Source organism: Paenibacillus pasadenensis DSM 19293, from assembly GCF_000422485.1.
In the GTDB taxonomy this organism is placed as follows: Bacteria; Bacillota; Bacilli; order Paenibacillales; family Paenibacillaceae; genus Paenibacillus_O; species Paenibacillus_O pasadenensis.
In genome coordinates, this window is record NZ_KE383854.1 from 84,514 (window position 1) to 133,893 (window position 49,380).

Annotated in this window: 39 protein-coding genes; 27 read left to right on the forward strand and 12 right to left on the reverse strand. The window is 65.8% G+C overall.

All coding sequences use genetic code 11. The annotated features are described in order from the left end of the window. Positions 1–578: 578 nt before the first annotated feature. From H582_RS0120675 to H582_RS0120685, 3 genes are all read left to right on the forward strand, one after another. Positions 579–983 carry a MarR family winged helix-turn-helix transcriptional regulator gene (locus H582_RS0120675; protein ID WP_028600065.1) on the forward strand — a complete coding sequence of 135 codons (405 nt, stop codon included), beginning with the start codon at positions 579–581 and terminating at the stop codon, positions 981–983. 282 nt (positions 984–1,265) lie between these two features. Next, entirely contained in the window at positions 1,266–3,038 is a 1,773-nt protein-coding gene (locus H582_RS0120680; RefSeq protein WP_028600066.1) for an ABC transporter ATP-binding protein, read from the forward strand. Between the two features lie 55 nt (positions 3,039–3,093). After that, positions 3,094–4,887 (forward strand): ABC transporter ATP-binding protein, encoded by a 1,794-nt coding sequence (locus H582_RS0120685; protein ID WP_240479054.1) that lies wholly within the window; start codon positions 3,094–3,096, stop codon positions 4,885–4,887. A 138-nt stretch (positions 4,888–5,025) separates the two neighbouring features. Here H582_RS0120685 and H582_RS28740 read toward each other — a convergent pair whose 3' ends face one another. Continuing rightward, positions 5,026–5,331 (reverse strand): hypothetical protein, encoded by a 306-nt coding sequence (locus H582_RS28740; RefSeq protein WP_052333492.1) that lies wholly within the window; start codon positions 5,329–5,331, stop codon positions 5,026–5,028. 257 nt (positions 5,332–5,588) lie between these two features. Here H582_RS28740 and H582_RS0120695 point away from each other — a divergent pair, with 257 nt between their 5' ends. The 3 genes from H582_RS0120695 to H582_RS0120705 all read left to right on the forward strand — a co-directional run bounded on the left by H582_RS0120695 (position 5,589) and on the right by H582_RS0120705 (position 7,456). After that, on the forward strand, positions 5,589–6,248 hold the full coding sequence (locus H582_RS0120695) for a FusB/FusC family EF-G-binding protein (RefSeq protein WP_028600068.1): 660 nt from the start codon (positions 5,589–5,591) through the stop codon (positions 6,246–6,248). A 152-nt stretch (positions 6,249–6,400) separates the two neighbouring features. Continuing rightward, complete coding sequence (locus H582_RS0120700; RefSeq protein ID WP_028600069.1) at positions 6,401–6,874, forward strand: GNAT family N-acetyltransferase; 474 nt, start codon at positions 6,401–6,403, stop codon at positions 6,872–6,874. Positions 6,875–6,898: 24 nt separating this feature from the next. Next, positions 6,899–7,456, forward strand: a complete 558-nt coding sequence (locus H582_RS0120705; RefSeq protein ID WP_028600070.1) for a cysteine hydrolase family protein — start codon at positions 6,899–6,901, stop codon at positions 7,454–7,456. Between the two features lie 84 nt (positions 7,457–7,540). Here H582_RS0120705 and H582_RS28745 read toward each other — a convergent pair whose 3' ends face one another. The 4 genes from H582_RS28745 to H582_RS28750 form a co-directional block, all read right to left on the reverse strand. Further along, positions 7,541–8,770: an ATP-binding response regulator gene (locus H582_RS28745; RefSeq protein WP_052333493.1), complete on the reverse strand. Its 1,230-nt coding sequence runs from the start codon at positions 8,768–8,770 to the stop codon at positions 7,541–7,543. 19 nt (positions 8,771–8,789) lie between these two features. Continuing rightward, positions 8,790–12,005: a response regulator gene (locus tag H582_RS0120715; RefSeq protein ID WP_084137481.1), complete on the reverse strand. Its 3,216-nt coding sequence runs from the start codon at positions 12,003–12,005 to the stop codon at positions 8,790–8,792. Between the two features lie 307 nt (positions 12,006–12,312). Further along, positions 12,313–13,023, reverse strand: coding sequence for a lysoplasmalogenase (locus H582_RS0120720; protein ID WP_052333494.1), 711 nt, complete (start codon positions 13,021–13,023; stop codon positions 12,313–12,315). Between the two features lie 215 nt (positions 13,024–13,238). Continuing rightward, positions 13,239–13,892, reverse strand: a complete 654-nt coding sequence (locus H582_RS28750; protein ID WP_052333495.1) for a phosphatase PAP2 family protein — start codon at positions 13,890–13,892, stop codon at positions 13,239–13,241. 202 nt (positions 13,893–14,094) lie between these two features. Between H582_RS28750 and H582_RS0120730 the strand changes: the two genes are divergently transcribed. Continuing rightward, on the forward strand, positions 14,095–14,856 hold the full coding sequence (locus H582_RS0120730) for a hypothetical protein (protein ID WP_028600073.1): 762 nt from the start codon (positions 14,095–14,097) through the stop codon (positions 14,854–14,856). A gap of 263 nt (positions 14,857–15,119) precedes the next feature. Here the strand turns inward: H582_RS0120730 and H582_RS0120735 are convergent, their stop codons facing one another. The 3 genes from H582_RS0120735 to H582_RS0120750 form a co-directional block, all read right to left on the reverse strand. Further along, on the reverse strand, positions 15,120–16,583 hold the full coding sequence (locus H582_RS0120735) for a M20/M25/M40 family metallo-hydrolase (RefSeq protein ID WP_084137483.1): 1,464 nt from the start codon (positions 16,581–16,583) through the stop codon (positions 15,120–15,122). Positions 16,584–16,797: 214 nt separating this feature from the next. Then, positions 16,798–17,307: an SRPBCC domain-containing protein gene (locus H582_RS0120740; RefSeq protein WP_028600075.1), complete on the reverse strand. Its 510-nt coding sequence runs from the start codon at positions 17,305–17,307 to the stop codon at positions 16,798–16,800. 255 nt (positions 17,308–17,562) lie between these two features. After that, complete coding sequence (locus H582_RS0120750) at positions 17,563–19,092, reverse strand: long-chain-fatty-acid--CoA ligase (RefSeq protein ID WP_028600076.1); 1,530 nt, start codon at positions 19,090–19,092, stop codon at positions 17,563–17,565. Between the two features lie 208 nt (positions 19,093–19,300). Here H582_RS0120750 and H582_RS0120755 point away from each other — a divergent pair, with 208 nt between their 5' ends. Beyond that, on the forward strand, positions 19,301–19,795 hold the full coding sequence (locus tag H582_RS0120755; RefSeq protein WP_028600077.1) for an LURP-one-related family protein: 495 nt from the start codon (positions 19,301–19,303) through the stop codon (positions 19,793–19,795). Positions 19,796–19,812: 17 nt separating this feature from the next. Here the strand turns inward: H582_RS0120755 and H582_RS0120760 are convergent, their stop codons facing one another. The 3 genes from H582_RS0120760 to H582_RS28755 all read right to left on the reverse strand — a co-directional run bounded on the left by H582_RS0120760 (position 19,813) and on the right by H582_RS28755 (position 22,701). Further along, complete coding sequence (locus tag H582_RS0120760; protein WP_028600078.1) at positions 19,813–20,184, reverse strand: hypothetical protein; 372 nt, start codon at positions 20,182–20,184, stop codon at positions 19,813–19,815. Between the two features lie 563 nt (positions 20,185–20,747). Continuing rightward, a complete protein-coding gene (locus H582_RS0120765; RefSeq protein WP_028600079.1) occupies positions 20,748–21,458 on the reverse strand; it encodes an MOSC domain-containing protein in 711 nt (236 codons plus the stop codon). Between the two features lie 4 nt (positions 21,459–21,462). Next, on the reverse strand, positions 21,463–22,701 hold the full coding sequence (locus H582_RS28755; protein WP_084137485.1) for an MFS transporter: 1,239 nt from the start codon (positions 22,699–22,701) through the stop codon (positions 21,463–21,465). Positions 22,702–22,883: 182 nt separating this feature from the next. On the opposite strand from H582_RS28755, the gene H582_RS0120775 reads away from it, so the two are divergent. The 19 genes from H582_RS0120775 to H582_RS0120865 all read left to right on the forward strand — a co-directional run bounded on the left by H582_RS0120775 (position 22,884) and on the right by H582_RS0120865 (position 46,937). Further along, positions 22,884–23,831: a ribose-phosphate diphosphokinase gene (locus H582_RS0120775; protein ID WP_028600080.1), complete on the forward strand. Its 948-nt coding sequence runs from the start codon at positions 22,884–22,886 to the stop codon at positions 23,829–23,831. A gap of 235 nt (positions 23,832–24,066) precedes the next feature. Beyond that, positions 24,067–25,875, forward strand: coding sequence for a sensor histidine kinase (locus H582_RS0120780; protein WP_043111679.1), 1,809 nt, complete (start codon positions 24,067–24,069; stop codon positions 25,873–25,875). After that, positions 25,850–27,502 carry a response regulator gene (locus H582_RS0120785; protein WP_028600082.1) on the forward strand — a complete coding sequence of 551 codons (1,653 nt, stop codon included), beginning with the start codon at positions 25,850–25,852 and terminating at the stop codon, positions 27,500–27,502. Before H582_RS0120780 ends, H582_RS0120785 begins: the two co-directional genes overlap by 26 nt. A 151-nt stretch (positions 27,503–27,653) precedes the next feature. Then, positions 27,654–28,946, forward strand: a complete 1,293-nt coding sequence (locus H582_RS0120790; protein ID WP_028600083.1) for an ABC transporter substrate-binding protein — start codon at positions 27,654–27,656, stop codon at positions 28,944–28,946. A 205-nt stretch (positions 28,947–29,151) separates the two neighbouring features. Beyond that, the gene (locus tag H582_RS0120795; protein WP_028600084.1) at positions 29,152–30,057 is read left to right on the forward strand and encodes a carbohydrate ABC transporter permease; all 906 of its coding nucleotides are present in this window, start codon (positions 29,152–29,154) and stop codon (positions 30,055–30,057) included. 3 nt (positions 30,058–30,060) lie between these two features. Next, positions 30,061–30,900 carry a carbohydrate ABC transporter permease gene (locus H582_RS0120800; RefSeq protein WP_028600085.1) on the forward strand — a complete coding sequence of 280 codons (840 nt, stop codon included), beginning with the start codon at positions 30,061–30,063 and terminating at the stop codon, positions 30,898–30,900. Continuing rightward, entirely contained in the window at positions 30,897–32,177 is a 1,281-nt protein-coding gene (locus H582_RS0120805) for a rhamnogalacturonan acetylesterase (protein ID WP_240479053.1), read from the forward strand. The genes H582_RS0120800 and H582_RS0120805 overlap by 4 nt, the downstream gene beginning before the upstream one ends. A 142-nt stretch (positions 32,178–32,319) precedes the next feature. Continuing rightward, entirely contained in the window at positions 32,320–32,697 is a 378-nt protein-coding gene (locus tag H582_RS0120810; protein WP_028600087.1) for a sensory rhodopsin transducer, read from the forward strand. 301 nt (positions 32,698–32,998) lie between these two features. Then, positions 32,999–34,525, forward strand: coding sequence for a sensor histidine kinase (locus H582_RS28760; protein WP_052333496.1), 1,527 nt, complete (start codon positions 32,999–33,001; stop codon positions 34,523–34,525). Then, positions 34,522–35,319, forward strand: coding sequence for a response regulator transcription factor (locus H582_RS0120825; protein ID WP_084137486.1), 798 nt, complete (start codon positions 34,522–34,524; stop codon positions 35,317–35,319). The genes H582_RS28760 and H582_RS0120825 overlap by 4 nt, the downstream gene beginning before the upstream one ends. Positions 35,320–36,320: 1,001 nt before the next feature. Next, on the forward strand, positions 36,321–36,857 hold the full coding sequence (locus H582_RS31335; protein WP_084137487.1) for a thiol-disulfide oxidoreductase DCC family protein: 537 nt from the start codon (positions 36,321–36,323) through the stop codon (positions 36,855–36,857). Beyond that, on the forward strand, positions 36,850–38,088 hold the full coding sequence (locus H582_RS28770; RefSeq protein ID WP_228551250.1) for a DoxX-like family protein: 1,239 nt from the start codon (positions 36,850–36,852) through the stop codon (positions 38,086–38,088). Before H582_RS31335 ends, H582_RS28770 begins: the two co-directional genes overlap by 8 nt. Before the next feature lie 169 nt (positions 38,089–38,257). Then, the gene (locus H582_RS0120840; protein WP_028600088.1) at positions 38,258–38,959 is read left to right on the forward strand and encodes a DUF4166 domain-containing protein; all 702 of its coding nucleotides are present in this window, start codon (positions 38,258–38,260) and stop codon (positions 38,957–38,959) included. Positions 38,960–39,223: 264 nt separating this feature from the next. Beyond that, positions 39,224–40,384: a phosphotransferase enzyme family protein gene (locus tag H582_RS28775; RefSeq protein ID WP_052333497.1), complete on the forward strand. Its 1,161-nt coding sequence runs from the start codon at positions 39,224–39,226 to the stop codon at positions 40,382–40,384. A 1-nt stretch (position 40,385) separates the two neighbouring features. Beyond that, positions 40,386–40,874 carry a GrpB family protein gene (locus H582_RS0120850; RefSeq protein WP_028600089.1) on the forward strand — a complete coding sequence of 163 codons (489 nt, stop codon included), beginning with the start codon at positions 40,386–40,388 and terminating at the stop codon, positions 40,872–40,874. Positions 40,875–41,535: 661 nt separating this feature from the next. After that, positions 41,536–43,260 carry an ABC transporter ATP-binding protein gene (locus H582_RS0120855; protein ID WP_028600090.1) on the forward strand — a complete coding sequence of 575 codons (1,725 nt, stop codon included), beginning with the start codon at positions 41,536–41,538 and terminating at the stop codon, positions 43,258–43,260. Next, positions 43,253–45,223, forward strand: coding sequence for an ABC transporter ATP-binding protein (locus H582_RS28780; protein ID WP_084137488.1), 1,971 nt, complete (start codon positions 43,253–43,255; stop codon positions 45,221–45,223). The genes H582_RS0120855 and H582_RS28780 overlap by 8 nt, the downstream gene beginning before the upstream one ends. 255 nt (positions 45,224–45,478) lie before the next feature. Beyond that, positions 45,479–46,453 (forward strand): beta propeller repeat protein, encoded by a 975-nt coding sequence (locus tag H582_RS32140; RefSeq protein ID WP_127464480.1) that lies wholly within the window; start codon positions 45,479–45,481, stop codon positions 46,451–46,453. A gap of 178 nt (positions 46,454–46,631) precedes the next feature. Further along, positions 46,632–46,937, forward strand: coding sequence for a hypothetical protein (locus H582_RS0120865; protein ID WP_028600091.1), 306 nt, complete (start codon positions 46,632–46,634; stop codon positions 46,935–46,937). 391 nt (positions 46,938–47,328) lie between these two features. Here the strand turns inward: H582_RS0120865 and cstA are convergent, their stop codons facing one another. Beyond that, positions 47,329–49,122, reverse strand: a complete 1,794-nt coding sequence (gene cstA / locus H582_RS0120870) for a carbon starvation protein CstA (RefSeq protein ID WP_028600092.1) — start codon at positions 49,120–49,122, stop codon at positions 47,329–47,331. Positions 49,123–49,380 lie beyond the last annotated feature (258 nt).

Consider the following 49,380-nt stretch of genomic DNA (forward strand, 5'->3'; position numbering starts at 1 on the left):
ATTTCGGGTTACAGCCCGTAGACCGGGCATTGGAACGTCTGTAACCCGATTATTTCGGGTTGCAGCTCGCAGACCGGGCATTGGAACAGCGACGAGCGCGGAATCTTTCACGGCTGCGACGAAAGGGAGCGGAGAACCGTCTGGGCAAGCCCGCTTTCTCCGCGACCGAGCGGATAAATCGCCCCCGGGCTGGGGGAACTGCCGTGGCGATCGCAGGGGCTTTTACGACAGGACCGATCCGTTCCGCAGGGGGAGTGGTTTGGAGTAGGATTGAACCTGGAGAGCGAAGCGGACGGGGGCTCGTGGAGAAGCGGCAGCGGTTCCCTTGGAGGCCGGATTCCTTCCTTTTCGGAACAGGGAATCAAAGGAATCTGGGCTCCAGGGAGATCGGAACGAGTCTCCGTACCGCGAAGCGGGTGCAGGTTCCAGTCGCTAGCCGGCGGTGTGCAGAGACGATCTTCGGGTTTCAGCCGCGGAAGTACGCTGTTCGGCCGCCCCTCCGCCCCGCGACCGATTGACAGCGTACCTCTGCCCGCTTATTATCTTACAGTATAAGCTATTTAAGCAGGTGAACCGTCGTGGATTACAAGCAGCTGGCCGAAGAAATGTTCGAGCATGTAGCTCGCGCGAGCAAGCCCGCCTTCGAGGAGTCGGGACAGTTCTCGCGAGGGGAGATGGGCATCCTGCTCTACTTGCTCCTGCGCAAAAACGGCGCATCCGCCGGAGAGCTGAGCGAATCCCTGTCCGTCAGCACGGGCCGGATCGCCTCGGCGCTCAAGACGCTGGAGAAAAAGGGGATGATCCTGCGCTGCACCGATTCCGAGGACCGGCGCCGCGTGCTCGTCTACTACACCGATGCCGGCAAAAAGTTTCTGATCGACCGCAGGGCCGAGCATATCGCCCAGACCGAGCAGATGCTTAGCCGGCTGAGCGAGCGGGACGCACGCGAGTTCGTGCGGCTCGTCAAGCTGCTGATGCCGTGAGCGCCATTCGGCGCGGCGGCTCTCGGGGAACGCCAGCAGAGCGCCCCGTCGTTGCCTCAGGAAGCGCCGGCAGGCGCCCCAGCCGAAGCCTCGAACGCGCCTCCAAAGCGCCAGCAGGCGCCCCGTCGTTGCCCCGGAAGCGCGCCTCCCAAGCGCCGGCAGAGTGCCTCCAGAACGCCGGCAGGCGCCATGAATGCGGCAGTTCCGCAGCCCCATCCGGGCGCTGCGTTTCTTTTGCACATGTATCTTATACTAGAAGAAATATAGGAGGGAAGGAATTCGATGCTGAAGCTGTTCAAGTATCTGACGAAGGGCGAGTGGGGGTTCGTCCTGTACAGCCTGATCTTCATCATCGTCCAGGTGTGGCTTGACTTGCGGCTGCCGGATTACATGGCCGAGATCACGACGCTCATCCAGACGGAGGGCACGCGCGCGGCCGATCTGATGGAGCCGGGCGCCTACATGCTGCTGTGCGCCGTCGGCAGCGTGCTGACGTCGGTCATCGTCGGCTGGTTCGCCGCCAAGGTGGCGGCGGGGCTGGCGATGCGGCTGCGCGGCATGGTGTTCGATCGGACGCTGTCGTTCTCCCATCAGGAGATCAACGGCTTCTCGACGGCCAGCCTCATCACCCGTTCGACCAACGACGTGACGCAGGTCCAGATGATCGTGGCGATGGGGCTGCAGGTGATGCTCAAGGCGCCGATCCTCGCGGTCTGGGCGATCGCCAAAATTTCCGGCAAAAGCTGGGAGTGGACGGCGGCGACCGGCGCCGCAGTCGTCGCGCTCATCGTCATGCTGAGCGTCATCATCGTGTTCGCGATCCCCAAGTTCCGCATCATCCAGGGGCTGACCGACAACCTGAACCGCATCACCCGCGAGAACCTGACCGGCCTGCGCGTCATCCGCGCCTACAACGCGGCGGCGTACCAGGAGGCCAAGTTCGACCGGGCGAACCGCGAGCTGACCGGCACGAACCTGTTCGCCAGCCGGCTGATGGCGATCATCGGTCCCGGCATGACGATCATCATGTCCGGCCTCAGCGTCTCGATCTACGCGATCGGCGCTTACCTGATCCAGGATGCGCCGGGCACGGACCGCATCGGGATCTTTTCCAATATGGTCGTGTTCACCTCGTATGCGATGCAGGTCGTGATGGCGTTCATGATGGTCAGCATGATCTTCATCATGGCGCCGCGCGCGGCCATCTCGGCCAGGCGGATTCTGGAGGTGCTGAATACGGAGGCCGCGATCAAGGACGGCGTCGAGACGAAGGGCAGCGGCGAGGGCGGCATCGAGTTCCGGAACGTCAGCTTCAAGTATCCGGGCGCCGAGGAGCCGGTGCTGCGGGACATCAGCTTCAAGGCGCGCAAGGGCGAGACGGTGGCGATCATCGGCTCGACCGGCAGCGGCAAGACGAGCGTGCTGAACCTGGTTCCGCGCTTCTATGACGTCGCCGCAGGCGAGGTGCTCGTCGACGGCATCGACGTGCGCCGCTACAGCCAGCACGCGCTGCGCGCCAAGCTCGGCTATGTCTCCCAGCGGGCGGTGCTGTTCAGCGGCACCGTCGCCGCCAACGTCGCCTACGGCAGCGCCGAGCCGGGGCGCGAAGCCGAGGAGGGCGTCCGGCGTGCCGTCGCGATCGCGCAAGGAACCGATTTTGTCGAGTCCATGGAAGGGCAGTACGAAGGCCGCATCGCCCAGGGCGGGGACAACGTCTCCGGCGGCCAGAAGCAGCGGCTGTCGATCGCGCGCGCCGTCTACCGGCGGCCGGACATCTACCTGTTCGACGACTCGTTCTCGGCGCTCGACTACCGCACCGACCGCGAGCTGCGCGCCGCGCTGCGCCGGGAGACCGGCGGCGCGACGACGCTCATCGTCGCCCAGCGCATCGGCACGATCAAGGACGCCGACCGCATCCTCGTGCTCGAGGACGGGCGCATCGTCGGCAGCGGCACGCATGAGGAGCTGCTGCAGGACTGCCCGACGTACCAGGAGATCGCCCTTTCCCAGCTATCCAAGGAGGAACTCGCCCATGGCACGATCGAATCAGCCTGACACGACGGAAGACAGCCGCAAAACGCCTCGACGGGGCCATCCCGGAGGCGGCCCCATGGGGGGCGGACCGATGGGCGGAGGCATGATGCCCGGCGACAAGGCGAAGGACTTCCGCGCCACGCTCCGAAAGCTGGCCGCCTACTGCCGCAAGTACATGCCGGCCATCGCGCTGGCGCTCGTGCTGGCGCTGGCCGGATCCGCGCTGAACGTCATCGGGCCGGACCTGCTGCGCGACATTACCGACAAGATCCAGGAGGGCATCCGCGGGACGATCGACATCGACGCGATCAACCGGATCGTGCTGCTGCTCGCGGCGCTGTACGGCGCCGGCCTGATCTTCAACTACGCGCAGGGCTTCATCATGGCGACGGTCACCCAGCGCATCACGAACAAGATGCGGACCGAGATCTCCGCCAAGATCAACCGCATGCCGCTGCGCTACTTCGACTCGACGAGCTACGGCAACGTGCTGAGCCGCGTCACGAACGACATCGACATGATCGGGCAGACGCTGAACAACAGCCTCGGCATGCTCGTCTCGTCCGTCGCCCTGTTCGTCGGCGCGCTCGTCATGATGGTCTATACGAACTGGATCCTCGCCATCACGGCCGTCGTCTCGACGATCGTCGGCTTCGCGCTCATGAGCGTCATCATGAAGCATTCGCAGCGCTGGTTCGTCGCCCAGCAGGAGGTGCTCGGGCGGCTGAACGGCCATATCGAGGAGACGTACTCCGGCCACGCGGTCGTCAAGGCGTACAACGCCGAGGAAGAGGCCAAGGCCGCCTTCCACTACCTGAACGGCAAGCTGTACGGCAGCGCCTGGAAATCGCAGTTCATGTCCGGCCTCATGATGCCGATCATGGGCTTCGTCGGCAACCTCGGCTACGTCGCGATCTGCGTCGTCGGCGCGATGCTCGTCACCTCGAATACGATCAGCATCGGCACGATCGTCGCGTTCATGATCTACATCCGGCTGTTCACGCAGCCGCTCGGCCAGATCGCCCAGGCGGCGACGAACCTGCAGGCGACGGCCGCCGCGAGCGAGCGCGTGTTCGAGTTCCTCGAGGAGGAGGAGCTGGCGGACGAGAGCGCCAAGACGACGAAGCTGGCGCAGGTCAAGGGCGAGGTCGAGTTCCGCCATGCGCGCTTCGGCTACACGGCCGACAAGGACGTCATCAAGGACTTCTCGATGAAGGCGGAGGCCGGGCAGAAGATCGCCATCGTCGGCCCGACCGGGGCCGGCAAGACGACGCTCGTCAACCTGCTCATGCGGTTCTATGAGCTGAGCGGAGGCGAGATCCTCATCGACGGCGTGCCGATCGACCGGATGACGCGGGAGGACGTGCATGACCTGTTCAGCATGGTGCTGCAGGACACCTGGCTGTTCGAGGGCACGATCCGCGACAACATCGCCTTCGCCCGTCCGGACGTCACCGACGCGCAGATCGAGGAGGCTTGCCGCGCCGTCGGCCTGGACCACTTCATCCGCACGCTGCCGGACGGCTACGACACCGTGCTGGGCGACCGCGCCAGCCTGTCGGCCGGACAGAAGCAGCTGCTCACGATCGCGCGGGCGATGATCGACGACGCGCCGCTGCTCATCCTCGACGAAGCGACGAGCTCCGTCGACACGCGCACCGAGCTGCTCATCCAGCGGGCGATGGACCGGCTCTCCGCCGGCAAGACGTCGTTCGTCATCGCCCACCGGCTGTCCACGATCAAAAACGCCGACCGCATCCTCGTCATGAAGGACGGCGACATCCTCGAGACCGGCACGCATGACGAGCTGCTGGCGCGCGGCGGCTTCTACGCCGAGCTGTACAACAGCCAGTTCGAGCAGGTTTCCTGAGCCGACGGAAAGCAAACCAGCCGCCCAAGACCGATTCCCGTTTCCGGGGCATCGAGCTTGGGCGGCGTTTTTTTTGCAGGGCAGGGGGAGCATCGCTCGACGCTCACGGTCCCTTCAGCCGGACTGCGCCGGAGCCGCTCAGAGGCTGCCTTCCTTCGAAAGGAACTGCTCCAGCTCCCTCTGCTGCCGCAGGTGGTGGCGGAAATGCATGCCCGCCAGCTCCAGCCACTCGCGCGCGTCCAGCCAGCCGAACCAGCCGTGCTCGATGCGCCCGCCGGGAGCGGCGCCGATGTCGCCGTCGCTTCCGCCAGCGGCAGGAATGCGCCCGGCCAGCTCCTCCAGCCCCTGCTGAAGCTCGTCGCGGCTGCGCGAGTTGGACGGCGGAGGGAACTGCTCCTCCGGCAGGCGGACCCGGATATCGGGGAATCCGCCTCTCGCCCGCATCGCCTCGATAGCCGATCTTTCTCCCTGCCGAGGTTGCCGCCGTCCGAACGGGCTCCTATACTGGAGGAAAGGGGGATTGGTACGGATGGCAAATCACGTTGCCGGGAGACGCCGGACTCATGCAAAGCCTGATTGAGGGGCGATCCTTTGCATGGGGCATATCCGGCTGAAGACGATATCGCCCGCCGATCGTTTCCGAAAATGGGGCTTTGCACCTTATGAAGATTCAACCATCTTAACCATAAGGAGCGTTAATCATGACCCCCCCATTTATCCGAAACCATCACTTCAACATCATTCAGAATCAGGCGCGGCTGCTGCAGCAGGCCTGCGCCTCGGCGGCAGACCCGAAGGTGCTCCGCTCGGTGCGCGAGGGCGTGCAGCTGGCGCTGTACGAGGCTTTCCCGGACGCGGACGCCGGGCAGCGCGCCCTGCTGGAGCCGATCGCCGATTGGCATGCGGCGGATGATTTCCGCCTCGGGCTGCAAGCGCTGCAAGCGTACCGGCTTCCGTTTCCGGCGCTCGCGGAGGGCGAGCTGCGCCGGCTGTTCCCCAAGGCCAAGAAGCTCAAGGGCCCGGATCCGGGCGCGCTTGAGCTCGAGCGGACGACGTATCTCGGCTGGACGGAAGCCGGCAGCGGGCGCATGTTCCTCGTCTGCGACATCGACGGAAGCCGCGTCGGCGTCGAGGGCAGCGTGACGGGCTCCGTCCGGGGCAAAAACGTCTGCTTCGCCTGCCGGCATCATAGCGAGGTCGGCCTGTTCACCGCCATCGCCAAGCATCGGCCAGCCAAGGCGTCGCCGGACTACTACAAGGCGATCGGCAACTACATCTGCCTGGACAGCGCCGCCTGCAACCGGCAGATCGAGGATGCCGGTCCGCTGGAGCGGTTCGTCCGCGATGTGACCGCGCGCTGACCGCGCGCAGGCTTCGGACCTGGCCTCGTGCAGGGGCCAGGTGCTTTTTCATCCGTGAGCGGAGGAGCGATGAGGACGGAGCAGGAGAGAAAGGTCGCGACTCTGCAGTCGCGATGCTGCAGCTGAAGCGTAGAGAGGGGCTTTTTCGACACATGGACATCCGCTTGCTGGAGCCGCGCGACAACGAACGCATGGCCGGCATCATCCGCGCCAGCCTGATCGAGTTCGGCGGCAACCGCTCCGGCCTCGCCTGGGAGGACGCCAGCCTGCATGACCTGCACGCGTATTACCGCGAGCCGGGGCGCGGCTACTGGGTCGCCCTGGACGACGAAGGCGAGGTCGCGGGAGGCTGCGGCATCGCCGAATTCGCCGGCTCGGCCGACGTGTGCGAGCTGCAAAAGATGTACCTGCGGCCGTCCGCGCGCGGTACGGGCGCCGCCCGGCTGCTGCTCGCCGAGGCGCTCGGCTTCGCCCGGGGCCGTTATCGGCAGTGCTATCTGGAGACGCTGACGAGCATGAAGGCGGCGGAGCGCTTTTACGAGAAGAACGGCTTCGCGCCGCTGAGGGAGCCGCTTGCGGGATCGGAGCATTACGCCTGCGACGCCTGGTATATCCGGGATCTATAACCCCCACTTCGAGGAGGAAGAACAATGGCTCAAGCGCTGCTGGTGATCGACGTGCAGAAGGACCTGGTAGAAGGAAACGGAGGAGAGGTTCCGATCTTCGAGCCGGAGCGGCTGTTCGCCGCGATCGGCAAAGCGGTCGAGCAGGCGGAGCGGGCGGGAGCCCGCATCGTCTTCGTGCGGGACAAGTCCATCGGCGGCGGAGAGGGAGAGGGCTTCGACGTCCATCCCGCGCTGCGGATTCCGCCGGACGCCGTCCTGTTCGACAAAACGGCGGTCAGCTCGTTCCACGAGACCGGACTGCTCGAGCATCTGCGCGAGCATGACGTGACGCACTGCGTCATCGCCGGCTGCATGACGCAGTACTGCATCGATACGGCGGTGCGCGCCGCCACGCTGCACGGGTTCGACGTCACGCTCGTGCGCGACGGCCATTCGACGAGCGACTCGCCTGTCCTGCCGGCCGAGCAGATCATCGCCCATCATAACGCGACGCTGCACGGCTATGCGAACAACGGTCCGTTCGCGCTGGCACGCCCTGCGGACGACCCGCTGTTCGAGCCGCCGCATGACAAGTACCGCTGACGGACGGCATGCCGGCGCGTGATGGGAAGTCGATGTTTTTTCATGCAAATGGAGCGCAGGATAACATCCTGCGCTCCATTTGTTTCATTCCGCCTTCTCCTCGGCGCTGTCGCCGTCCAGCGAAAGCGCGGCCAGGATCGTGAAGATGAACATCGTGCCGTCTCCGACCTGCGACGAGGCGCTGATCGTGCCGCCCATCAGCTCGACCAGCGTCTTGCTGATGGACAGGCCGAGGCCGGTGCCGCCGCGCTTTGCCGAAGGGGCGTCGAGCTGGATGAACGGCTGGAACAGCAGGTCCATCTTGTCCGGCGGGATGCCGATGCCCGTGTCCTCCACGACGAACTCCAGCTGCAACGATGCGTCCGACGCTCCGCGCTCGTTGACGTACACCTTCACGCCGCCCGCCTCGGTGTGGCGGATCGCGTTGGCGATCAGGTTGGAGAGCACCTGCTTCAGACGGCCGGCGTCCCCGATCAGCGTGCGCGGCAAGGAAGGGGCGACGTACGATTCCAGGCTGAGCCCCCGCTCCTCGGCCATCGGACGGAACAGGTCGAGCGTATCGCCGAGCACGACCTCCAGCTCGAACGGCTGGCGGTGCAGCTCCATCTTGCCGTTTTCCATCCGGGAATAGTCGAGGATCTGGTTCACGATCGTCATGAGGCCCTGGCCGCTTTTATGGATCACCTCGGCATGATGCCGCTCCTCCTCCGGCAGATTGCCCTCGAGCATCAGCTCGGACATCGAGAGGATGCCGCCGAGCGGCGTGCGGATCTCATGGCTGATCATGTCCAGGAAGCCCGATTTGACCCGCAGCGCCGCCTCCGCCTGCTCCTTGAGCGCGGTCATCTCGCGATTGCGCGCCTCCAGCTCCTGCGTCCGCAGCAGCAGCTGGTCGCTCTTGAGCTGCAGCTCCTTGCGCGCGAGATAAAAGCTGGCGAAGGCGTCGATCTTGCTGAGCAGGATGTCGGGATGAAGCGGCTTCGTGATGTAGTCGATCGCGCCGGCGGAGTACGCCTTCATATAATCCTCCAGCTCCGAGGTGAGCGAGGTGAGGAACACGATCGGGATGTCCTGCGACTTCTTGCGCATCTTGATCCGGCGCGCGGTCTCGAAGCCGTTCATGTCCGGCATGAGGACGTCCATCAGGATGAGGGCGATGTCGTTTTCCAGCAGCGCCTTGAGCGCGAGCATGCCGGAGGTCGCGCCGAGCAGCTTGTAAGGGCGGTCCTGCAGAAGCGCCGCGATCGAGGTGTATTCGTCCGGCCGGTCGTCGACCAGCAGGATGTTGACGGGAATATCCGATTGCCTGTGCAATGGGGCACCGCCTTTCTTTCTAGTTGATCAGCCAAGTCTTGAGCATCGTGACGAGCTGCGTCGTATTGATCGGCTTGGGCATGTAGTCGGAGGCGCCGGCGTCGAGGCAGCGGATCCGGTCCTCCTCCATCGCCCGCGCGGTGAGCGCGATGATGGCGAGGGTCCGGAACGCCGGATCGGAGCGGATCGCGCGCATCGTCTCGTAGCCGTCCATCTCCGGCATCATGATGTCCATGAAGACGAGCTCGACATCCGGCGTCTCGCGCAGCAGCCGCACGGCCTCGCGTCCGTTCTGGGCGAAGCTGATGTCCATGTTGTAGCCCTCGAGCACGCTCGAGAGGGCGAAGATGTTGCGCATGTCGTCGTCGACGATGAGGATGCGCTTGCCCTCGAACGCGGCCGCGGGATCATGCAGCTTCTCGATCAGCTGCCGCTTGTCCGGCGGCAGGTCCGCGGTGCGGCGATGCAGGTACAGCGCCGTCTCGTCGTAGAGCCGCTCCATCGAGCGGACGTTTTTGATGACGATGCTCTCCGCGTATTGCTTGAGCTTCTGCTCGTCCTGGCGGCTCAGCTCCTTGCCGGTATAGATGATCGTCGGCAGCGTCTGCAGCTTGCGGTTCGTCTTGACCTGCTCCAGCAGGTCGAAGCCGGAGATGTCCGACAGGCCGAGATCGAGCACCATGCAGTCGAAATGCTGCATCATCAGCTGCTCCAGCGCCTCCCGTCCGCTGCCGACGGCGGTGATGCGGACGTCGGGGTGGCCGATATAGGCGACGAGGCTATGCCGCAGGTCGGCGTTGTCCTCGACGATGAGCAGGCTTTTCTCCTTGCGGCGGATGTAGGAGTCGATCTCGAGGAACGCCGTCGCCAGCTCGTCCTCGCCGCTCGGCTTCTTCCAGAAGGACAGCGCGCCGAGGCTGAGCGTCTGCTGGTCCCGATCCTCCGTCGAGATGACGTGGACCGGGATATGGCGCAGCTCCGGACGGCTCTTGAGCCGGCTGATGATCGACCGGCCGTCGAGCACGGGCAGGTCGGTGTCGAGCACGATCGCGTCGGGCTTGTACGCATGGGCGAGCGCGAGCCCTTGGTCGCCCTGGAAGGCGACGAGCGCCTTGAAGCCGCGGTTTCGGGCGAGCTTCAGCAGGATCGCGGCATAGGCCGCGTCGTCCTCGATGATGAGCAGCACGGCGTCGCCCGGCTCGATGCGGTCCCGATCGTCCTCCATTTCCGAAAATTGCAGCAGCTTCGGGTTGGAGATCGAGATGTCCGGCACGAACGATTCCATGAACTTGGCGGCGGCCGGAGCCTTCGCCTTCTCGGCGATCGAGATCGTGGCCTGCGCCGCCGCGGCGGCTTGGGCACGGGCCTCGCTCTGGCGAGCAGGCAGGACGAGCCGGAACCGGCTGCCCTGTCCCGGCGTCGACTCCGCCTCGATGCGCCCGCTGAGCAGCTCGGCCAGCTCGCGGCTGATCGTCAGGCCGAGTCCCGTGCCGCCGTACTTGCGGCTGGTCGTGCCGTCCGCCTGCTGGAACGCTTCGAAGATCGACTCGAGCTTCGCGGTCGGCACGCCGATGCCGGTATCCTCGACCTCGAAGACGACCTCGTCGGCTGCGGCCGCGCCTTTGCGGATGCTCAAGGCGACGGAGCCCTCGTCCGTGAACTTAAGGGCGTTGGACAGCAGGTTGCGCAAAATCTGCTGCGCCCGGTGGCCGTCGGTATCGATGGAATCCGGGGCGTCCGGCGCGATGCGGATGTCGAACGCGAGCTCCTTGCTCTGCGCCTGCTGCTCGAACATGCGGTACAGCCGGCCGGCGATGTCCTGCAGCTCGGTCGGCTCGATGACCGGCGTCATCTTCCCGGTCTCGAGCTTGGCCAGGTCGAGGATCTCGTCGATCAGCTGCAGCAGGTCCTTGCCGGAGGAATAAATCGTATGGATGTACTCCAGCTGCTTGCCGACAAGGTTGCCCGGCCTGTTCTCCGCGAGGATCTGGGAGAGGATGAGCAGGCTGTTGAGCGGCGTGCGCAGCTCATGCGAGACGTTGGCGAGGAACTCGGACTTATGCTGCGCGGCGAGCAGGATCTCCTCCGCCTGGGCCTGAATCTCCAGCTTCTGGCGTTCGGACAGCTCCGTCTGGGCAAGCAGCGAGCGGTTGGACGCCTCCAGCTGCTCCGTCTGCCCGCGCAGCTCCTCGGCCTGCAGCCGCAGCTGCTCGTTGGACGCCTCCAGATCGAGCGACTGACGATGCAGCTGGTCCGTTTGGGCTTTGAGCTCCTCGGTCTGGGCCTGCAGCTCCTCCGTCTGCAGCTGCAGCTCCTCGGCCTGGACCTGCAGCTCCTCGGTCTGGGACTCGAGCTCCTCCTTCTGGAGCTGCGTCTCGCGCAGCAGCTCGTCGATGCGGGCGACGTCCGCGAGCGTGTTGATAAGGATGCCCATGTCCGCGCCGACGCGGCCGATCAGCTGGCGCTCCTTGCCGCTGAAGCCGCGGAAAGAAGCCAGCTCCAGCACGGCGACGGCTTTGTCCTCGTAGAGGATCGGCACGAGCAGCAGGGCGGCCGGCTCGGCGGCGCCGAGTCCCGAGCGGACGCGGATATAACCCGGCGGCACCTCGGCGAGCTCGATCATCGCGCGGTTTTCCGCGCATTGGCCGACGAGTCCTTGTCCGAGCCGCACCGGCTCGGACGGCAGCTCGGCCTCGTCATGCGCGTAGCCGGCGGCCGCATGGTAGGCCCCGTCGGGACGCAGCGCGTAGAGAGCGCCGCAGCTCGCGTCGACCGACGAGGCGAGCTTGGCGAGGAAGATGCGGGAAGCCGCGCCCACCTCGATCGAGCCTTGCAGCAGGATGGCCATCTCCGAGACGCGGGCGTTGAGCCAGGCCTCCTCCTCGGCTTGCAGGCGCAGCGTCCGCTCCTGCTCGGTCTTGACATGCAGGCTGCGGGCGATCTGACGGAACGAGCCGGCGATGGCCCCGAGCTCGTCCGCTGGCGCATCCGCGGCGGCGGACGCGACCGGCTCGCCGCGCTCGATGCGCTCGGCGATGCCGGCGGTCTCGGCCAAGCCGGCGCGCATCCGCCGGCCGAGGCTCCGGCTATGCCAGGCGGAGGCGGCGATGCCGGCGGCGGCGACGGCCGTAGAGACGGCCGTCAGTACGGGATCGGCTTGAATCCAAGCCAATCCGATGAAATATGTCAAGGTCAGGACGACGACAAGCGAGCTGATCTTGCTTTGAATTCTCAAGCGTCCTCACCTCCCGGATGGAATCTAGGCATCGTTCCATTATACCTTCTTCAAACCTCCAATAGATAGGGAATGCGAGGGAAGGAAGAGGCGATAGAAGGATCGGAGAGAGAAACGGCGGGAGAGGGAGGAGGAGGGGCTCGGGCGGCCGGAATGGCAAAAAAAGGCCCCCTGGGCGTGAAAGGGGCCGAATGACGGGAGGGGACGGACTGGCGTCGGCGGCCCGAGGGCGCATGCGGCCGGCCGGGATCGGCATGGAGGCCAGGCGGCCGAGCCGCCTTCGAGGGAGCTCCGCCAAGCCGCCCGCCTAGCGTCGAAGGGCCGGCGCGGCGTCTGAGCCGCGGGAGCTCAGGCTGCCGGCGATCAGGAACTGGGCGCCGTAGTAGGTCAGCATGATGAGCGCATGGGAGAACGGCACGTCCGCGACGAAGAGGTTCCAGGAGAGGATGGAATCGGAGGCGACGAACAGCAGGCTGCCCGCGATCGCCTGGCGGTCTCCGGTCTGGATGGCCGACCAGGCCATCAGCGAGATGACGGCGACGTACGCGATGACGGGAACGATCAGGCCGGTCTGGCCGCTGCCGCGCAGCGCCTCGACGAGGCGCATGCCCATGAAGATGCCGTAGGCGGCCAGCGGCAGGAGCGCGGCGATCCGCAGCGGCGAGAAGCGCATGCGCAGGAGGAACGACGACAGATAGAACAGATGGCCGATCAGAAAGGCGCTCAGCCCGATCACGAACCAGCGCAGCGTGCCGTCGCCGACCGCGCAGAAGACGAGGCCGATCAGCCCCAGCGTCTGCCATGGCCGGCGGTCGGCTGGCTTTGGCAGACGGGTCCAGGCGTAGGCGAAGATGAGCGCCATCGGGACGAGCTTGAACGTCAGCTTGAGCGCTTCCGGCTCGAACGGAACGGCGAAGATGTAGATCAGCCCCATCAGGGCGATGAGCAGGGGCAGGACGAGCCGGGAAGCGGACTTGGGCTCGGCTGGAGACTTGGGGTCGAGCTTGGGCGTTGGCATGAGCGTTCCTCCATGGCGGCGAATGTTGCGGCTGCATCTGCAACCGTTTACACAGATTATATAGCGGGAACGCGGATTCGAACAGCAGCCGAGGGCGGGCGGCGGGGAGGCGCTGCCGGGCAAGGCTTGGCCAGCCGCGCCAAAAAGCCGCATGCGGTTCAAGCGCATGCGGCTTTTGGCGCGGCTTCAAGCGGCGAGGGGCGGCGGCCGCCGTCCTAGCCCGGGAACGTCGGATGCGATCCGCGGCGGCGCAGCGCGGAGCTGCGGGAGCCGCCCGGCCCGAGCAGAGCGGCGCCGGCCGCCGCGCAGAACAGTCCGGCCGCGTAGCCGGCGGCGATGTCCGTCGCGTAGTGGACGCCGAAATAAAGGCGGCAGTAGCCGACGGCGCCGATGACGAGGACGGCGGCCGCGGCGGCTGCCAGCCTCAGCCAGCCGCTGCGCGCTCCGCGCCAGGCGATGACGGCGAGCAGGCCGTACAGCGCCATGCCGACCATCGCGTTGCCGCTCGGGAAGCTGTAGCCGCTCGCTTCGATCCAGCCGGCGTGCTCCGGGCGGGGGCGCTGAAGCCACTCCTTGAGCCCGCTGTTCAGCAGCAGGGCGGCCAGCACCGTGCCAATGACGACGACGGCCTGGCGCCGCCGTCCGAATGCCCACGACAGCGCCGCGGCCAGCAGCGTCGCTCCGGCGAAGACGGCTGTCGAGCCGAGCTTGTTGAGCGCCTCCATGGCGGCGGCGGGCTGCTCCTCCGCCGTCAGCGACCAGGAGCCGCGGATGGAATCGTCGATCGGTGCCGTGCCGTCCATCGGCGCCCAGAGCGCGAGCGCCGCGAAGGCGAGCGCGGCCGCAGCCGCGATGAGCCATGCTTTCATGTCAATCCGCCTTTCTTCCATGTTTTCATCCCGCATTATAGCACGGGAAAGAAGCGGGAACACAGGAAAACCGGTCCGGAGGGCCTCGGAGCCGCGACCAATCGGGAAGGCGCTATCGCCCGCAAGCAGATCGAGGTGTCGGACAGAGGCGGAATTGCCGATATTCCCCTTAATCGACCATAAAAAGGGAGGATTTCAAGTCATGTCTACTGATCCGCAAAACCGTCCGATTCCAGCCGATCTCCGCGAGGAAGAGGAGCGTCCGCCGTCTTACGGCCGATCCGCGCCGCCGTTCGCGGCCGAGCATGAAGCGGCTGCCTCCTTGGCGGCCCAAGGCGCTTCGGCCAAGGGCATGGGCGGCGCGGCTGCGGCGCGCCTCAAGCAGGTGGACGGCCGCCGTCTGGCCGCGCTGCTGCGCGATCCGCTGCAGGGGCTGCGGGAGGAGCCGGAGCGGGACTCGGCTTACGGCTGGATCGGCCTCGGCGCATCCGTGCTCGGCTTCCTGGTCTGGACGCTGTTCATGCAAAAGGCGCTGCAGGGGCTGTTCTACAGCCTGTTCGGCTTCGGCGGCCTGTTCGCCTACGAGCCGGGCTTTGACTTCGGCCTCGCGCTGAGGATGCTGCTCGGGGGAGCGCTGTCGCTGGCGGCGCTGCTGGGCAGCCTGTACCTGTTCGGGAGCCGCTTCGGCAGCCGCAAGCGCAGCCTCCTCCAGGCTGCCGTGCCGCTCGGCGCGATGCAGCTCTTGTCGGGCGCAGGCTTCGCCGCAGCCGGCATCGCGGCGCTGGCGAGCATCCGGCTGTCGCTGCTGCTGCTCGTCGTCACGCTGCTCGTGACGCTGGCGACGACGGTGACGGGCGCGGCGGAGCTGTTCGAGGTGCGCCAGGAGCGGCGCTTCGCGTTCATCGCCGCTTCGATCGCGTCGTATGCGGTCGTGCTGCTCGTGCTGTTCAGCCTGCTGTTCTAGGGCGTGTTTGCAAACCCGCTCAGGGGCATCTATCACCGCCTTTTTGCCCCCTGCTTTGTCACGCAGACTCGACGTACCCCCGGTACGCCTTCGCCTACGTTCCTCGCAAGGACCAAAAATTCGGCCCTATCGGCTCCCTTCGGAGTATGCAAACACGCCCTAGCGCTCGCGCCGAACCCGTCGTCAGGCGCGCCTCCATGCCTCGGCCGACGACGACAAACAAGCGAAGCCCGGAAGGTCGGGCTTCGCTTCTTTGCTGTCCGCTACACGCTGCGGATGAGGCGGATATAGAACTCGATGCCTTTGCCGAGCTTGCGGATGGGCAGCGACTCGTTCGCGGCGTGGATCGTCTCGCGCTCCTCGCGGCTCAGCTCGTACGGGGTGAAACGGTATACATACGGCCACACCGCGGCGAAATGCCGCGAGTCGCTGCCTCCGAGCATGACGTACGGCGTCACGGCCGCCTCGGGATACGTGCCGCGGATCGCCGCGGCCACGATCCGGTACGGCTCCTCCCGCGTCGTCGAGACGGGCGAAGGATCGCCCGCCCGCACGATGCGGAGCTCGACGGCATCGTCGGCGATCGCCCGCCGCATGCGCGTGGCGACGCCTGCGGCCGTTTCTCCGACGGCGACGCGCACATTGGCGCCAGCCTTCGCCTCGGCGGGCAGGACGTTGGCGGCCGGACTGCCCTGCAGCGTCGTCACGGCGATCGTCGTCGAGCTGAGCGCCCTCGTTTCCGGCGAGAGCCGGTGGAACAAGCGCGCCAGCAGCGGACGCAGCAGCCATAGATTGGCGAACAGGATCCGGTAGCCGAACGAGGAGCGCCGTCCGAGCGTATCGAGCATGTCCAGCGTCGGCGGCGGGAAAAACGGCTTCGGCGGCCGCCGCTCCAGCCGCTGGATCGCCCGCGCCAGCCGGAACGCCGGACCGAGGCGGGGCGGGGCGGAGGCATGTCCGCCCGCGCCGCGCACGACCAGCTCGAAGTCGCTGACGCCCTTCTCGGCGACGCCGACGACGGCGATCGGTCCGCGCACCCCGGGGAAGATGTTCTCCACTACGGCGCCGCCCTCGTCGACGACGAGGCCGGGCCGGATGCCGCGCTCCTGCAGCAGGCGCACATGGGTCGGCGCGCCGTCGCCCGCGATCTCTTCGTCGTCGCAGAACGAGAGGTAGATGTCGCGCTTCGGCTTGAAGCCGCTGGCGACGAGCTGCTCGACCGCCTCGAGAATGCAGACGAGCGTGCCTTTCGTATCAATTGCGCCCCGCCCCCAGACGCGTCCGTCCGCGATCTCGCCGGAGAACGGCGGATGGAGCCACCCTTCTTCTTCCGCAGGCACGACGTCAAAATGGGACATGAGCACGGTCGGCGCCTCCGGCTCGGCCCCTTGCCACCGGTAGAGCAGCGTGCGGCCGTTCACGATCTCCCGCTCCAGCGCCCGATGGGCGGCGGGATAAAGATCCGGCAGCAGATCCAGCAGCGAGCGGAACTCGGCGCGGTCGGCCGATGACGGCTCGCGGCTCGAGACGGTGCGCTTGCGGATCAGCTGGGACAGCCTGCCGGCGGCGGCGTCCGCGTCGACAGGGATCGGCTCGCCGCCGCCGGCATGGGGCGCGAGGTCGGCCGCATCGGGCCGGAACCGCGCTGCCCGCACGAGCAGGACGGCCGCCAGGACGAGCAGGAGCGCGAGCAGGAGAAGCAGGATCGAGACTGCGGGCTGGGGCATGGGGGATCTCCGCCTTTGCATGGGGGATAGGTTCGGGGAGTACAAGTCCACCGTACCAATGCCGCCTCCGCGCGTCAACGGATAACATTCTCTTCCCGAAGAAGAGCGGATTCCCCCGGCATGCCGGCCCGAATCCGATGTGGGGTCCGGACCGGGACGAAGCCGCATCGCCGCCGGCGGGCGGCGGCAGCCGGTTCGCCTCGGCCCGTCCGGTTCAGGCGGATTGAACGGCGGCCAGATGCTCCTCGAGCCGGTCCCATGTTTCGCGGACGCCATGCTCCATGCCCATGTCAATGACCGACTGCAGCTGCGCCGCCGTCTCGTAGCGGCTGCGGTTGATGACGGTCGTAGAGCCGTCCCGCTCCACGAACTCCAGCTCCGTGAAGCACGGAGGCAGCTCCTCGTTGATCGTGCCTTCCTCGTCCGAGAAGTAGTCCGTACAGGAATAGAAGTCTTGCGGATTCGTTTCCTTATAGATCGTCTTGCCCCAGGATTCCATGCCGTAGAAGTCGCCCTGCGCCGGATCCTCGCACTTCATGCAGTAATGCCAGACGCCGCCGGGGCGGAAGTCGATGTCGCATCTTGTCAGCGTCCAGCCGTGCGGTCCCCACCATTTCTTCAGATGCTCGGCTTCGGTAAAAGCGCGGAATACGAGATCCTTCGGAGCGCCGAAGGTCCTCTCTATTATGAACTGATTGCCCTCGACCCGGATCCTCGTGGTCATGATCCCATTCCTCCTCGAAAAGTAGTCGGTGCAAGTTCCATGGATGCGTTAGCCATGAATCCACTATAGCTTCATTTGAATATTCCTGTCAAGGAATATTCAAATGAAGAATAAGAACCGGCAGCAGGCGGCTGTCCGTCTGCCCTTCTACCGGCTCTTCGTATCTTCCGCATCGACCGCTCCCGCCGGCGTCCGAACCGCCGCATAGGCATCGACAGCAGCATCGGCTTGACTGCCGATCCGATCCGTTGCGGCCTACGCCTGCGCCGAAGGAGGCTGCTGGGCCTTCTCCTTGAGCGCCCGCCGCAGCGTCTTGCCGGAGCTGTTCTTGGGCAGCTCGGCGAGGAACTCGATCGCCGTCGGCCGCTTGTACTTGACGAGGCTGCCGCTGCAGAAGGCGGCCAGCTCCTCGGCCGTCAGCGCCTCGTCGCTGCGGACGACGTACGCCTTGACCGCCTCTCCGAGCGTCTCGTCAGGCACGCCGACGACGGCCGCCTCGAAGACGCCGGGATGGCGGTAGAGCACCTCCTCGACCTCGCGCGGATAGACGTTGAAGCCGCCGACGTTGATCATGTCCTTCATGCGGTCGACGATATAGATGTAGCCTTCCTCGTCCATGCGGGCGATGTCGCCGGTATGGAGCCAGCCGCCCCGCAGCGCCTCGGCCGTGGCGTCCGGCAGCTTGTAGTAGCCTTGCATGACGTTCGGCCCCTGCACGATCAGCTCGCCGATCTCGCCGCGAGGCACCTCGTTGCCCTGGTGATCGACGATGCGGTTCGTGACGCGCGGGATGTCGACGCCGACCGAGCCCGGCTTGCGCTTGCCGCCGAGCGGATTGAACGCCGTCACCGGCGCCGCTTCCGACAGGCCGTAGCCCTCGTAGATGACGACGCCGAACCGCTCCTCGACCTTGCGCAGCATCTCCACGGGCAGCGAGGCGCCGCCGGAGGAGCAGAGCCGGAGCGTGGCGAAGTCGGCGGCCGTCGCGTCCGGCACCTGCAGCAGGTAGGCGTACATCGTCGGCACGCCGGAGAACATCGTCGCCCGCTGCTCGCGGATCGCCGCGATCGTCTCCACCGGATGGAAGCGCGGGAGGATGATGATGCAGGCGCCGACCGCGAGCGGAGCGTTCAGGCAGACGGTCAGGGAGTAGATGTGGAACATCGGCAGCACGGCCACGGCGCGCTCGTTTTCGGTCAGCTCGAACATCGTATAGACCGATTCGGCGTTTGTCGCCAGATTGCGATGGGACAGCATCGCGCCCTTCGGCTTGCCGGTCGTGCCCGAGGTGTAGAGGATGACGGCGGTGTCCTTTTCATCGATGTAAGCGGATTCAAGATGTCCGGCGCCGAGCTGAAGCAGACGGGCAAAGGAATCCTCGCCTTCTTCTTCGCCGACGTAGAAAGGCTGGATCGGGCGGGGCAGCCGGGCTTGCAGGGCGGCGAGCAGCGGCCGCAGCGGCGCGGCGGCGATCGCGGCGCGAGCTCCGCTGTCGGCGAGGATGTACGCGAGCTCATCCGCCGTATAGGTCGGATTGACGGGCACGACGATCGCTCCGAGGGCGAGCGCGCCGTAGAGGGAGACGATGAACTCCGGGGCGTTGCCGAGCAGCAGCACAACCTTGTCGCCTTTGGCGATGCCTTCGGCGGCCAGGCCGGCGGCGCAGCGGCGCACCTGCTCGATCAGCTCCGCATAGGTGGCGCTTGCTCCTCGGTAGACGTACGCTTCCCGTTCCGGGAAGCTTGCCGCGCTGTTCTCGAGCGCTTCGACCAGGTTCCAGCTCATGCTTCAGTCAGCTCCTTTTTCGTCTAGGTAGGCGGGGAAGGATCTGCGATGACTCACTGCCATCTTATTCGCGGAAGCGCTTCCGAATCCCTGCGCGTTTTTTGCCGGGATGCCGGCAGCGAGGGTGGGGCGATCGCGATGGAGGTGGTATAATCTAGTGAAGCAAGGGAATTTATCCAGATGACTAGATTTGGAGAGGATGAGTGAGATGGAGCTTTATTTCCGGGACAACTTCTTCAGCTCCGGCGAAACCGAGATCATGGACGCGTCCGGCCGGCCGATCGGCAAGGTCGACCTGAGGAGCGCGTTCGGCTCCTCGCTGGAGATTTTCGGCGCAGCGGGCGAAAGCTTGTACGAAGGAAGGTTCCTGGCCTTTTCGAGCAAGTGGAGGGTGCTGCAGGCCGGCGGCGAGGAGATCGGACAGCTGCGCTGGCGGATGGCCTTTTTCTCCAAGCGCTTCGAATATGACAGCTACGGTCGAGGCGTCTACCAGCTGACGTCGCCCGCGATGTCCAAAGAGTACGAGATCGCCGACGAGGACGGGCGGATCGTGGGCCGCTTCGAGCGGGTGAGCGGCTGGATGTCGGCCGGAGCTTTTCGCCTCGAGTGCGGCGAATGCCAAGTGCCGCCGCTGGAGTGGGCGGCGGTCATTCTCGGCATGAACGCGATGCAGAAGCAGTCGTCGGCAGCGGGAGGCGTCTGAGCGCTGGCGGAGAACCGCTAGAGCAGACGATAGCCGGCGGGCAGCGAGCCCGTGCGGCGGATCTCGCGGATCTGCGCGTCGGTCAGCGATTGGTTCGTCGAGATCAGCGACTCGACATCCTCGCCGCCGATCAGATCGTCCAGATCGGGCAGGTTGCGGACCGAGCCGCGGTAGACGCGGTAGTTGCCGCGGAAGCGCGTCTCCGAGAAGACGACGAGCGTGGCGTTCGGGCTGGTGGAGAAGAAGCGGAGGCTCTCAAAACCGTCGAGGATGCGGTCCGTATCGCGGATGCCGAGGTTGCCCCGGTAGATGCGGCTGACGCCGCCGTAGCGCTCTTCGGAGTAGACGGTGAGGCGGGGATAGGTCTGGCTGGCTTGCACAGGTTTCATCGGAGGGAATCTTCCTTTCGGATTGGCTTCCCTAGCAGATTATGATAGAAGCTGCGAAACGTTCGGGGCGCCTGCCGGGGGAGCATGAAAGACTACTTCCTTATCCAGGGCCAGCCTGTGGCAGCATGCCTCCGGTCGGACCGCCGCGTGCTGCCGATTGGTTCGACTCGCGACTTTTGCAAAAGTTGGTTTCCGACGGTTCCGCTGGACTTGAGTCGTTCCCCATCCGTTGCTAACGACGCCTCAGACGCTTAGAGCCCTTTTTTTCGCACTTCCAAAAATGTAACGACGCGTCAGACGCTTCCAATAGGCCGATCGCATCATTCTGCATGTTTTTCCGGCCTTTTTGCAGGGCTAAGCGCGTGACGCGTCGTTAGAATCGGGAGCCGCCCTTTTTGGGGCTGCCAACGCTCTGATTCGTCGCAAGCGGTCCTCCGCGCTTCGACTGGATTAGCCGCTCGCAAGACCGAGCGCCGCCCGGCCCGCAGGCGCCCGCCTAGGCGTCCCGGCCCGCGCCCGGCCCACAGGCGCCCCGGCTCGCGCTCAGCGCGCGCGCCCCGGGTTCAGCCCTCGCGCAGCGCGGCATCGCCCTCGGCGATCCGGCCCGGCTCGAGAACCGAGGCGTACAGCCCGAAGCTCAGCCCGAAGCGGTCGTTCACGACGCGCAGCAGCGACGGATCGCGCTCCAGGCTGTCCGGATCGTAATTGACCATCGAGCAGCGCTGGCAGAAAGAATCGACCTGCAGCAGCGCGCCGCCGATGCGCAGCCGCGCGCCGAGCAGCGACTCGTCGTCGAACTCGGGATCGTCCGTCCGCAGCAGCAGGTTCGGCCGAAAGCGAAGGGCTTCGGCCTCCTTGCCCCAAGCGGCCTTCAGCCGCCGCAGGGAAGCGTCGGTGACGATCAGCACGCTGGCGGCGTCGACCGCCATCAAGCCGTTGCCTTCGCGGCCGGGAGCTCCTTCCGCGCTCATCGACATGCGCGTGCCCGTCACCTGCTCCAGCTCGTCCCCGAGGGCGGGCTCCCAGCGGTAGGAGGGGCCGAGCGGGGAATCGACGCGCACGCCTTCTTCCCCGTAGGCGGCGCGGTACATCAGCAGGGCGGGGAACTTGCGGGCGGTATGGTAGCTGCTCCAGCCTTCCTTGGCTTCGTCGTACAGGCTGCAGAAGCGGTCGCCTTCCAGGCCGTACCGTTCGACGGAGACGCCTTGCAGCCGCTCGCCTCCCATCGACTTGACGGGATAGCGCCAGATTTCGCTTGTTTGTCCGATTCGCATGCGTTCATCGTTCTCCTTTGTCGAGATCATAGGGCCGGGCCGAGAGGCGAGCCGACGGCAGCAGGCAAAGGGCCAGCCACAGCAGCAGTCCGGCGGCCAGCATGCCGCCGATCAGGCGGACGACGCCCGGCCAGCCGTCCGCGCTCCAGGCGAGGCCGCCGGCCGTCCCGCCCAGGCTCGAGCCGGCATAGTAGAAGAGCAGGTACAGCGAGGACGCCTGCGCGCGTCCTGCGGGCGCGGCCGCTCCGACCCAGGCGCTGGCGACGGCATGTCCGCCGAAAAATCCCGCCGTGAACAGCGCCGTGCCGAGCAGCGTGAGGCCGAGCTGCTCCGGCAGCGTCAGCGCCAGTCCGGCGGCCAGCAGGCCGAGCGCCAGGCCGAGCGCGGCGCGTCGGTCGCGCAGCCTGCCCATGAACGGGGAGCTGACCGAGCCGGTCAGGAACAGGATGAAGATCCAGCCGACCCACGCTTGCGGCAGCTCGAACGGCGGGGCCAGCAGCCGGAAGGCGAGATAGCTGTACAGCGTGACGAAGCCGCCCATCAGCACCGCGCCGATGCCGAACAGCGCGAGCAGGACGGGCCGCCGCAGATGGCGGCGCGAATGCGCCAGCATCTCCTGCGGCGTCGTCCGATTCGCCGCGCTCCGGCGCGGCTCCGGCAGCCGGCGCATGAGCTGCCAGGCGGCGAGCAGGCCGCACAGCGCGACCGCGCCGACGCCCCAGCGCCAGCCGGCGAGGTCGCTGATCGTGCTGACCGCTCCGCGGCCGGCGAGGCCGCCGATGGAATTGCCGCTGATGTACAGTCCCATCGCGGCGCCGAGGCTGGCGGGATCCATCTCCTCCGCGAGATAGGTCATCGCTACGGCCGGCAGTCCGGCCAGCAGGATGCCCAGCAGCGCGCGCAGCGCCAGCAGCGAGGCGAACCCCGGCGCCAGCGCCGCCGCGAGGCAGATCAGGCTCGCCAGCAGCAGCGATGCTTCCATGACGCGCTTGCGGCCGATGCGGTCGGACAGCAGTCCGGCGATCGGCAGCGCGGCGGCGAGCAGCACCGTGCTGACCGACAGCGTGAGGCTGGCTCCGGCCGGCGTCTGCCCGAACTCGCGGGCGAACTCGGGCAGCAGCGGCTGCACGCTGTACAGCATGCCGAACGTGGCCGCGCCGGCCACGAACAGCGAACGGCCGGCGCGCCGGTAGTCGTCCGAGCCTCGGACGATGCGTCCCGGCTCGTCCGGGATTGGGTTCATGAAGCCGACCTTCCTTTCTTTGATGCGGGAAGCAGCGTCTGTTTCGTCCAGTATAGCGATTTTTCAGAGAACAAATAAGTAGCCGTAGGACGTTTTCCCGCGAGCGGACTGCAGTTTTGCCCGAAGATGGGCTATAATGAGGGCAAAGGCTCATCCAATGCGCGGGAGGGAAAGAATACCTAATGACGGATAAAGTGAAAATTTTCAGCGGATCCTCCAATGTTCCGCTGGCCAAAAGCATCAGCGAGCAGCTCGGGCTGCCGCTCGGCGAGGTGACGCTGAGCCAGTTCGACAACGGCGAGCTGTACGTCTCCTACGGCGAGCCGATCCGGACCTGCCATATCTTCATCGTGCAGTCGCTGTCCGATCCGGTCAACGAGAACTTCATGGAGCTGCTGATCATGATCGACGCGGCCAAGCGCGCCTCGGCCAAGACGATCAACATCATCATGCCGTACTACGGCTACGCCCGCCAGGAGCGCAAGCGCCATCCGCGCGAGGCGATCTCGGCCAAGCTGGTCGCCGACCTGCTGCATACGGCTGGAGCTTCGCGGATCATCACGCTGGACCTCCACACGGCGGCGATCCAGGGATTCTTCACCTTCCCGGTCGACCATCTGACCGCGCTGGACGAGCTGACCGAGCACATCCGCGCCAAGAACATCGAGAACCCGGTCATCGTCTCGCCGGACGCCGGACGGGCCTCCACCGCCGAGAAGCTGGCCAACTATCTGCATGCGCCGTTCGCGATGGTCGTGACGAACCACGATCCGCATACCGGCGAGGAGAAGATGCATGTCATCGGCGACGTCAAGGACAAGACGCCGGTCATCATCGAGGACATCATCGACACCGGCCGCACGCTGTTCAACGTCGTCGAGAAGCTCGTGGAGAAAGGCGGCCGCGACGTCGTCATCGCCGCCACGCACGGCCTGTTCTCCGGCGACGCGCTGGAGAAGCTCAACCATCCGCATATCCGCGAGATCGTCGTCACCGACTCGATCCTGCAGCAGGCCAGCCCGTCGGACAAGCTCACCGTCATCCCGACGGCGGGCCTGTTCACCGAGGCGATCCGCTCCAACATCTACGGCGGCTCTATCGCCACCTTGTTCAAAAACCGCGGCATCTGACGGCGCGCCGCGCGAGTCCGCGCCCGAACGGCCGCGCCCCAGGCCCTGCTCCCCGGATCCGATCCGGCAGCAGGGCTTTTCGCGTTCGGCAGAGGCTTCACTTTTCCGGCGAAAGCCGGCAAAAATCCGGAAACATGCCCGCTGCGCGCCCTCGGCGGCGGCTTGCGTGCTATACTTTCTAATAAAAACTCGGCCTAGGGCCGAGACCGCCATCCGCATCCGAAGGAGGTCCGGCATGCCGCGCCTGAACCGAATTAGAAGCGCTTACAACAATCTGTCGATCCATCACAAGATGCTGCTGCTGCTGTCGGTGCTGATGATCGGCTGCTTCGTGTTCTACCAGCTCGTGCTCGGCTATGTGTTCCGAATCTACGACCGCCAGATCTACGAGAAATCGTCGCAGGTGCTCGGCACGTCGTCGATCGCCATCGAGAACCGGCTGCGGGAGGTGGAGGGACTCAGCTTCCGCGTGCTGGCCGACCCGGTCATCCAGCAGGCGCTCGGCAAGCTGAGCGGCTCGCTGACGTCGTACGAGCAGAACGTGCTGCGCAAGCGGGTCGCCGACCAGCTGATCAGCTATGCCGGATCGGAGAAGGATGTCTATTCGATCCTGCTCATCGACACGCGCGGCATCCCGATCTCCGCGGGCAACCGCGAAGGCATCACCGCTGGCATGCAGCTCGATCTGGTCGCGCTCGCCGAGCGGACGGACGGGGCGCATGCGTGGAAGGTGACCGCGGACAAGCGGGCGGCGCTGCTCTCGGTGCGCAAGATCCGCTCGTTCACGACGCAGAACCTGACGTTCGACAACCTGGGCACGCTGATCATCCGCACGCGCATCGACCGCATCATCGAGGATCAGATGGATACGGGCCCGGGCCAGGCGCGCCTCATCCTGACGGACGGCAAGGACATCATCTATCCGCTCGCGGACGACATGCCGCTGACGGCCGCGGAGGCGGCCCGCACCGCCGCGCAGGGCAAGCCGTACGGCGTGGAGTCCTATGCCGGAGGCGAGTATTTCACGGCGCTCATGGCGTCCAAGGACATGGGCTGGACGTATTTGTACGTCACGCCATTCGACGAGATGTTCCGCCAGCTGACCGCGGTCAAGCGGATCGTGCTGGCCAGCTTCGTCGCCATCTTCCTCGCCGCGCTGCTGCTCGGCGCGATGCTTTCAAGCAGCATCAACCGGCCGATGCTGCTGCTGCTGCGCAAGATGCGGCAGATCGAGAAGGGCCAGCTCGACCGGCTCGAGGAGCAGTCGCTCGGCGCGGTGCCGGAGCTGTCCCATCACGAGGCGGGCATCCTGCATCGGACGTTCACGATGATGCTGCAGCGCATCCGCGAGCTGATCGACGAGAACTACGCCAAGCAGCTGACGATCCGCGAGGCGGAGCTGAAGGCGCTGCAGGCGCAGATCAATCCGCATTTCCTGTACAACACGCTCGAGTCGATCAACTGGCAGGCCAAGATGAACGGGCAGAGAAGCATCTCCGAGATGGTCGAGGCGCTCGGCCATCTGATGCGCAGCTCGATCAGCGGCACCGAGGACCTGCTCCCGCTGGAGCAGGAGCTGGAGCTCGTGCGCAGCTACGTCACGATCCAGGCGATCCGCTACGAGGAGCGGCTGGACTTCCGGCTGGAGGCGGAGGAGGAGGCGCTGCCGGCGCTGCTGCCCAAGCTGACGCTGCAGCCGCTCGTGGAGAACGCCGTCCACTACGCGCTGGAGCCGATGATCGAGCCATGCGTCATCACGGTGAGCGCGTCCACGTCCGGAGGCCGGCTGCGGCTGGCCGTATCCGATACGGGGCCGGGCATGCCGCCGGAGTTCGTGGAGCGGCTGCGCCGGGGCGAGGTGCGCACGCGCGGTCAAGGCATCGGCCTGGCGAACATCGCCGAACGGCTGCGGCTGACGTATGGAGGCGACGCGAGCCTCGAGATCGAAAGCGCCGAGGGCAAGGGAACGACGGTCAGGCTGGACATGCCTTATACGGAGGAAAGGGAGGAGACAAGCCATGCGAAGCGTGCTGCTGGTCGATGACGAAAGGCTGATCGTGGAGGGCATCGCCAAAGTGCTGGACTGGAGCGGGCTCGGACTGCGGCTCGCCGGAACGGCGCGCAACGGGCTCGAGGCGCTGGAGGCGATCGAGCGGGAGCGTCCCGACCTCGTGCTGACCGACATCCGGATGCCGGGCCTCGACGGGCTCGGCCTCGTGGAGCGGACGGCGGAGCGGCATACGCGCATCCGCTTCGCGATGCTGACCGGGTACAAGGACTTCGACTATGCCCGCCGCGCGATGCAGCACGGCGTCCGCCACTACCTGCTCAAGCCATGCAGCGAGCAGCAGATCGGCGAGGCGCTGACGGAGCTGGCGCGGGAGCTGGAGGAGGAGGACGAGCGGGACGGCTTCCTCTCGGAGATGGAGCAGCGCTACCGCCGCATGCTGCCGCATGTGAAGGAGCAGTTCCTCAAGGAGTTCATCACGAACCGCACCTACGGCAGCCGCGATCTGGCGCTGTACCAGAGCCTGTTCGGCATGGAGCTGGACGGCCGGCCCGTGCGGCTCATGCTGCTCAGCCCGGCGGGCGAGCCGGATTACGCGCAGCTGTTCGCGCTGTCCAACATCGCGGCGGAGCTCATCCCGGGCATCCTGCTCAGCACGACGATCGACGGCACGCTGCTGGTCGTGCTGGACGACGGCGGCGAGCCGGACGACGAGGCTGCGCGCGGGACGGACGGGGCGGTCGAGGCGGTCGGGACGATGCGGGTTAAGGAGGCCAAAGCCGGCTCGCCGCAGCGGCTCGCGCCGGAGCTGGAGGCGCGCATCGGCCGCGTGCAGGAAACGTTCCGGCGCTTCTACAAGCTGGAGGCGACGGCCGCGCTCAGCAGCGCGGGCCGGATGGTCGAGGCGCGCCGGCTGTATCGCGAGGCGCGGGAGTGCCTCGCGCACCGGTTCTACGTCGGCGACGACAGCCTCATCGTCCGCAGCGACCTGCCGGCGGCGCAAGGCGCCGAGGCGCTGCCGGAGCCGGACGAGGAGCGGCTCTGCCTGCTGCTGCGCTCCGGCCTGGCGGACGAGGCGCGCCTGGAGATCGAGCGCTTTCTCGGCGAGCTGGCGGAGCGGCGGGCGGCGCTGCCGGCGGCCCGCTCCTGCGTGCTGCAGCTGTATGCGGCGATGATCCGCGTCTGCCCCGAGGCGGAGGCCGAGGCGTTCACGCTGCGGGCGGCGGAGCTGTCCGGCATCGACACGCTCGCCGGGCTCGGCGAGTTCGTCACGGACAGCGCGATGCGGCTCGCCGACCATTACCACCGCCTGACGCTGAGCCGCCAGTCGTCGGCCGTCGAGCGGCTGATCGCGATCATCGAGCAGGACTACGCCGATTCCGGCCTGACGCTCGGGGCGGTCGCGGCCGGCCAGCTGTTCATGAACGCCGACTATGTCGGCAAGATGTTCAAGAAGGCGACCGGGGAGAGCTTCTCCGCCTACCTGAACCGGCATCGCATCCGCGAGGCGTGCCGGCATATCCGCAGCGGCGGAGACGCGCGCGTCGCCGAGCTGGCGGAGCGGTTCGGCTTCGGCGACAACGCGCCTTATTTCAGCCAGGTGTTCAAAAAATGGACGGGACGGACGCCGAGCGAGTTCAAAAAATGCCCCTCTGATTTTTGACGGGATGGCTCTGCTTTTTGGATTCCGGGAGCAAGCCGGACTTGAGACAATAGAGCCAAGGGAAGAAAGAAAGCGCTGACAGCCGGCGGGCAAGCGACCGAGCCGGCAGCGCCTTCGGCTTCCGACTTGCCAACCAAGGGGAGATCATGCGATGAAAAGAAGAATGCTCGGCCTGCTGGCCGCCGTTACGCTCGCCTCTACAGCCCTATCCGCCTGCAGCTCCGGCAACGACGCGCCGGCCGGCGGCTCCGCAGACGATCCCGTATCGCTGCGCATCGCCTGGTGGGGCTCGGATTCCCGCCACGCCTATACCCAGCAGGTCATCGACCTGTATACGAGCAAGCATCCGAACGTCAAGATCGACGTGGAGTACGCGTCCTTCGACGACTACTGGAAAAAGCTCGCTCCGCAAGCGGCGGCGAAGCAGCTGCCGGACATCGTGCAGATGGACATTTCCTACATCAGCCAATACGCCAAGAACGGCCAGCTCGCCGAGCTCGAGCCGTACCTGAACAACCAGATCCAGGTCGGCGACGTCAGCGAGAGCGTGCTCGGCACGGGCTTGCTGGGCGGCAAGCAGTACGGCATCCCGATCGGCGTCAACGTGCTCGGCTTCCACTACGATCCGGAGCTGCTGAAAAAGGGCGGCATCGACAGCATCCCGGCCGACTGGACGTGGGAGAAGTACGAGGAGATGGCCCGGCAGACCGGCTCCAAGGGGCTGTACTTCGACTCCGGCTTCGCGCCGGACATCTTCTTCAACTACTACCTGCGCACGAAGGGCGAGACGCTCTACAACGAGGAGGGCAACGCGCTCGGCTACGACGACGACAAGCTGTTCACGGACTTCTTCCGCATCCAGGCGGATCTCGTCAAGGAAAAAGCGCTGCGCTCGCCGGATTACCTGAACCAGATCAAGGGCGTCCTCGAGGAGTCCGACCTCGTGAAGGGCACCGGCATCGGCGTCTTCCAGTGGTCCAACCAGTTCGTCGGCCTGCAGAAGGCCGCCGCCCGCCCGCTCGCCCTGGCTCCGATGATGGGGCCGGACATGGAGAAGGGCATCTACATGCAGCCGAGCATGTACTGGGCGATCACGAACAACTCCAAGGCCAAGGAGGAGGCGGCGAAATTCATCGACTTCTGGGTGAACGACGTCGAGGCGAACAAGATCATCAAGGGCGAGCGCGGCGTGCCGATCAGCTCCGCGATCAAGGAAGCGATCGCCGGCGAGCTCGACGAGCCGGTCAAGCAGGTGTTCGATTTCGTCTCCGAGATGGAGCCGAAAGCCTCGCCGATGAGCCCGCCGCCGCCGACCGGATCGCCGGAAGTGATCGCCGCGCTTGCCGACCTCATCGAGGAGCTGAACTTCGGCCGCATCACGCCGGAGCAGGCCGCGGCCTCGTTCCGCAAGACGGCCAGCGAAGTGCTCGCAGCCAACAAATAGAGAATCGTCCGGCCGCGGCGCTGCGAGCAGCGGGGCTTTCCCCGAACCGGAGCGGCGCGCTGCGGGACGGGGGAGCAAGGGCTTGAGGGGAGAAGCCGCCGTCCGGGCGGCTTTTCTCCTCTGCGGGGACGCTGGGCGCCTGCGCGCCCCGCGCCCGCTGCCGGCCCGCCGGGCTTCCGCCGCCGGATGAGAAAGGAGAGAGACCATGCTCAAGCGAAACACCGCGCTCCGCAACGATCTGACCGGCTATGCCTTCATCAGCCCGTTCGTCATCGGCTTCCTGGCCTTCACGCTGATCCCGATGTTCATCTCGCTCTACCTCAGCTTCACGAGCTACAACCTGTTCAGCGCTCCGCGCTGGATCGGGCTCGACAACTTCGTCAAGATGTTCACTGGCGATCCCAAGTACATGAACTCCCTGCGCGTGACGTTCCTGTACGTCTTCGTCGGCGTGCCGCTGCGGCTCATGTTCGCGCTGTTCATCGCGATGCTGCTCAACAACGGCTCGCGCCTGATCGGGACGTACCGCACGCTGTTCTACCTCCCGTCGATCATCGGCGGCAGCGTGGCCGTATCGATCATGTGGCGCAACATCTTCGGCAGCGAAGGCATCGTCAACAGCGCGCTGATCGCGATCGGGCTCGGCCCGGTCAGCTGGTTCGGCGATCCGAACGCGGCGCTCGGCATGCTCGTCACGCTCTCCGTCTGGCAATTCGGCTCGTCCATGCTCATCTTCCTGGCGGGCCTCAAGAACATCTCGCCGGAAATGTACGAAGCCGCAGGCGTCGACGGCGCGGGCCCGGCCCGGCGCTTCTTCCGGATCACGCTGCCGCTGCTCAGCCCGATCATCCTGTTCAACCTGATCATGCAGACGATCAGCGCCTTCATGACGTTCGTGCCCGCCTACATCATCTCCAAGGGCGAGGGCGGCCCGATGGACGGCACGATGCTCTACTCGCTGTACCTGTTCCGCCAGGCGTTCATGTTCAACAACATGGGCTACGCCTCGGCGATGGCGTGGGTCATGCTGATCATCGTCGGCATCATGACCGCCGTGCTGTTTTTCGTCTCCAAGTACTGGGTGTTCTACGAGTCGGAAGGGGGGCGCTGACCGATGGCCTGGAAAACGATCAAATGGCCCGTCTATCATCTGTTCGCCATCGCGCTGGCCGTGCTCATGCTCTATCCGGTGCTGTGGATGCTCATGAGCAGCTTCAAGGAGAGCCGGCTCATCTTCGTCACGGCCGAGTCGCTGCTGCCGGACAAGTGGGTGTGGAGCAACTACGCCGACGGCTGGAAGGGAACCGCGGGCTACCCGTTCATGACGTACATCTGGAACTCGCTCGTCATCGTCGTGCTGTCGACGATCGGAGCGGTGCTGTCGAGCTCGCTCATCGCCTTCGGCTTCGCGCGGCTGAGCTTCCGCGGGCGCAACCTGTGGTTCGCGCTCATGATGGTGACGCTCATGCTGCCGCATGACGTCGTGCTCGTGCCGCAGTACGTCATCTTCACCAAGCTCGGCTGGCTCAACTCGATCGCGCCGATCGTCGTGCCGCAGTTTTTCGGCATCCCGTTCTTCATCTTCCTGATGGTGCAGTTCATCCGCACGATTCCGCGCGAGCTTGACGAGGCGGCGACGATCGACGGCTGCGGCAAGCTGCGGCTGTACGCCCGGATTATCCTGCCGCTGCTGCGCTCCTCGCTGGCGACGGCGGCGATCTTCTCCTTCTACTGGCGGTGGGAGGACCTGCTCGGTCCGGTGCTCTACCTCAACTCTCCGGACAAGTACACCGTCTCGATGGCGCTCAAGATGTTCCTCGACAGCGAGTCGACGTCCAACTGGGGCGCGATGTTCGCCATGTCGATCGTCAGCCTCGTGCCGGTCATCGCCCTGTTCTTCGCGTTCCAGAAGCATATCGTGCAGGGCATGGCGACGAGCGGGCTGAAGGGATGAGCGGCATGGAAGAGGAAGCGGCGAGGATGAACGCGGAGCTGCCGGATGGAGAAGCCGGGGCGCGCCAGGACGGAGCTGCGCCTGTCGAGGGCGCCAGGCGGCAATCGGGCGAAGCGCCCGAAGCAAGCGCCGCCGAGACGCCGGCAACGGGCCGGGGCGCGACGGAGCTGCGCTTCGCCTTCGGGCCGGGCGAGCCGCCGCCGGGCGCGGCGCAGGTGCGGGCGGACGACGCCTACAGCGACGAGCGCGGCTGGGGCTTCGAGCCGGGCTCGACTGTGCACGAGCGGCTGCGGCCCGGCGGCGAGGGCATCCTGATTCCGGTGCAATCCGTATTCGCCGTGGCAGTGCCGGACGGCATCTATCACGTCCGAGTGCGCTGCGGCGACGAGCGGCATGCGACGTCGACGAGCGTGAGGCTCGGCGAGGGCAGCCTCGTGCTGCCGCTGCTGGAGCGTCCGGCGGGCGTCTACGCCGAGGAGCTGTTCGCTGCGGCCGTGCGGGGCGGCCGGCTGCGGCTGCGGCTGTCCGGCAAGGCGCCGCGGCTGTGCGAGCTGACCGTGACGCCGGCTCCGCAGGCGGTCGGGCTTTTTCTCGCCGGAGATTCCACCGTCTGCGACCAGCCGGCGTCCGGCTATCCGTATTTCGGCTGGGGACAGGCGCTGCCGGCGCGGTTCAAGCATGACGTCGCGGTCGACAACCACGCCGTCTCAGGGCGCAGCTCGCTCAGCTTCATTCGCGAGGGGCGGCTGGAGGCGATTCTGGAGCGGCTGAAGCCGGGGGACTGGCTGTTCGTGCAGTTCGGGCACAACGACCAGAAGAACGACGCCGAGCGGTTCACCGAGCCGTTCGGCAGCTACAAGGACACGCTGCGCCGTTATGTGAGCGGCGCTCGCGAGCGGCAGGCGCATGCGGTTCTCGTCACGTCGATGCAGCGGCGCGATTTCGATGCCGAGGGACGGCTGCGGGATACGCATGGCGACTATCCGGCCGCGATGCGCGAGCTGGCCGCCGAGGAAGGCGTGCCGCTGATCGACCTGGCGGAGCTCAGCCGGGAGCTGTTCGAGGCGGCCGGTCCCGAAGGCACCAAGGACGACTTCATGTGGCTGCTGCCCGGCGAGTCGCTGAACCACCCATCCGGCACGCGCGACAACACGCATTTCCAGGAGCGCGGCGCCGTCCGCCTCGCCGGCCTCGTGGCGGCGGAGATCCGCCGGCTCCGGCTGCAGCCGCTGGCCATGTACCTGCGCGAGAGCGCGGAGGACCCGGGCTCCATTTGACGCGGGCGTGCAGTCCGCTGCCGGCCGACCGTGGACCGTGGACCGTGGAGGATCCGTTCCAGCCCGCGTCGAAAAGAAAGCGGCAGGCGCGTCGTCGCCGACGCTGACATCCGACAACCGACAACCGACAGGAGGAGCCATCATGTCCCAAGCTTTAGGCAGCCGCAGCTGGATCATCCCGGACGGCTACATCCCGCCCCTCAGCAGCGGGTCGCTGGAGAGCCACGAGAGCATCTGCGTGCTCAATGCCGGCGACGAGCCGGCCGAGCTGGAGCTAACCGTCTACTTCGAGGACCGCGAGCCGCTCGCAGGCATCGTCGAGACGGTGCCGGGCCGCCGCACCCGCCATATCCGCACCGCCGGCCTCGCCAGCGGCGGCGAGCGCATTCCCGCGGGCGTGCCCTACGCCGTCACCGTGGCGAGCTCGGTGCCGGTCGTCGTGCAGTACAGCCGGCTCGACTCGACGCAGCCGGAGCTCGCGCTCATGAGCGTCATGGCGCATCCGCTGGAGCGGAGCTGAGCCGGGCGGGGATGCTGGCGCGTCGAGGACAGCGTTCGCTTTGATCCCATAAAGCCGGCAGCATAAGCAGACCGCCCACCTTCGAGGTGCTGGCGGTCTGTTTTTGCTTGATCTGTATGATGGATCATCCAGATTTTAAATGTCTGGCGAACGTCGGGATCGTTTTGTGCGATTTATCGTACAAACGATGATGCTCGCTTGTCTATCCGCCGCCGGCTCGGTAAAGTAAATCTATGGCATTCCGCAGCGGGAAGAAGGCTGCGAGCCGGGACAGATTTCGCCGGGGAGAGGAGGCGCCGCGATGCTCATCTATTTCTTCGCCTTGCTGGCCGCCGGAGCGGCGGCGCTGCTGGCGCGGCCGCGCGAGGCGGAGAGCCGCTGGGCGGCGGCGTTTCTGGCGCTGGCCTCGCTGGGCGGCGCCGCTTCCTGGCTGGAGCGGGCGGGCCAGCCCGCAGGAGCAAGAGCGCTGGAGCTGCTCAACGCCTGCCTGACGCCGTGGGCGGTGCTCGTGTTCGCGCTCGTCTGGAGCGGCCTGCTCGCCGGGACGGGCGGGACGAGCAGCGCAAGTGGATGGAGCGGTGCGAAGGGCGGGACGAGCGGCGGAAGCGGGTGGCGCGGCGCGAGGGACGGGGCGAGCGGCGGAAGCGGATGGCGCGTCGCGAATGGCGGCGCCAGCCTGCTCGTCGCCCTGATCCTGCTGCTGCCGCCGCTAGTGTCGCTGGGCGAGGCGCTGCTGCGGGGAGGCGGTCCCCATTACGGGCTGCTGCTCGTCTGGACCGCTCCGTACTATCTTGCCGCATGCGCCGCGATGATCCTGGCCGTGCGCCGCGAGGCGCATCCGCTGAAGCGGCGCTCGCGGGCGATCATGGCCGTCATCATGGTGCCGACGCTGCTCGCGGTGCTCGGGCTGATCAATGTCGGGCGGGCGATCTCGCCGGACTTCGATTTTTTCCGGTATGTATCGCTGTTCATCGTCTTCTCGATGGGCGCCGCGGCGGCGGGGCTGTTCCTGTACGGCGTGCTCGGCATCCGGCTGCGGCTGGAGCGAGATCCGCTGGAGAGCGCGATGCGCGCCGCCGGCCTCGGAGCGTCGATGCTCAACCACTCGCTCAAAAACGAGCTGGGCAAGATCAGCCTCGCCTCCGAGCTGCTGCGGCGGGAGCTGGAGCGCGGGGATGCCGCCAAGGAGCCGGCTGCTCCTGCAGCGGAGCCTCCCCCGGCGTCGGCGCCTCCGCCATCGAAGCCGGCGGCCCGCGGAGCCGAGCAGCTGCAGCAGATCCAGCGCTCCGCCGGCCGCATGCTGGAGACGGTGGAGCGGCTGCAGACGCAGCTGAAAGCGATCCGCTGGCAGGCGGAGCCGGTGCGGCTGCCCGAGCTGCTGGCGCGCGCGGCGGAGCGGAGCGCTCCGCTCGCCGCGTCCCGGGGCGTTCAAGTGAGCGTCCGGTCTGGGGGCGTGCCGGAGGTGGCGTTGGCGGATCCTTTTCACCTGGAGGAATCGCTCGTTAATCTGCTCGCGAATGCGATCGAAGCGACGCCGGCTGGCGGCGAGGCGGTCGTGAGCGCGCAGCGGCAGCGCCGGCGCCTGCTCATCCGGGTGGACGATACGGGGGAGGGCATCGCGGCGGAGCGGCTGGCGCAGGCGTTCGAGCCGTTCTACAGCACGAAGAGCGGGCGCATGAACTACGGCATCGGGCTGTCCTACGCGCATCAGGCGATGCGGATGGCGGGCGGCAGCGTGCGGCTGGAGCGCCGGGAGGGCGGCGGCACGAGGGCGGAGCTGCGGCTGCCGCAGCTCGGCAGGCAGGGCGGAGAGGAGGAGCGGCGATGAGAGATTCGGAGGCGAGGCCCCCGAGCACAGGCGGAGAAGCGGCGGAGGAAGCGCGGGAGCGGGAATCCGGGAACGGAGGAGCGGACCGGGGCGAGTGCCGGGGCGAGTACGGCCGCGCCGTGCGGGAGCCGGACGGGAAGCGGCATGATGCGGCGTCGATCCGGCTGCTGATCGTCGAGGACGACCCGGAGTGGGTGCGCTCCATGACGCTGTACCTGGAGGCGGAGCCTGACCTGGTAGTGGCGGGCTGGGCGGCGGGGCCGGAGCAGGCGCTTGATGCGGCCCGCTCGCTCGACTTCGACGCGGTGCTGATGGACATCCAGCTCGGTGACGGCATGCGGGACGGCATCGCGGTCGCGGCCGACCTGCTGGAGCTGCGCGAGGTGCCGATCGTCATGCTGACCTCGGTCGGGGACGAAGCGATGATGACGCGCTCGTTCGGAGCGGGGGCGGCGAGCTATGTGGAAAAAAGCCGCTACGCGGACCTGCCGGCCGCGATCCGCGACGCGGTGCGCCGTCCGGCGCCGATGCAGGCGCTGCTCAAGGAATTTCGCCGCCTGAAGCGGGAGGAACGGCTGCAGCCGCTGACGCCGGCCGAGCGCGAGGTGTTCGAGCTGATCGAGGATGGCCGCACGCAGGCCGAGATCGGGCGGAAGCTGTTCAAGAGCGAGAGCACGCTCAAGAACCAGGTGAACCGTATCCTCAAGAAGCTCGGCGCGAGCTCGAGCCGCGAGGCCGTGCGCCGGCTGCGCCGGGGCGACGACCGCGAGCCGGACGGCGGCGAGCAGCGGTAGGAGATTCGTTTCGGCGGAGGATCAGAGGCGCGAGGAGCGCATGAATCGAAAGGCTTGCGCCTGGCAAGCTTTTTTTGGCGTGGAGGGACTCTGGCGGGCTGTCCCGGAGTCCGTCATGCCGCAGCCTTGAAGCGGGTATTTTTGACGAGAACCGCGCGTGCTAACGTCATTTTTGCCTTTAGGGAGCGAGGTTCGTCGGCATCAGCGCATCCTAACGTCATTTTTGCCTTTAGGGAGCGCGGTTTGTCGGCATGAGCGCGTGCTAACGTCATTTTTGCCTTTAAGGAGCGCGGTTCGTCGGCAGCGCAGCGTCCTCAGCACCATGTTCAATGATCCGAAAGGTTAGCCCGCTGCGCAAGCCGAGCCTTTCTCCGGTTCCACTGGAAGCCGGATGCCCGGATTTTCCGACGTCCCAGGCGAAGGCCATCCGACTTCCAAGAGGACCTCTCTGTCGCTTCTACGAAAGGCATCGGCTCGTTCCGCTCCCCTCGTTTGCATGATTTGGGGGACCATGGCCTGCGCCAGCGATGAGGAACGTTCATGAGGCCGGAATTCCAATACGACCCACGAATGAAGAGTGGATAAGGTAGCGGACAAATTGCGCGATCAGCTCGGCATGCAGGCGAACTGGCGGAACGACTCGGAAAAATCGAGCATACGGGCATGTAGACGGGACGGAGGGGGGAGCGGGCATGGACAGTAAAGGAAAGGAGTCCGTGTCCCGCCAAACGCTCTCTGCAGAAGCCAGAAGCGAGACGGAGTTCGTGTGGAAGAAGGAAGCGGCAGCGGTTTTTTTGGCGTGGAGGGTCTCTGGCGGGCTGTCCCGGAGTCCGTCATGCCGCAGCCTTGAAGCGGGAGCCGCATCCGCCGGGACGCGGAGTGGAGGCGCAGCGGCAGAGGGCCTATGAAACTGGGGCCTGCCGCGAAAGCAGCCGCAGCGGTACGATGATGGCAGATCAGGGACGACCACGGACAGCCGTCCCGCGAAGGGAGGGAGCCGCATGAGGCCGATCGAGGCGGTGGCGCTGGTGGACGGGGAGTGCGCGCTATGCGGCGGGCTGGCTCGTTTCGCGGCCAAAAGAGAGCGCGCGGGCGGACTTCGCTTCGCCGCTCTCCAGTCGGAGGAGGGGCAGTATCTGCTGCGCGGCCACGGGCTCGACGGAGCGCGGACGGACAGCTTCGTGCTGCTGAAGGACGGGCGCGCCTACGCGCGCTCGTCCGCCTCGCTCGAGCTGTTCCGGCTGCTGGACGGGGGGTGGCCGCTGCTGAGCGCCCTTCGCCTCGTGCCGCGGCCGCTGCGCGACGCCGCTTACGCCGGCATCGCCGCCGTGCGGCATCGGCTCGGCCGGCTGACTGGAGTCGGCGCGCCGATCGGCGTGCACGGAGCAGCTTGCTCCGTGGAGCAAGGACGCGAGCTGAGCGGCCGGCTGCTGCAAGGCATGGAGCAGGCGCGGACGTTTCGGCTCGGGCAGGAGCGGCTGGCGGTGAGAGAGGATGCTGCGGCGGCATCGGAGACGGGAGGCGGAAAAGATGCGTGAGCGGAAGATAGAGGCTGCGGCGGAAGCCCGCCGCCAGCCGGAGCAGGTGGAGTCGTCGGCGGAGGCTCGCAGGCAGTCCGGTCGGCCGGAGCCGCCAGCGGAAGCCGGCCGCCAGCCGGAGCAGGTGGAACCGTCGGCGGAGTCTCGCAAGCAGTCCGGTCGGCCGGAGCCGTCCGCCGATGCTCGCAGACCCGTTGGCAAGCCCGTATACGTCGAGCTGGCCATGCGCTGCACGATGGAGGAGCTCTGGCGGCATACGCAGCAGCCGGAGCAGCATGAGCGCTGGGACCTGCGCTTCAGCTCGATCCGTTATCTCCCGCGCGAGGAAGGCGAAGCGCAGCGCTTCCTCTACACGACGCGCATCGGCTTCGGGCTGGCGATCCGGGGCAGCGGCGCGACGCGCGAGCGCACCGGTCCGGATGGCGTACGGGTATCCGCGCTGCAGTTCCAATCACCGCAAAGGCTGTCGCTCATCCGCAGCGGCGCCGGCTTCTGGCGGTACGAGCCGGGCGAGCGGCCCGGCGAGCTGCGCTTCCTGACGCGCTACACGTACTCGACCCGCTTCGGCGCGTCCGGCCGGCTGCTGGACCGCTTCGTCTTCCGCCCGCTCATGGGCTGGGCGACCGCCTGGAGCTTCGACCGGCTCCGCCTCTGGCTCGAAAAAGGCTGGGCGCCCGAGCTGACGCTGCGCCTCGCGCTCGTGTACGCCGTATCGCTGGCGCTGCTCTCCGGGCTGTGGCTGTACGAAGGCCTCGTGCCCAAGCTGCTGCTGCCGTCGTCGGAGGAGCTGCGTCTGCTGCATGGCCTCGGCTTTTCGCCGGAGGCGGCCCGGATGTCGCTGGCCGCGCTTGGGCTCGGCGAAGCGGCGCTTGGAGCGGCGCTGCTGCTCGGCCGCTCCGCCCGGCTGCTGCGCTGGCAGGGCGTGCTGCTCGCCGCGCTTGCCGCCGGCGCGCTGATATCCCGCCCGGAGCAGCTGGCCGAGCCGTTCAGCGCGCTCACGCTGACGCTGCCGATGCTCGGCCTGAGCGCGGCCGCGCTGCTGGCGCAGCCCTTCGTCCCGCGCGCCGGCCGCTGCCGCCGCCAGCCGCCGTCCGCATCGGAAGCGGCTCGGCGCCGAGCGGATGCCGATTCGCCGCTCCGCTCGCGTTCGGGCGCGGACGGATCGCACGGTGCCGCTGACATCCCACTCGACTTCGAAAGGAGCCTTTTCGATGATCCGTCCTCCCGCTGATTCCAGCGCCTCGATCACGCCCTGCGGCTTCGCTTCTTCCGCAGCCTCGATCACGCCTCGCGGCTTCGCTTCTTCCGCATCCGCGAGCGTTCTCCGCCGTTCAAGCCCTGCCGGCGCTTCCGCTCTGCAGCTGCCGCCCGCGCCGCCCGCCGCCTCCGCGGCGGACCGCATGCCGCTTGGCCTGGACGAAGCCCCACGCTCCATCTATGAGCAGGCGCTCGGAGCCCGCTTCGCGGAGCTGCATCCTCGCATCCGCGAGCGCTTCTCGCTGCACAGCCGCTCCGGCCTCGCCGCGCTCGGCACGGGAGTCATGCACGAGGTGTGGCATAATCGGCTGGCCGCGCTTCCGCTCTGCATCGGAACGACGCGCCATATCATGTTTCCGCAAAGCGGCTGCGACGTGCCGTTCACGATCCGCAACTACGCTTACCGCGACCGCTTCGGCCGCGAGACGGTCACCTGGATCCGCTCATTCCGCTTCGGCCGGCAGGAGCGCCGCTTCGACGCGACGATGATCTACAGCCGCGAGCGCGGCTGCATCGTCGATTATCTCGGCAACCGCCAGCATCTGGCGGTGGACATCGAGGCGGAGCCGTCGGAGTGGGGCGGCATCCGCATCCGTTCGGGCGCGCAGCGCTTTTACGAGGGCTGGCTCGGCTTCCGCTTCCCGGAGCTGCTGACCGGCGCGGCCGATGTGCATGAGTGGTACGACGACCGCGCCTGCCGCTTCCGCATCGAGGTGCGCGTGCGCAATCCGCTGCTCGGCGACGTGTTCCGCTACGACGGCAGCTTTGCCGGCGAGCTGCTGGAGGTCGGCCAGGAGCCGCCGCCGGCGGACGTCCTGCCGCGGAGGACCGAGGGGCGCGAGTAGCGGACGGGGCGCAGCCGCCGGCTTGATCCGGCCTGGAGCGGGTCTGCCGGCCGGGCGCCTGCCGTCCCAAGGCCCTCCTCCTTTGAAAGGGATGCTCCGCCGGCTCTTGTTTCTCCGTATGCGGATCTGGACCTTTCTCCCGCCGCTCGCCCGCTCTGTCCACTCTCGCTCAGCCTGTCGCTCGGCTGCTCTCGCTCCGCTCTTTCCGCTATAACCGTTCTTGCCCTGAAGCTCCTCTTCCGCTGGAAGGGGAGTTCGTTTACGATGGAAGGAAAGCCGCGCTACGGTCCGGTCCGATGCGGCCTCGCCGCCCCCGGCAGCCGCTTTTCCCATCCCAAAACGACAGGAGACCTGTTCATGGAAGCGAGCGTATCCATCCTTTTCACCCCCGACATCCTCGCCCGCGCCGCCGAGGCGTTCGGCCTGCAGGGAGAGCCTCGCAAGCTGGGCGACTTCGAAAACTACCTCTTCGAGCTGGAGGATCGCGAGGGCGATCCGGCGATTCTGCGCCTCACCCACAGCAGCCACCGCAGCGCGGAGCAGGTGGAGGAAGAGCTCCGCTGGCTGCGCCATCTGGCCGCCTCAGGGCTGGAAGCGGACGTCGCCGCCTGCGAGCCCGCGCTCTCCGGCGAGTGGGTCGTGCCGCTGGAGGCTGCGGACGGCAGCCGGTTCTACGCCAGCCGCTTCCGCAAGGCGCCCGGCGCCCGCGCCGCGGCCGGGCCGGACGGCTGGAATCCGGCGCTCGTGCGCGAGTGGGGCGCCGTCACCGGTCGCCTGCATCGGGCCAGCGCCTCGTATGAAGCTCATCATCCGCGCCATCATTGGCATGAGGAGGAGCTGACCGTGAGCCGCGGCCAGTACCTGGACGGCGAGCCGGAGCTGCTGGACCGGTTCGAAGAGGTGCTGGAGGAGCTGCGGCGGCTGCCGCTAGCGGACGACAGCTACGGCCTCATCCACGGCGATATCCACCAAGGCAACTTCCACGCGCATGAAGGCAAGCTGACGGTGTTCGACTTCGACGACGCGGAGTACAACTGGTTCGTGCACGATCTGGCGATCCCGCTGTACTACGCGCTCGGCGGAGCGGCGGTGCAGCAGCTGCCGGAGGTCGAGCGGGAGGCGTACGCGGCTGCGTTTTTCCAGCCTTTTTACGAAGGCTACGCCTCCGAGCATGAGCTGGGCCTGGACTGGCTGGACCGGATCGGGCTGTTCATGCGCATGCGGGACCTCGTCCTCTACACCGTGCTGGCCAAGAAGCTCGACGAGTCGGAAAAGGTCGGCCGCATGGCCGACTGGATCGCCGAGATCCGCGCCCGCATCGTCGCCGGCGAGCCGATCTCCAAGCTCGACTTCCGCGCGCTGGCCGTCGAAGCGGCGGGGCAGCCGGCTCCGGCGGCCAAGGCGGCATCGGAACGGAAGGACTGACATGGAGCGGATGTCGCTGAGCCGCGATCCGGCTCTGTTCGAGCGGGCGGAGGCGGCCTTCCGCCGGGAAGCCGCCCGCATCCGCGAGCTGCTGCCGGACGCGGACGTCCAGCATATCGGCAGCACGGCGGTGCCGGGCAGCCGGACCAAGGGCGACCTCGACCTGCAGGTGCGCGTTCCGCAGGAGCGCATGGCGGAGGCGGAGGCCGCGCTGGAGAGGCTTTACGACGATAACGAGGGCAGCGGCCGGACGGAGAGCTTCCGCTCGTTCAAGCGCGACGACGCCGATCCGCCGCTCGGCGTGCAGCTGACGGCGATCGGGTCGGACATGGATTTTTTCGCGCAGCTCCGGGACGCGCTGGCGGCCGATCCGCAGCTGCGCGAGCGGTACGACGCGCTCAAGCTCCGGTTCGACGGCGAGAGCATGGACGAGTACCGCGAGGCCAAGGCGGCGTTTTTCGCGGAAATTTTGGGTAGGGGGGCGAATTAGTCTTCGGGCGAAAGAATATGCCCTTCGTCTAGGAGCACCGTGCCCTCCTACGTCCCGCCGAACGCCCGATCCAAGGCACAAATCTGCCCTGGATCCGCTGGAATCCCGCCGAACAGCCCAATCCAAGGCACAAACCTGCCCTGGATCCGCCGGAATCCCGCCGATCGGCCCGATCCAAGGCACAAATCTGCCTTGGATCCGCCGGAATCCCGCCGAACGGCCCAATCCAAGGCACAAACCTGCCCTGGATCCCTGGGAATCCCGCCGAACAGCCCGATCCAAGGCACAAACCTGCCCTGGATCTGCCGGAATCCCGCCGAACAGCCCAATCCAAGGCACAAACCTGCCCTGGATCCCTGGGAATACCGCCGAACAGCCCGATCCAAGGCACAAATCTGCCTTGGATTTTTTCCATGCCTCCAAAACCTGTCCGCCGAACCGCGCAGCCCGTCCTCGCATCCGGCCTGTACGGGCAAGGCAGCGCGCCGCGCCGGTAACCGCTCGCTCCTTCTTGCCAATAGGCGAAGAACCGATCAAGCCAAGCGCCATCCCTAAGGCCAAGCCCGCCGCCAAGCCTGCCGCCAATCTTTTATTTCTAAGATAGAGTTGGGGTATACTGGTAGCATAGAGACCATCATCTGGGAGGTGCACCACTCGACTCATGGACAAGGTTCTGTCATCGCTGGGCAAGTACCGGCTGTCGGCCGGCGTCGCCCTCTTCATGATGCTGCTGGAGCTGGCCGTCGAGCTCTCGCAGCCGTTCATCATCTCGCGCATCATCGACGCGGGCATCCGCGCCGGCGACACCGGCGTCGTCTGGATGTGGGGCGGCGTGCTGGCCGGAGGCGCGCTGCTGGCGTTCGCGGCAGGCATCATCGGTTCCTACTATGCGGCCTACGCCGCCCAAGGCTTCGGCTACGACCTGCGCGAGCGGCTCTATGCCAAGGTGCAAGGCTTCGCCTTCGAGACGTTCAGCCGCTTCGCCTCTTCCTCGCTCATCACGCGCCTGACCGGCGACGTGAGCCAGGTGCAGGAGACGATCTTCATGGCGCTGCGCTTCATGACGCGCATCCCGCTCGTCGTTGCTGGAAGCGTCATCATGGCGATGGTCGTCAACCTCAAGCTCGGCCTCATGCTGGCGGCGAGCGTGCCGCCGCTGCTGCTGTTCGTCTGGTGGATGATCCGGCGCGCGGGCCGCTTGTTCCAGCTGGTGCAGCAGCGGCTTGACCGGGTCAACGGCGTCATTCAGGAAAATCTGACCGGCATCCGCCTCATCCGCGTCTTCGTCCGCATGGACCAGGAGAACCGCCGCTTCCGCGAGGCGAGCGGCGAGCTCATGCGCGGCACCGTCGGCGCGCTGCGGCTGACCGAGACGACGCTGCCGTTCATCATGCTGCTCGTCAACGCGGCGATCCTCGCGATCCTCTGGTTCGGCCGGCTCGACATCGCCTCCGGCACGGCGACCGAGGGCGAGACCGTCGCCGTCGTCAACTACGCGCTGCGCACGATCGGCGCGATGAGCATGCTCGCGTGGATCGCCGCGATGTTCTCGCGCGCGGGCGCCTCGGCGGGCCGCATCCGCGAGGTGCTGCGCTCGGGCGACGCCGCCTCCAGCGCCGAGCGCGCGGGCGTCGAGCGACTCGCCGGCGCGGATGTCGAATTCAAAGACGTCTCCTTCACCTATCCGGACAGCGACCGGGCGACGCTGGAGGACATCTCGTTCCGCGCGCCGGCCGGCTCGCGGATCGCCATCCTCGGCGCGACCGGCTCCGGCAAGTCGGCGCTCGCCCAGCTGCTGCTGCGGCTGTACGACGCGGACGCGGGCGAGGTGCGCGTCGGCGGGACCGACGTCCGCCGGCTCGACGTGCGCTCGCTGCGCGGGAGCATCGGGTACGTGCCGCAGGAAGCGGTGCTGTTTTCCGGCACGGTGCGCGAAAACATCGCCTGGGGCCGCCCCGAGGCGACCGACGCGCAGATCGCCGAGGCCGCCCGCGCCGCCCAGCTGCACGAGACGATCCTGAACCTGCCGCAGGGCTACGAGACGCGGCTCGGCCAGCGCGGCGTCAACCTGTCCGGCGGCCAGAAGCAGCGGCTGTCGATCGCCCGCGCGCTCGTGCGCGAGCCGCAGCTGCTCGTCCTCGACGACAGCACGAGCGCGCTCGACGTCAAGACCGAGGCCGCGCTGCTCGGCGAGCTTGAGGCGCTGCGCTGCACGACGTTCCTCATCACCCAGAAGATCGCATCGACCGCTTCGGCGGATCTCATCCTGCTGCTCGACGAAGGGCGCCTGATCGCGTCCGGCACGCATGCGGAGCTGCTGCGCGGCTCCGGCCTGTACCGCCGCATCGTGGAGTCGCAAGCGGGAAAGGAGGCGCGCCATGCGTGAACGATGGCTGGACCCGTTCCGCGTCCCCCAGCCGGAGACAGACTCTGCCGCCTCCATGCCGGAGGCGGCGCAAGGCGGCGGCCATCGCGGCGGCACGCGCCCCAAGGCCCGCGCGAAAAACATGTCCGGCACGCTGCGGCGGCTATGGGGCTACCTGGCGGAGCGCAAGCTCAAGCTGACGGCCGTACTGGCGCTCGTCGCGCTCAGCTCCGGCCTCGCGCTGCTCGGGCCGTACCTCGTCGGCCAGGCGGTCGACCTTTATCTCGATGAAGGCGCGGCGAACGCGCCCGATTTTCCATGGGGATGGTTCCTGCTGCTGCTCGGCGGGGTGTACGTGCTGACCTCGGCCGTCTCCTGGACGCACAACGTCTGGATGATCTCGATCGCGCAGGAGACGGTGTACCGGCTGCGGACCGACCTGTTCGCGCATCTGCACCGGCTGCCGATCACGTTCTACGGGCGGCGCCAGCAGGGCGAGATCATGAGCCGCCTGACCAACGACATCGAGAACGTCAGCGGCACGCTCAACAGCTCGGCGATTCAGATCTTCTCCAGCGTGCTGACGCTCGTCGGCACCGTCTCGGTCATGCTGTGGCTGAGCCCGCTGCTGACGCTGCTGACGTTCACGGTCGTGCCGCTTATGTTCATCGGCATCCGCTGGATCACCCGCCGCACCGGCCCGCTGTTCAAGGTGCGCCAGCGCAGCCTCGGCGAGCTCAACGGCTACATCGAGGAGACGCTGTCCGGCCAGCGCATCATCAAGGCGTTCTCCCAGGAGGAGCGCGTCCAGGGCGAGTTCCGCGCGCGCAACGAAGGCATCCGCGCCGCCGGCTTCTGGGCGCAGACGATCTCCGGGTTCATCCCCAAGGTGATGAACAGCCTCAACAACCTCAGCTTCGCCATCGTCGCCGGCATCGGCGGCATCCTGGCCACGCGGGACGTCATCACGGTCGGCACGATCATCGTGTTCGCCGAGTATTCCCGCCAGTTCACGAGGCCGCTCAACGACCTGGCCAACCAGTGGAACACGCTGCTGTCGGCGATCGCGGGGGCGGAGCGGGTGTTCGAGATCATGGACGAGGACACGGAGGAAAAGGAAGACGGCGCGGCGCAGCCGATCGAGCGCGTCTTGGGGGAAGTGCGGTTCGAGCACGTCGGCTTCGCGTACGACGAGGGCAAGCCGATCCTTTCCGGCGTCAGCTTCACGGCTCGGCCGGGCGAGATGATCGCGCTCGTCGGTCCGACCGGCGCGGGCAAGACGACGCTCATCAACCTGCTGTCGCGGTTCTATGAGCCGACGGAGGGACGGATCACGCTCGACGGCCGCGACCTGGCGTCGATCCGGCGCGACAGCCTGCGCTCGCAGATGGCGTTCGTGCTGCAGGACTCGTTCCTGTTCGAGGGCACGATCCGCGAGAACATCCGCTACGGCCGGCTGGACGCCACCGACGCCGAGGTCGAGGAGGCCGCCAAGCTGGCCAACGCCCACAGCTTCATCGTGCGCCTCAAGGGCGGCTACAACAAGCGGCTGAGCGCGGACGGCAGCGGCATCAGCAGCGGCCAGCGCCAGCTGCTCGCGATCGCGAGGGCGATTTTGGCCGATCCGTCCATGCTCGTGCTCGACGAGGCGACGAGCAGCATCGACACGGTGACGGAGATCAAGATCCAGGAAGGGCTGCAGCGGCTCATGCAGGGCCGCACGAGCTTCGTCATCGCGCACCGGCTCGGCACGATCCGCGAGGCGGACCGCATCCTCGTGCTCAAGGACGGCCGCCTGCTGGAGCACGGCTCGCATGACGAGCTGCTGGCGCAGGACGGCTTTTACGCCGAGCTGTACCGCAGCACGCAGCGCGGCGAGTCGGTCGACAGCGCCAGCGAGTCGGCGGGGTCGAGGGTGTCGGAGGCGGCGGAGGCGGACGTGCAAGCCGCCGGCTCCGGTCCGAAGCGCAGCTCTTTCAAATGACGAGGCCAATAGAGAAACAGCCGTCCCGGGTTGCCGGGACGGCTGTTGGTCGTTGCGGAAAGGGGAGACGACTCGGTCCATGGGCTCTGTTTCTCAGACCGCCTCAGGCTTCTTCTCTTTTGGACGATCTGTGCCAAAGCGTCGGGTAAAGACATTCTTTTTGGGAACCACTCTAATGTACTCTCTTAGGACCCTCGATAAAATAGATATAGGATTTTACGGATTAAATAACTCTTTATAGTTGGAGGAGTGTTGTTGAGAAGAGCGGGACTTGTACTTTCACTCATGTTTATTATTTCTATAACAGCAATCATCGTAAATTATTTTTCGAAAGATAATCTGACCGTCTTAGAATCTGACGATGGAATAATAGCTGAATGGAATAAGAAACCTCTTGATGGAATAGTCACCTCTATTGCTTTTGGAAACTCCATGTTCGTGGGAGTAGGAAATGGGATAATCGTTACTTCCACCAATGGAGTTGATTGGAGAAGTATCGTCAATGATTCCGAATTTAATTATAATGAAGTATTAAATGATATTAGATTTGTTGAAAATCAATTCATTGCAGTTGGTAATAATGTGATTTATAGATCGTTAGATGGAATCGAATGGGTTAAAGTATTGGAAGACTTTAAAAATCAACGTCATAATGTTGCATATGGAAATGGTGTTTTTGTTTCTTTGGGACATGGAGGTGTGATGAGATCCAAAGACGGAATATCATGGGATTACGATGAATCCTCCCTATATTGGAGTCCAAGAAGTGATTTATGTTTTGCAGATGGGAAATTTGTTGCCGTTGGCCCTTATGAAGCATCTACTTCCAAAGACGGCGTTTCATGGGAGACCACGCAATTTCCTTATATGGATGGAGGAGGGTATCTAACTTCAATTGCATATGGGAATGGAAAGTTTATTGCTATAGGTGGATTAGATGATAATGGAGCTGTTATATGGAGTTCATTAGATGCTATAAAGTGGGATCCTGTTTTACGAGTAAAAGATACCTTCCAAAATGGGCATTTTTTTAATAATAATTTTTACTTTGTTGGAAACAATGTAATAATCAATTCTTCGGACGGTGTTAATTGGAGTATAAAAAATATTCCTAAAAATAAATTCATTTATGACGTTGCCTACGGGAATGGAGGGATAATCGGAGTAGGTAGGTTGGATGAAGATATCGAATTTAAGTATAGAGATGTTTCTCTTAAGCTAAATTATTAACCGCAGCAGGCTGGTGTGCAGGGCGAGTAGGATAAGGACGCTGGCAATTTAGGTCACGCTCCACCCCCTTGCTGACTACCGTTTGGAATAAGCTGCTTTAAGTTCGGCGTCTTCGCTGTGCTTCATCATCTGCGTGATCGGAGGGAGGATAATTCTTCGCAGGGCCGGCGTGCCAGCCATGGCATTTCTTTACGGACTGATGTTCATCTTTTCCATGCTCATCCTGGCTTATGCGATTTTGAGCCATCCTCGCAAAGGGGAGGCCGCTCTGTTCGCGCTTCTGCAGCTGCTGCTGCTGAACAGCGTCTACTCGGTGTACAAAATGATGGCGCTGAAGGGCTCGACGGAAAGCGACAGCTACCTGGTTCTGTTTCGAACGGACTCCTCCGGAGCGGAGAATGCGGCGCTGTTCTCCTTCGCTGCGGCTTTGCTGACGCTGGCGGCCTATATGGCGGCACGGACGTCGCGAGCCAATCAGGAATGAAGCCGACGACTGGACCCCTTGGATTTCTAACGATACGGACGAGCGCTATTCGGCGTTTTTGCGTGCTTTTTTGAGGCTAACGAAACTGAGAGACGCTATTTGGTTGAAAAAGCCGTGTTTGGAGCGAATTCGGCGGCAATAAGGTCATGTAGGTTCGTTAAAATTCAGCGAGGCGAATATTTTACGGAATAAGGCTTGTCAGTATCGTTAGCCCGGAGGCCGAGGGGAGGGAGGCTTCGGCCAAAGGGCAGCTCCGGCCAGCGGCTGAGCGCGGTCGGCAGCGTCATCAAAAGGCGGTCTGAGCGTATTTCTTTGGGGAATGGCAAAGATAAAAAACCGGAATGCCCGAAGGCATCCCGGTTTTTTGCTCTGCTTTTCAACCCGTGCCGTCCTAAGCCTTCATCGACCCGAGCTTCGCCCGGGGATGGTTGAACGTCTGGATCCAGTTGCGGATGGCCGCGACGATGATGATGATGCCGAGCACGAGCATGATGATCGACAGCACGCCGTTCAGCACGTTGTAGCCGGCGGCCGCAGCGTTCAGGTACACGTTGGTCACCATCCAGTAGCCTGCATAGTTGACGGTGACGAACAGGTAGGCGAGCGGGATGAGGCAGGTCAGCATGTAGCGCCGCTTGTCGGCGACGCGCAGGATGACCGTCGCGCCGATGATGAGGCCGATCGAGGCCATCAGCTGGTTGGAGACGCCGAACAGCGCCCAGACGGAGCTGATGTCGCCGGAATACAGCAGGTAGCCCCACATGAAGCAGGCGAGCACGCTGGCGAAGATCGTGCCCGGCACCCAGTCGACGCGCTTCAGCGGCTTGTAGATCTCGCCGAAGAAGTCCTGGATCAGGTAGCGGGAGACGCGCGTGCCGGCGTCGATCGCGGTCAGGATGAACACGGCTTCGAACATGATGACGAATTGGAAGAAGTACGGCGCCATGTTTTCGAACCACGGAATCTTGGTGAAAATGTACGTCATGCCGACGGCCAGCGTGACCGCGCCGCCGGTGCGGCCTTCGAGCTCGAGGCCGATCTCGCGGTTCAGCTCGGACAGATGCACGGTGCTCATGCCGAGCGCCTCGAACACTTCCGGCTTGGAGTTGATGGCGAAGTAGTCGCCCGGCATCAGGGCCGTGGCTGCGATCAGCGCCATGATGGCGACGAGGCACTCGACGAGCATCGCGCCGAAGGCGACCGGCTTGATGTCGCTCCAGCGGTTGATCATCTTCGGCGTCGTGCCGGAGCCGATGAACGCGTGGAAGCCGGAGATCGCGCCGCAGGCGATCGTGATCGAGATGAACGGCCATACCGGTCCGGCGATGATCGGGCCGCCGCCGCCGATGAACTGCGTGAACGCCGGGAACTGGATCTCCGGGTTGATGACGAAGACGCCGATGATGAGCGCGATGAACACGCCGATTTTCATGAAGCTGCTGAGGTAGTCGCGCGGGGCGAGCAGCAGCCATACCGGCAGGGCGGCGGCGAAGAAGGCGTAGATCGGCAGGATGATCGCCAGCGTCTTGGCGTCGATCGTCAGCCAGTCGCCGAGCATCGTGTCCTGGATGTACGGACCGGCGAACACGCCGATTAGGAGCAGGATGAAGCCGACGGTCGAGGCGAGCTTGAGGTTGCCGGTCTTTTTGTAGAACAGGCCGACGCCCATGGCGATCGGGATCGTGATGGCGACCGCGAACGTGCCCCAAGGGTTGTTCTCGAGCGCATGCAGCACGACCATCGACAGGCCGGCCATCGTGATCGTGATGATGAACAGCATGGCCAGGCCCGTGCAGAAGCCGGCGACTGGACCGAGCTCCTCCTTGGCGACCTCGGACAGCGACTTGCCGCCGCGCCGCATCGAGGCGAACAGCACGACCGCGTCATGCACCGCGCCGCCGACGACGGCGCCGATCAGCAGCCAGAGCAGGCCGGGCAAATAGCCGAACTGCGCCGCGAGGATCGGACCGACGAGCGGACCGGCTGCCGCGATGGCCGCGAAGTGGTGGCCGAAGGCGACCCATTTGTTGGTCGGGACATAGTCCTTGCCGTCCTCCAGCTCATGCGCCGGCGTCGGCTTGGAGTCGTCCAGCTTGAGCACTTTGTAGGCGATGAACGTTCCATATAGGCGGTAGGCGATCAGAAGGAAACAGATCGACCCGATGACGATTGAAACCGCATTCATGTTGTGACCTCCCTAAGAAACCCGTTGTTTCGTCCAGCATAAGGGATGCAAACGGGTTCGGGAGCGTTTTCACGATGAAAAGCGGCCGTCGGGGGATGAAATGCACGGCGAGCCGGATGAGCGGAAGCGCCTTCACGAAAAAGTCGGGCGCTTGGAGCGTCCTGGGGCCGGGGATAGGCTCGGCCAAGCAGCCGCTTCGGCGGCCGTCGGGAGACCCTGCGCCTGCCGCTCCGCCTGCCGCTCCGCCTGCCGCTCCGC

Excerpts from the sequence above, each read along its gene's own strand:
- H582_RS0120680 (WP_028600066.1), top strand. The coding sequence starts at position 1,266 with ATGCTGAAGCTGTTCAAGTATCTGACGAAGGGCGAGTGGGGGTTCGTC.
- H582_RS0120685 (WP_240479054.1), top strand. The coding sequence starts at position 3,094 with ATGGGGGGCGGACCGATGGGCGGAGGCATGATGCCCGGCGACAAGGCG.
- H582_RS28740 (WP_052333492.1), bottom strand. The coding sequence starts at position 5,331 with ATGCGGGCGAGAGGCGGATTCCCCGATATCCGGGTCCGCCTGCCGGAG.
- H582_RS0120695 (WP_028600068.1), top strand. The coding sequence starts at position 5,589 with ATGACCCCCCCATTTATCCGAAACCATCACTTCAACATCATTCAGAAT.
- H582_RS0120700 (WP_028600069.1), top strand. The coding sequence starts at position 6,401 with ATGGACATCCGCTTGCTGGAGCCGCGCGACAACGAACGCATGGCCGGC.
- H582_RS0120705 (WP_028600070.1), top strand. The coding sequence starts at position 6,899 with ATGGCTCAAGCGCTGCTGGTGATCGACGTGCAGAAGGACCTGGTAGAA.
- H582_RS0120720 (WP_052333494.1), bottom strand. The coding sequence starts at position 13,023 with ATGCCAACGCCCAAGCTCGACCCCAAGTCTCCAGCCGAGCCCAAGTCC.
- H582_RS28750 (WP_052333495.1), bottom strand. The coding sequence starts at position 13,892 with ATGAAAGCATGGCTCATCGCGGCTGCGGCCGCGCTCGCCTTCGCGGCG.
- H582_RS0120730 (WP_028600073.1), top strand. The coding sequence starts at position 14,095 with ATGTCTACTGATCCGCAAAACCGTCCGATTCCAGCCGATCTCCGCGAG.
- H582_RS0120735 (WP_084137483.1), bottom strand. The coding sequence starts at position 16,583 with ATGCCCCAGCCCGCAGTCTCGATCCTGCTTCTCCTGCTCGCGCTCCTG.
- H582_RS0120740 (WP_028600075.1), bottom strand. The coding sequence starts at position 17,307 with ATGACCACGAGGATCCGGGTCGAGGGCAATCAGTTCATAATAGAGAGG.
- H582_RS0120750 (WP_028600076.1), bottom strand. The coding sequence starts at position 19,092 with ATGAGCTGGAACCTGGTCGAAGCGCTCGAGAACAGCGCGGCAAGCTTC.
- H582_RS0120755 (WP_028600077.1), top strand. The coding sequence starts at position 19,301 with ATGGAGCTTTATTTCCGGGACAACTTCTTCAGCTCCGGCGAAACCGAG.
- H582_RS0120760 (WP_028600078.1), bottom strand. The coding sequence starts at position 20,184 with ATGAAACCTGTGCAAGCCAGCCAGACCTATCCCCGCCTCACCGTCTAC.
- H582_RS0120765 (WP_028600079.1), bottom strand. The coding sequence starts at position 21,458 with ATGCGAATCGGACAAACAAGCGAAATCTGGCGCTATCCCGTCAAGTCG.
- H582_RS28755 (WP_084137485.1), bottom strand. The coding sequence starts at position 22,701 with ATGAACCCAATCCCGGACGAGCCGGGACGCATCGTCCGAGGCTCGGAC.
- H582_RS0120775 (WP_028600080.1), top strand. The coding sequence starts at position 22,884 with ATGACGGATAAAGTGAAAATTTTCAGCGGATCCTCCAATGTTCCGCTG.
- H582_RS0120780 (WP_043111679.1), top strand. The coding sequence starts at position 24,067 with ATGCCGCGCCTGAACCGAATTAGAAGCGCTTACAACAATCTGTCGATC.
- H582_RS0120785 (WP_028600082.1), top strand. The coding sequence starts at position 25,850 with ATGCGAAGCGTGCTGCTGGTCGATGACGAAAGGCTGATCGTGGAGGGC.
- H582_RS0120790 (WP_028600083.1), top strand. The coding sequence starts at position 27,654 with ATGAAAAGAAGAATGCTCGGCCTGCTGGCCGCCGTTACGCTCGCCTCT.
- H582_RS0120795 (WP_028600084.1), top strand. The coding sequence starts at position 29,152 with ATGCTCAAGCGAAACACCGCGCTCCGCAACGATCTGACCGGCTATGCC.
- H582_RS0120800 (WP_028600085.1), top strand. The coding sequence starts at position 30,061 with ATGGCCTGGAAAACGATCAAATGGCCCGTCTATCATCTGTTCGCCATC.
- H582_RS0120805 (WP_240479053.1), top strand. The coding sequence starts at position 30,897 with ATGAGCGGCATGGAAGAGGAAGCGGCGAGGATGAACGCGGAGCTGCCG.
- H582_RS0120810 (WP_028600087.1), top strand. The coding sequence starts at position 32,320 with ATGTCCCAAGCTTTAGGCAGCCGCAGCTGGATCATCCCGGACGGCTAC.
- H582_RS28760 (WP_052333496.1), top strand. The coding sequence starts at position 32,999 with ATGCTCATCTATTTCTTCGCCTTGCTGGCCGCCGGAGCGGCGGCGCTG.
- H582_RS0120825 (WP_084137486.1), top strand. The coding sequence starts at position 34,522 with ATGAGAGATTCGGAGGCGAGGCCCCCGAGCACAGGCGGAGAAGCGGCG.
- H582_RS31335 (WP_084137487.1), top strand. The coding sequence starts at position 36,321 with ATGAGGCCGATCGAGGCGGTGGCGCTGGTGGACGGGGAGTGCGCGCTA.
- H582_RS28770 (WP_228551250.1), top strand. The coding sequence starts at position 36,850 with ATGCGTGAGCGGAAGATAGAGGCTGCGGCGGAAGCCCGCCGCCAGCCG.
- H582_RS0120840 (WP_028600088.1), top strand. The coding sequence starts at position 38,258 with ATGCCGCTTGGCCTGGACGAAGCCCCACGCTCCATCTATGAGCAGGCG.
- H582_RS28775 (WP_052333497.1), top strand. The coding sequence starts at position 39,224 with ATGGAAGGAAAGCCGCGCTACGGTCCGGTCCGATGCGGCCTCGCCGCC.
- H582_RS0120850 (WP_028600089.1), top strand. The coding sequence starts at position 40,386 with ATGGAGCGGATGTCGCTGAGCCGCGATCCGGCTCTGTTCGAGCGGGCG.
- H582_RS0120855 (WP_028600090.1), top strand. The coding sequence starts at position 41,536 with ATGGACAAGGTTCTGTCATCGCTGGGCAAGTACCGGCTGTCGGCCGGC.
- H582_RS28780 (WP_084137488.1), top strand. The coding sequence starts at position 43,253 with ATGCGTGAACGATGGCTGGACCCGTTCCGCGTCCCCCAGCCGGAGACA.
- H582_RS0120865 (WP_028600091.1), top strand. The coding sequence starts at position 46,632 with ATGGCATTTCTTTACGGACTGATGTTCATCTTTTCCATGCTCATCCTG.
- cstA (WP_028600092.1), bottom strand. The coding sequence starts at position 49,122 with ATGAATGCGGTTTCAATCGTCATCGGGTCGATCTGTTTCCTTCTGATC.